At 60.4% G+C, this 55646-nt stretch carries 55 protein-coding genes and 7 pseudogenes (1 of these 62 running past the window's edge); 26 read left to right on the forward strand and 36 right to left on the reverse strand.

Annotated elements, in window-relative coordinates; translation table 11 throughout:
* Window positions 1-438, forward strand: a 438-nt coding sequence (locus IQ24_RS18830) for a superoxide dismutase family protein (RefSeq protein WP_145399896.1), incomplete at its 5' end; no start/stop codon positions are given.
* Window positions 439-526: 88 nt separating this feature from the next.
* Window positions 527-802, forward strand: coding sequence for a low affinity iron permease family protein (locus IQ24_RS20620; protein ID WP_145400005.1), 276 nt, complete (start codon window positions 527-529; stop codon window positions 800-802).
* A 68-nt stretch (window positions 803-870) separates the two neighbouring features.
* Here IQ24_RS20620 and IQ24_RS18840 read toward each other — a convergent pair.
* Window positions 871-1242: pseudogene (locus tag IQ24_RS18840) on the reverse strand (IS110 family transposase); the annotation flags it as partial.
* A 16-nt stretch (window positions 1243-1258) separates the two neighbouring features.
* Between IQ24_RS18840 and IQ24_RS18845 the strand changes: the two are divergent.
* Window positions 1259-1474 (forward strand): annotated as a pseudogene (locus tag IQ24_RS18845) (ATP-binding protein); the annotation flags it as partial.
* Here the strand turns inward: IQ24_RS18845 and istA are convergent.
* Together istA and IQ24_RS18855 are read right to left on the reverse strand one after the other, a co-directional pair.
* Window positions 1474-2235, reverse strand: a pseudogene (istA, locus tag IQ24_RS18850) (IS21 family transposase); the annotation flags it as partial. The pseudogenes IQ24_RS18845 and istA sit on opposite strands and share 1 nt — an antisense overlap.
* 185 nt (window positions 2236-2420) lie before the next feature.
* Window positions 2421-2663 (reverse strand): hypothetical protein, encoded by a 243-nt coding sequence (locus IQ24_RS18855; protein ID WP_145399898.1) that lies wholly within the window; start codon window positions 2661-2663, stop codon window positions 2421-2423.
* A gap of 135 nt (window positions 2664-2798) precedes the next feature.
* On the opposite strand from IQ24_RS18855, the pseudogene IQ24_RS18860 reads away from it, so the two are divergent.
* Together IQ24_RS18860 and IQ24_RS18865 are read left to right on the forward strand one after the other, a co-directional pair.
* Window positions 2799-3580, forward strand: a pseudogene (locus tag IQ24_RS18860) (IS5 family transposase).
* Window positions 3556-4125, forward strand: coding sequence for a class I SAM-dependent DNA methyltransferase (locus tag IQ24_RS18865; RefSeq protein WP_145399902.1), 570 nt, complete (start codon window positions 3556-3558; stop codon window positions 4123-4125). The pseudogene IQ24_RS18860 and the gene IQ24_RS18865 overlap by 25 nt, the downstream one beginning before the upstream one ends.
* 12 nt (window positions 4126-4137) lie before the next feature.
* Here the strand turns inward: IQ24_RS18865 and IQ24_RS20460 are convergent.
* A pseudogene (locus IQ24_RS20460) lies at window positions 4138-4606 on the reverse strand (IS21 family transposase); the annotation flags it as partial.
* Window positions 4607-4860: 254 nt separating this feature from the next.
* On the opposite strand from IQ24_RS20460, the gene IQ24_RS18875 reads away from it, so the two are divergent.
* The 6 genes from IQ24_RS18875 to IQ24_RS18900 all read left to right on the forward strand — a co-directional run bounded on the left by IQ24_RS18875 (window position 4861) and on the right by IQ24_RS18900 (window position 15303).
* Window positions 4861-8229: a hypothetical protein gene (locus IQ24_RS18875; RefSeq protein WP_145399903.1), complete on the forward strand. Its 3369-nt coding sequence runs from the start codon at window positions 4861-4863 to the stop codon at window positions 8227-8229.
* Between the two features lie 45 nt (window positions 8230-8274).
* On the forward strand, window positions 8275-9222 hold the full coding sequence (locus tag IQ24_RS18880) for a hypothetical protein (RefSeq protein ID WP_145399905.1): 948 nt from the start codon (window positions 8275-8277) through the stop codon (window positions 9220-9222).
* Window positions 9223-9579: 357 nt separating this feature from the next.
* Window positions 9580-11103 carry a B12-binding domain-containing radical SAM protein gene (locus IQ24_RS18885; RefSeq protein WP_158637573.1) on the forward strand — a complete coding sequence of 508 codons (1524 nt, stop codon included), beginning with the start codon at window positions 9580-9582 and terminating at the stop codon, window positions 11101-11103.
* 68 nt (window positions 11104-11171) lie between these two features.
* Window positions 11172-11423 carry an acyl carrier protein gene (locus IQ24_RS18890; protein ID WP_145399908.1) on the forward strand — a complete coding sequence of 84 codons (252 nt, stop codon included), beginning with the start codon at window positions 11172-11174 and terminating at the stop codon, window positions 11421-11423.
* A gap of 44 nt (window positions 11424-11467) precedes the next feature.
* Window positions 11468-12418, forward strand: coding sequence for a hypothetical protein (locus IQ24_RS18895; RefSeq protein ID WP_158637574.1), 951 nt, complete (start codon window positions 11468-11470; stop codon window positions 12416-12418).
* 341 nt (window positions 12419-12759) lie between these two features.
* A complete protein-coding gene (locus IQ24_RS18900; protein WP_158637575.1) occupies window positions 12760-15303 on the forward strand; it encodes a calcium-binding protein in 2544 nt (847 codons plus the stop codon).
* 60 nt (window positions 15304-15363) lie between these two features.
* Here IQ24_RS18900 and IQ24_RS18905 read toward each other — a convergent pair whose 3' ends face one another.
* Entirely contained in the window at window positions 15364-15714 is a 351-nt protein-coding gene (locus IQ24_RS18905) for a hypothetical protein (RefSeq protein WP_145399914.1), read from the reverse strand.
* A 125-nt stretch (window positions 15715-15839) separates the two neighbouring features.
* On the reverse strand, window positions 15840-17486 hold the full coding sequence (locus IQ24_RS18910; RefSeq protein WP_145399916.1) for a Pycsar system effector family protein: 1647 nt from the start codon (window positions 17484-17486) through the stop codon (window positions 15840-15842).
* Window positions 17487-17774: 288 nt separating this feature from the next.
* On the opposite strand from IQ24_RS18910, the gene IQ24_RS18915 reads away from it, so the two are divergent.
* Both IQ24_RS18915 and IQ24_RS18920 read left to right on the forward strand, forming a co-directional pair.
* Complete coding sequence (locus IQ24_RS18915; RefSeq protein ID WP_145399918.1) at window positions 17775-18227, forward strand: SRPBCC family protein; 453 nt, start codon at window positions 17775-17777, stop codon at window positions 18225-18227.
* A gap of 62 nt (window positions 18228-18289) precedes the next feature.
* The gene (locus tag IQ24_RS18920; RefSeq protein ID WP_158637576.1) at window positions 18290-18679 is read left to right on the forward strand and encodes a MarR family winged helix-turn-helix transcriptional regulator; all 390 of its coding nucleotides are present in this window, start codon (window positions 18290-18292) and stop codon (window positions 18677-18679) included.
* A gap of 18 nt (window positions 18680-18697) precedes the next feature.
* Here the strand turns inward: IQ24_RS18920 and IQ24_RS18925 are convergent, their stop codons facing one another.
* Window positions 18698-19405 carry a 4'-phosphopantetheinyl transferase family protein gene (locus IQ24_RS18925; RefSeq protein ID WP_145399922.1) on the reverse strand — a complete coding sequence of 236 codons (708 nt, stop codon included), beginning with the start codon at window positions 19403-19405 and terminating at the stop codon, window positions 18698-18700.
* Window positions 19406-19420: 15 nt separating this feature from the next.
* On the reverse strand, window positions 19421-19822 hold the full coding sequence (locus tag IQ24_RS18930) for an energy transducer TonB family protein (RefSeq protein ID WP_145399924.1): 402 nt from the start codon (window positions 19820-19822) through the stop codon (window positions 19421-19423).
* Window positions 19823-20132: 310 nt separating this feature from the next.
* Between IQ24_RS18930 and IQ24_RS18935 the strand changes: the two genes are divergently transcribed.
* The gene (locus IQ24_RS18935; protein WP_145399926.1) at window positions 20133-21521 is read left to right on the forward strand and encodes an MATE family efflux transporter; all 1389 of its coding nucleotides are present in this window, start codon (window positions 20133-20135) and stop codon (window positions 21519-21521) included.
* Window positions 21518-21949 (forward strand): glyoxalase superfamily protein, encoded by a 432-nt coding sequence (locus IQ24_RS18940; RefSeq protein WP_145399928.1) that lies wholly within the window; start codon window positions 21518-21520, stop codon window positions 21947-21949. Before IQ24_RS18935 ends, IQ24_RS18940 begins: the two co-directional genes overlap by 4 nt.
* Before the next feature lie 56 nt (window positions 21950-22005).
* Here IQ24_RS18940 and IQ24_RS18945 read toward each other — a convergent pair whose 3' ends face one another.
* Complete coding sequence (locus tag IQ24_RS18945) at window positions 22006-22398, reverse strand: GtrA family protein (RefSeq protein ID WP_158637577.1); 393 nt, start codon at window positions 22396-22398, stop codon at window positions 22006-22008.
* A gap of 82 nt (window positions 22399-22480) precedes the next feature.
* Window positions 22481-22936, reverse strand: a complete 456-nt coding sequence (locus IQ24_RS18950; RefSeq protein ID WP_145399932.1) for a MarR family winged helix-turn-helix transcriptional regulator — start codon at window positions 22934-22936, stop codon at window positions 22481-22483.
* Between the two features lie 119 nt (window positions 22937-23055).
* Between IQ24_RS18950 and IQ24_RS18955 the strand changes: the two are divergent.
* Window positions 23056-23693: pseudogene (locus IQ24_RS18955) on the forward strand (alpha/beta fold hydrolase).
* A gap of 122 nt (window positions 23694-23815) precedes the next feature.
* On the opposite strand, the gene repC reads toward IQ24_RS18955, so the two are convergent.
* From repC to IQ24_RS18985, 6 genes are all read right to left on the reverse strand, one after another.
* Window positions 23816-24961: a plasmid replication protein RepC gene (repC, locus tag IQ24_RS18960; protein WP_158637578.1), complete on the reverse strand. Its 1146-nt coding sequence runs from the start codon at window positions 24959-24961 to the stop codon at window positions 23816-23818.
* A gap of 185 nt (window positions 24962-25146) precedes the next feature.
* Window positions 25147-26061: a plasmid partitioning protein RepB gene (repB, locus tag IQ24_RS18965; protein WP_145399936.1), complete on the reverse strand. Its 915-nt coding sequence runs from the start codon at window positions 26059-26061 to the stop codon at window positions 25147-25149.
* Window positions 26061-27248 (reverse strand): plasmid partitioning protein RepA, encoded by a 1188-nt coding sequence (repA, locus tag IQ24_RS18970; RefSeq protein ID WP_145399938.1) that lies wholly within the window; start codon window positions 27246-27248, stop codon window positions 26061-26063. The genes repB and repA overlap by 1 nt, the downstream gene beginning before the upstream one ends.
* A 148-nt stretch (window positions 27249-27396) precedes the next feature.
* Window positions 27397-27801: a type II toxin-antitoxin system VapC family toxin gene (locus IQ24_RS18975; RefSeq protein ID WP_145399940.1), complete on the reverse strand. Its 405-nt coding sequence runs from the start codon at window positions 27799-27801 to the stop codon at window positions 27397-27399.
* Entirely contained in the window at window positions 27801-28049 is a 249-nt protein-coding gene (locus tag IQ24_RS18980) for a type II toxin-antitoxin system Phd/YefM family antitoxin (protein ID WP_145399942.1), read from the reverse strand. Before IQ24_RS18980 ends, IQ24_RS18975 begins: the two co-directional genes overlap by 1 nt.
* 66 nt (window positions 28050-28115) lie before the next feature.
* Window positions 28116-29150, reverse strand: coding sequence for a tyrosine-type recombinase/integrase (locus IQ24_RS18985; protein WP_145399944.1), 1035 nt, complete (start codon window positions 29148-29150; stop codon window positions 28116-28118).
* A 769-nt stretch (window positions 29151-29919) separates the two neighbouring features.
* On the opposite strand from IQ24_RS18985, the gene IQ24_RS18990 reads away from it, so the two are divergent.
* Genes IQ24_RS18990 through IQ24_RS19000 form a run of 3 tightly spaced genes read left to right on the forward strand, consistent with a single transcriptional unit; the run spans window position 29920 to window position 33321 of the window.
* A complete protein-coding gene (locus IQ24_RS18990) occupies window positions 29920-30468 on the forward strand; it encodes a TRAP transporter small permease subunit (RefSeq protein WP_145399946.1) in 549 nt (182 codons plus the stop codon).
* A 9-nt stretch (window positions 30469-30477) separates the two neighbouring features.
* Window positions 30478-32166: a TRAP transporter large permease gene (locus tag IQ24_RS18995; protein ID WP_199756651.1), complete on the forward strand. Its 1689-nt coding sequence runs from the start codon at window positions 30478-30480 to the stop codon at window positions 32164-32166.
* Between the two features lie 51 nt (window positions 32167-32217).
* Window positions 32218-33321 carry a TRAP transporter substrate-binding protein gene (locus IQ24_RS19000; protein WP_199756657.1) on the forward strand — a complete coding sequence of 368 codons (1104 nt, stop codon included), beginning with the start codon at window positions 32218-32220 and terminating at the stop codon, window positions 33319-33321.
* A gap of 333 nt (window positions 33322-33654) precedes the next feature.
* On the opposite strand, the gene IQ24_RS19005 is transcribed toward IQ24_RS19000, so the two are convergent.
* Genes IQ24_RS19005 through IQ24_RS19055 form a run of 13 tightly spaced genes read right to left on the reverse strand, consistent with a single transcriptional unit; the run spans window position 33655 to window position 46772 of the window.
* The gene (locus IQ24_RS19005; protein ID WP_158637579.1) at window positions 33655-35685 is read right to left on the reverse strand and encodes a type IV secretory system conjugative DNA transfer family protein; all 2031 of its coding nucleotides are present in this window, start codon (window positions 35683-35685) and stop codon (window positions 33655-33657) included.
* A gap of 10 nt (window positions 35686-35695) precedes the next feature.
* Entirely contained in the window at window positions 35696-36922 is a 1227-nt protein-coding gene (locus IQ24_RS19010) for a hypothetical protein (RefSeq protein WP_145399952.1), read from the reverse strand.
* A gap of 21 nt (window positions 36923-36943) precedes the next feature.
* The gene (locus IQ24_RS20165; RefSeq protein WP_158637580.1) at window positions 36944-37105 is read right to left on the reverse strand and encodes a hypothetical protein; all 162 of its coding nucleotides are present in this window, start codon (window positions 37103-37105) and stop codon (window positions 36944-36946) included.
* Window positions 37102-38118 carry an ATPase, T2SS/T4P/T4SS family gene (locus IQ24_RS19015; RefSeq protein ID WP_145399954.1) on the reverse strand — a complete coding sequence of 339 codons (1017 nt, stop codon included), beginning with the start codon at window positions 38116-38118 and terminating at the stop codon, window positions 37102-37104. Before IQ24_RS19015 ends, IQ24_RS20165 begins: the two co-directional genes overlap by 4 nt.
* The gene (locus IQ24_RS19020; RefSeq protein WP_145399956.1) at window positions 38118-39470 is read right to left on the reverse strand and encodes a TraB/TrbI/VirB10 family type IV secretion system protein; all 1353 of its coding nucleotides are present in this window, start codon (window positions 39468-39470) and stop codon (window positions 38118-38120) included. Before IQ24_RS19020 ends, IQ24_RS19015 begins: the two co-directional genes overlap by 1 nt.
* A 7-nt stretch (window positions 39471-39477) precedes the next feature.
* Window positions 39478-40185: a TrbG/VirB9 family P-type conjugative transfer protein gene (locus tag IQ24_RS19025; protein ID WP_145399958.1), complete on the reverse strand. Its 708-nt coding sequence runs from the start codon at window positions 40183-40185 to the stop codon at window positions 39478-39480.
* Window positions 40182-40841: a VirB8 family type IV secretion system protein gene (locus IQ24_RS19030; RefSeq protein WP_158637581.1), complete on the reverse strand. Its 660-nt coding sequence runs from the start codon at window positions 40839-40841 to the stop codon at window positions 40182-40184. The genes IQ24_RS19025 and IQ24_RS19030 overlap by 4 nt, the downstream gene beginning before the upstream one ends.
* A 53-nt stretch (window positions 40842-40894) precedes the next feature.
* A complete protein-coding gene (locus IQ24_RS19035) occupies window positions 40895-41893 on the reverse strand; it encodes a TrbL/VirB6 family protein (protein WP_145399960.1) in 999 nt (332 codons plus the stop codon).
* The gene (locus tag IQ24_RS19040) at window positions 41893-42441 is read right to left on the reverse strand and encodes a hypothetical protein (protein WP_145399961.1); all 549 of its coding nucleotides are present in this window, start codon (window positions 42439-42441) and stop codon (window positions 41893-41895) included. The genes IQ24_RS19035 and IQ24_RS19040 overlap by 1 nt, the downstream gene beginning before the upstream one ends.
* A 3-nt stretch (window positions 42442-42444) precedes the next feature.
* Window positions 42445-43224, reverse strand: a complete 780-nt coding sequence (locus tag IQ24_RS19045) for a type IV secretion system protein (RefSeq protein WP_145399962.1) — start codon at window positions 43222-43224, stop codon at window positions 42445-42447.
* On the reverse strand, window positions 43224-44360 hold the full coding sequence (locus IQ24_RS19050; RefSeq protein ID WP_145399963.1) for a lytic transglycosylase domain-containing protein: 1137 nt from the start codon (window positions 44358-44360) through the stop codon (window positions 43224-43226). The genes IQ24_RS19045 and IQ24_RS19050 overlap by 1 nt, the downstream gene beginning before the upstream one ends.
* 8 nt (window positions 44361-44368) lie before the next feature.
* On the reverse strand, window positions 44369-44500 hold the full coding sequence (locus IQ24_RS20545) for a hypothetical protein (RefSeq protein WP_277872919.1): 132 nt from the start codon (window positions 44498-44500) through the stop codon (window positions 44369-44371).
* On the reverse strand, window positions 44493-46772 hold the full coding sequence (locus IQ24_RS19055) for a VirB4 family type IV secretion/conjugal transfer ATPase (RefSeq protein ID WP_199756652.1): 2280 nt from the start codon (window positions 46770-46772) through the stop codon (window positions 44493-44495). The genes IQ24_RS20545 and IQ24_RS19055 overlap by 8 nt, the downstream gene beginning before the upstream one ends.
* A gap of 220 nt (window positions 46773-46992) precedes the next feature.
* Between IQ24_RS19055 and IQ24_RS20625 the strand changes: the two are divergent.
* The 5 genes and pseudogenes from IQ24_RS20625 to IQ24_RS19080 all read left to right on the forward strand — a co-directional run.
* Window positions 46993-47178, forward strand: a pseudogene (locus IQ24_RS20625) (thermonuclease family protein); the annotation flags it as partial.
* A 56-nt stretch (window positions 47179-47234) separates the two neighbouring features.
* On the forward strand, window positions 47235-47768 hold the full coding sequence (locus IQ24_RS19065; RefSeq protein WP_145399965.1) for a hypothetical protein: 534 nt from the start codon (window positions 47235-47237) through the stop codon (window positions 47766-47768).
* A 389-nt stretch (window positions 47769-48157) separates the two neighbouring features.
* Window positions 48158-48655, forward strand: coding sequence for a tetratricopeptide repeat protein (locus tag IQ24_RS19070; RefSeq protein WP_145399966.1), 498 nt, complete (start codon window positions 48158-48160; stop codon window positions 48653-48655).
* A 278-nt stretch (window positions 48656-48933) separates the two neighbouring features.
* The gene (locus IQ24_RS19075; protein WP_242008348.1) at window positions 48934-49293 is read left to right on the forward strand and encodes a type II toxin-antitoxin system RelB/DinJ family antitoxin; all 360 of its coding nucleotides are present in this window, start codon (window positions 48934-48936) and stop codon (window positions 49291-49293) included.
* Window positions 49286-49561 carry a type II toxin-antitoxin system RelE/ParE family toxin gene (locus IQ24_RS19080; protein WP_145399967.1) on the forward strand — a complete coding sequence of 92 codons (276 nt, stop codon included), beginning with the start codon at window positions 49286-49288 and terminating at the stop codon, window positions 49559-49561. Before IQ24_RS19075 ends, IQ24_RS19080 begins: the two co-directional genes overlap by 8 nt.
* Window positions 49562-49863: 302 nt before the next feature.
* Here IQ24_RS19080 and IQ24_RS19085 read toward each other — a convergent pair whose 3' ends face one another.
* The 5 genes from IQ24_RS19085 to IQ24_RS19105 all read right to left on the reverse strand — a co-directional run bounded on the left by IQ24_RS19085 (window position 49864) and on the right by IQ24_RS19105 (window position 53361).
* On the reverse strand, window positions 49864-50379 hold the full coding sequence (locus IQ24_RS19085) for a cysteine--tRNA ligase (protein WP_145399968.1): 516 nt from the start codon (window positions 50377-50379) through the stop codon (window positions 49864-49866).
* The gene (locus tag IQ24_RS19090) at window positions 50372-51439 is read right to left on the reverse strand and encodes an AAA family ATPase (protein WP_145399969.1); all 1068 of its coding nucleotides are present in this window, start codon (window positions 51437-51439) and stop codon (window positions 50372-50374) included. Before IQ24_RS19090 ends, IQ24_RS19085 begins: the two co-directional genes overlap by 8 nt.
* Window positions 51440-52005: 566 nt before the next feature.
* Window positions 52006-52236: a hypothetical protein gene (locus IQ24_RS19095; RefSeq protein ID WP_145399970.1), complete on the reverse strand. Its 231-nt coding sequence runs from the start codon at window positions 52234-52236 to the stop codon at window positions 52006-52008.
* 116 nt (window positions 52237-52352) lie between these two features.
* Window positions 52353-53027, reverse strand: coding sequence for an SOS response-associated peptidase (locus tag IQ24_RS19100; RefSeq protein WP_145400008.1), 675 nt, complete (start codon window positions 53025-53027; stop codon window positions 52353-52355).
* Window positions 53028-53046: 19 nt separating this feature from the next.
* Window positions 53047-53361, reverse strand: a complete 315-nt coding sequence (locus IQ24_RS19105; RefSeq protein WP_145399971.1) for a hypothetical protein — start codon at window positions 53359-53361, stop codon at window positions 53047-53049.
* Window positions 53362-53434: 73 nt separating this feature from the next.
* Between IQ24_RS19105 and IQ24_RS19110 the strand changes: the two genes are divergently transcribed.
* Window positions 53435-54637, forward strand: coding sequence for a DNA polymerase Y family protein (locus IQ24_RS19110; RefSeq protein ID WP_145399972.1), 1203 nt, complete (start codon window positions 53435-53437; stop codon window positions 54635-54637).
* A gap of 6 nt (window positions 54638-54643) precedes the next feature.
* Here the strand turns inward: IQ24_RS19110 and IQ24_RS19115 are convergent, their stop codons facing one another.
* Window positions 54644-54961, reverse strand: a complete 318-nt coding sequence (locus tag IQ24_RS19115; RefSeq protein WP_145399973.1) for an H-NS histone family protein — start codon at window positions 54959-54961, stop codon at window positions 54644-54646.
* A gap of 288 nt (window positions 54962-55249) precedes the next feature.
* Here IQ24_RS19115 and IQ24_RS19120 point away from each other — a divergent pair, with 288 nt between their 5' ends.
* Entirely contained in the window at window positions 55250-55462 is a 213-nt protein-coding gene (locus tag IQ24_RS19120; RefSeq protein WP_145399974.1) for a hypothetical protein, read from the forward strand.
* Between the two features lie 176 nt (window positions 55463-55638).
* Here IQ24_RS19120 and IQ24_RS19125 read toward each other — a convergent pair whose 3' ends face one another.
* On the reverse strand, window positions 55639-55646 hold the final stretch of the coding sequence (locus IQ24_RS19125) for a hypothetical protein (RefSeq protein WP_145399975.1). The gene runs 337 nt beyond the window's last position; the window shows 8 of its 345 coding nt (coding positions 338-345); its start codon lies beyond the right edge, outside the window; the stop codon is at window positions 55639-55641.

Here is a 55646-nt window from a genome sequence, read left to right on the forward strand (position 1 = left end):
GACGCCACGGCCAAATTCGTGAACACCGACGGCGCCGAGATCGGCAGCGCCAGCCTGACGCAAACCGCAGCGGGCGTGCTGATCAAGGCCGAGATCGGAGATCTTCCGCCCGACAGTTGGGTGGCCTTCCATATCCATGAAACCGGCACCTGCGATCCCGCGACCAAACATGACTCGGCGGGCGGCCATTTCAATCCGACCGGGGTCGAGCACGGCTATCTGTCCAAAACTGGGCCCCACGCTGGTGACATGCCCAATCAGCGCGTCGATGCGACCGGCATGGCCCGGTTCGAGGTCTTCAACCCGTCGGTGACCCTGACCGAGGGAGACAAGAGCATCACATCCCGTGCTTTGATGATCCACGCCAAGGCCGACGACTACTCCAGCCAGCCCTCCGGAGCGGCCGGCGATCGTCTGGCCTGTGCGGTCATCGAGTAACGCCTCGCCAGCATCGTTACACAGGCCAGCATGAACCATCGGCGCTCCGAGCGGTTTATCCTCATATGCTTTCCAGAGGAATAACGACATGGAGCGCCTGTTCACCCGCGTCGCTGGTCGGATCGCCTATTGGGCCGGTTCACCCATCGCATTCGCGCTTTGCATTGTCTTCGTCCTGATTTGGCTTGTCAGCGGCCCTGTCTTCGGCTTCTCCGACAGCTGGCAGCTCATCATCAACACCTCGACAACGATCATCACCTTCATGATTGTCTTTCTTGTCCAGAATACCCAAAATCGCGATATTGAACCGCGCCGGGTTTGCCGGAGGCTCCATGTGTGGATGCCCCGATTCATGCAAGGGTAAATTCGTGCCGCCGAGCATGTGATCGGGTGTTCGATCTGTTCGAGGTAGATCTGGCCGAGATCGCGAACCAACTGCGGCATTGCGACATCGGGTGCCTCTAGTGCTTGCGCCAGAGATTTCAGGTGAGCTGGGCCTTGCGGCACAACGAGACCGTGCTCTGCGAGGTGGCCGCGCAGCGCATTGATCAATTGCGTTCTTTGGCGCACGAGCAGATCGCGGGTCCGGAAGACCATGGAGCACGCCTGCTGTTGCTCGGTCTTCACTGCGACGAAGCGCATTGTCGGCCGAGAACCTGCTTCGGCAATGGCTTCCGCGTCCGCCGTATCGTTCTTGTGCCGCTTCACATATGGCTTGACGTAGCTAGTTGGAACGAGGCGTATGTCGTGGCCGAACTGCTGGATCGCGCGACCCCAGTCATGAGCGCTGGCGCATGCCTCCATAACACCGGAGGCCGCCATGCGTCATGATCCCGCCAGCGGCGCCGTCATTATCATGCTTCGCAGCCTCAAGATGCATGGCATGGCGCAGGCCGTGACCGATTTGATCGAGCAAGGCGCGCCTGCATTCGAAGCGGCAGTCCCGATCCTAACCCAGCTGTTGAAGGCGGAGATGGCCGAACGAGAGGTTCGGTCGATTGCCTATCATATGAAAGCGGCACGCTTTCCGGCCTACAGCCGCGGCCGCGCATCCTGGACGCTCTTTTCAACCTGACCTTTCTCCCAGCCTGCGGCTGGATTACAGAATTCCGGCTCGAAGACATAGTGATTGGCCATGGCGAGGAAGCGCATGTTGACCTGACGCTCCTTGCCGCGACCGACACGATTCACCGCGGACCTCATGTTGTCGTAGATGCCGCGCTCTGGAACGCCGCCGAAAACGCGAAAGCCGTGCCAATGATCATCAAACAGCATCTCGTGAGTCTGCAGCAGATAGGCGCGCACCAGGAAAGCCCGGCTGAGCGACAGCTTGATACGGGCGACTTGCAGTTTGGTGCGTTCTCCGCCCAGCACCGCGTAATCCTCACTCCAATCAAACTGGAAGGCCTCGCCAGGGCGGAAGGCCAAGGGCACGAATGTGCTGCGGCCCGTGGTCTGCTTCTCACGCTGGCGATCAGCTCGCCAATCCCGGGCAAAGGCAGCCACGCGATTATAGGAACCGGTTTAACCGAGCGCGGCCAGATCGGCGTGCAACTGCTTCAAGTTCCGGCGCTGCTTGCGCGACTTCGTCGTCTCGGTCTTCAGCCAGGCCGCGAGCTTCTCCGCGAACGGATCGAGTTTGCTCGGACGTTCCGGCAGCGAGAACTTCGGCTCGATCGTGCCCGCGTTCAGATACTTCTTGATGGTGTTGCGCGACAGGCCCGTCCGTCGGGCAATCTCGCGGATCGGCAGCTTCTCACGCAGCGCCATCGGGCGGATGACATTCAAAAGTCCCATGTGGATCACTCCGTTGCTCCCCGTCGCTCGTCACGTTGGGGAAGGGTCACATGGGTCAAATCTCAATGGAAATTACGCGCCAACCCGGGTCAGTTCTGGGTGGAAATCAACAGCGCATGGAAAATATCCGCCAATCATGATTCGTCCATATAAGTTGTTGCGAATGAGATCGGGCAGATGCAGAGTTAGGCTCGCAGCCGGAATTCTGGAGTGCTGGCTTTGGAATCGTCGCAAGCTTGTTTGTAACCGGCATTCCATCCGTTGGAGTAAGCATCCCGCACAACCTGACTGCCAATGGCATGCTCTCGCGCTCTATCGCAATCAGCAAGGAACGTCTTGTATGTGGCATGATCTATATAGGTTTTGCGAATAAGAAAAATTGCCGCCGCAATAATCAGACCCGCTGACAGTCCTATCATGACCTGCATTACAACTCCTGCGATTCTAGATTAAAGTCACTTCATCTATAGCGATAATGGCGATTTTTTCCCAACTAGGACGTGTTGACAAAAGGGATTCCCCTGACCGAGGCACTGTGATTCAAGCTTATCTCTACTTGGGAGATGAGGTTGGCACGCAACCTGATATCCGATGATGAGTGGGCCTTTTTCGAGGAGTTCATTAGCGCCGTTCGACACCAGAATGGGCGCAAGCCATCCAATCATCGCCTTGTTCTAGATGGGATTTTCTGGATAACGCGAACAGGCGCGCCGTGGCGAGATCTGCCTGAAGAGTTCGGCAAGTGGTCCTCGGTCTATCGCCAGTTCCGGCGCTGGACCCTGGCCGGACTTTGGGAGGATATACTGGACGCGCTGAACCACGCGGGGATTGCGCCAGACAAACTGCAGATGGTCGACAGCACCGTGATCCGTGCCCATCATCATGCGGCGGGCGCAAAAGGGGGACTCCGAAAGAGGCTTTTGGCCGTTCAAGAGGTGGGTTCTCGACCAAGATCCACCTCCGCGTCAATGGCGCTGGCCTCCCGATGAGGACCGAGATCACGCCCGGGCAGGATTCCGATTACACAGGCTATGATCTGGTGATGGCCGACAACCTGCCGCAGCCCGCCGTTCTGGTCGCCGACAGAGGCTATGACTCTGATAAAATTCGGGAAGATATCGAGAGCCGCAGCGCCGTGCCGATGATACCGATGCGCAAAAACCGAAAGGTTCGAAAGGTCGTCGACATGACCATCTACACGCTACGCAACATGGTCGAGCGGTGCTTCAACAAGCTCAAGAACAGCCGCAGGCTGGCAACTCGCTACGACAAGACCGCAGACAGCTTCCTCGGATTCATAGACATTGCCTGCATCAGGCTATGGATCCGCCATTTGTCAACATGACCTACCGCGCGAATCCCGATCCGTGGAATTATCTGGCCAGCGCCTACGAGGCCGACAAATACCGCGCCACAATAGCCGCCCTTCCCCAGCATCAATTTCGATCCTGTCTCGAGATTGGTTGCTCGATCGGTGTGCTGACGGAAATGCTTTCGACGCGAGCCGATCATGTGACTGGCGTCGATTTAAGCGAAGAGGCCCTGAGCAGCGCACGCAGCAGGCTTTCCGCAGTTGCCCGTGTCCAACTGCACGGCCTGACCATTCCTGCGCAATGGCCACAGGGGCGATGGGATCTCGTGGTTCTTTCAGAGGTTGCTTACTATCTTTCCGCGGATGAGATCGCATCGCTCAGCACGCGGATTGCCGAAAGCACCTATCCTAAGGCCTGGTGCCTTCTGGTGAATTGGACCGGCGAAACACAGACGATCTGGCACGGCCCTGACGCCGCGAGGGCTCTGATTGATGGGCTGTGTGAACTGCGCCAGATCTCACATCTTGAACGGATTCAGCATCCGCAATTCGTCATTGATCTGGTGGCGTTGAGTTAGCTGACGGTCTTTTTCGAAGACCATCTCCTGACTCTCGCGCATATAGGCGCGGGCGAACATCATTCGGCTGTGGCAAAGGCGGAGATGGGCGACCTTCACCGTGACGGTCACGCCCGAGATCAGCACGACCTCATGGCTCCAGTCGAACTGGTAGGCCTCGCCTGGAGCATAATAGAGCGGCACATAGGCCTCGACCGTCACCGCCCCACGGGCCTGTGACCAGGTTCGCGCAAACCGGCGCACGGCATCGTATCCGCCCTCATATCCGATGTAATTCCTCGAAGATGCGGATCAGCGTCAGCCGCTCGCGAGAGGTCTTCGACGCATTCGAGGACAGAAACTGTTCCAGCTGCCCCTGCCATGGCCCGATCCGGGGCAACGGCTGGCGGCTGCGCTCATAGCTGAAATCCGTCTCGTCCGACCGCAGGATCTTCCGCACCGTGTTCCGCGACACGTGCAGCTCCCGAACGATCTTCTTCACCGACCAGCCATGAACATAGAAGGCTCACCGGACCCGCGCGATCGTATCCACCCGCTTCATCTCCCCTCCGCTCGCTTATCCTCCAGCGAACGGTCTGGCAAAACATCAGGGGGGTCAAAATTGGGTGCCGATACCCCCCTCTAAGGGGTCAAGATTGCACGCCGAAACACACACCGTTGGATGCATTATGATATGGAACTATCTTATCAGTTGTACCATAACAGCTTTTGCCGCTGAAAAATGGGAAATTTGCCGTGGAAAAGCTCGAAGACCGGCCGCTAAAAAATTTTGGCAAACAACGGCCACCCTCCACTCAGAAGACCTCCACCGCTACCAGAACATGCCTGCTGGTTCTAGGCATGCATCGTTCCGGCACCAGTGCTCTTACCAGAACATTAAACCTCTTGGGTTACAGCTTGCCCGAAAAGCTAATTGGGGCGGCAGAGGGTAATGATGCCGGGCATTGGGAGCCCGAAAATATTGTCCTATTCAACGATCAGTTACTTAGCGATATGGGCTCTACTTGGCACGATTTTCGTAGTCTGTCGCCCTCTCGCTTGGGACCTGTAGCCCTCCAGAACGCCGATCTGCAACTGCGCGATCTGTTGCAAAGAGAATTTGGTGATGCGCCACACATAATACTTAAAGATCCGCGGATCTGTAGGCTGGCACCATTCTATATACAAGCCCTAGAGCATTTACATTGCCGCATAGTGCCACTGATCGCGTTTCGCAACCCTGCGGAAGTCATGCGTTCATTACAACGTCGGCGCAGCAACTGGCCTACCGGACTTGGCGATTCCGTTGCAGCATTGATGTGGCTGCGACATGTTCTGGATGCAGAGGTTGCGAGCCGTAACATGCCACGCAGCTTCATCAACTACGCCATGCTTACAAAGGACTGGCAGAGTGAGATCCAACGTATCGCCAATCAAGGAAGTTTCGACTTTCCCGAGCCTGTGATCGAGTCAGCCCCACTAATCGGGGAGTTTTTACGTCCTGACCTCAACCATGAACGGATCAAGGAACACGATATCTCTGGTCAGCCAGCTCTGCGAGGCTGGTGCATGAGAGCACATGATGCGTTGAAGCGGCTTGTAATCGATCCGCATTCCGAGTCGGCTATGGCCGTGCTCGATATAATCCGACGCGATTTTGACGCTGCAGAGCTCCCACTTTCGGACATGGCCAATGGCGACGCAGTTCGGATCAACTTGCTTCAGGAAGAGATAGCACGCGCCCAGTATGAAAGCTGCAACTGGCAGGAGCGCGAACAGGCGGCAAGACAAAGGATTGAGGGGCAGGACACGCAGATAGGCGAGCTGAACACAGAGCTGCGCCGCCTTGAAGCTGATCAGCAAGTGCTCACGCAAAGCTTGAATGACGCGCGCGAGCGCGAACAGGCGGCAACGCAACGGATTGAGGGGCAGGACACGCAGATAGGCGAGCTGAACGCAGAGCTGCGCCGCCTTGAAACTGATCAGCAAGTGCTCACGCAAAGCTTGAATGACGCGCGCGAGCGCGAACAGGCGGCAACGCAACGGATTGAGGGGCAGGACACGCAGATAGGCGAGCTGAACACAGAGCTGCGCCGCCTTGAAACTGATCAGCAAGTGCTCACGCAAAGCTTGAATGACGCGCGCGAGCGCGAACAGGCAGCAAAACAGCAAATTGAGGAGCAACTTTCACAGATATTGGAGATGACGCTAAGCTTGACCGACGCGCAGGAGATGTTGGGTTGGCACGAGCGTAAACTCGCAGAAATGAATGAGCTGCTGCACAACCGCAATCTCGACTACGACAAACTGCAGCTGATCTCCCAACTTCGTGTTGATCAGATCTATAAGACACGCTCTTGGCGGGTAACAGCACCAATGCGGCAGGTCTCCACTAAATTGCGCAATATTCGCATTGCGGTGAATACCTTCCAAAGCGCCAGCCGCAACCTCGGAGGACCACTGGCGGCTGCCTCTGCGACGACGCGCATTTTGGTTAAGGAAGGTCCTAGAGGTATTGGCCGCCGCCTGAGTCGACACCGATATATTGCTCATCTAGACGCGCAAGGTGTCAACAAATCATCTGCGCATCAATGCTATATTGCTGCTACTCCTCATGTAATGAGTCTGGCGCAACTGATGGCTCGGGTTCTGCGCGAGGAAGGTTTCTTGGTAAGCGTAGGAACCGATCTTGATGGCGCAGATGGTGCAACGCATGTTTTCGTCATCTGCCCACAGATGTTCGATAATATCCCAGAACATTATATCGCCGTCCAGATGGAGCAATCGGTCAGTTCTCGCTGGTTCACCGAGGCATATTTTGACAGCCTAAATCGCGCCCGTGCAATTATCGATTATTCGATGACAAACCTTGACTATCTCGGCCGTCACGATCTGCCACTGTACAAGCTTCATTACATACCGCTGGACGTTGATCGAAACCTACTACCGTCGGACGAAGCACCTCGCCAAGGAATTTTGTTTTACGGCGACGATAAATGCCCACGTCGGCAAAGAATTCTGTCTGCCGTGGCCGATGCGTATCCGCAATTACGTATCGTCAACAATCTCTTCGGCGAAGAAATAGATCAGGAACTCAAGCGCGCTGCGGTGGTGCTAAACGTGCATTACTACGAAGGTTCTCTTCTGGAGACGACGCGGATCTATCAAGCGCTAAGTCATGGCACGCCCGTGGTCTCCGAAGTTTCCGCCGATCAGGACGAACATGCAGTGCTCCATGGCATCGTAGAGTTTGCCCCGGTAGACGATACTGACAGAATCATCGAGTTGTTGCGGCCCTATATCGACAATGACATCCATGCCATCGCGCAGCGCGAGCGAATTCGCTCCTTCACGGCCCGAGATGACAACCGTTTCGAGATGTTCTTCCGTCGCTTCTTGTTGGCGCAAAACATGGTAGGATACGATGTTATGAGCACGCGCGCGCCCAATTATCCGATATCGGTCCCCGAGCCCGCGCATTTGTGCCTTAGCCTACCGGAAACGCCCCGCAGGCGAGCGCTGTTTGCCGGTCAGATGCAGCCCGGTTTCACGATCTGGGATGGTTTGAAGGCTACGCCAGGATGGATCGGCGCGGCTATGAGCTATCGCCACATGTTTAAGCGAATCGTGGCGTCTGGTACACAGCGAGCCATCATATGTGAGGATGACGTACTATTTCCCACAGATTACAATCAGCGTATGGCTGTTGTGGAACGCTATCTAGAACATCACGAATGGGACCTGTTCTCGGGCTTTATTGCCGATGCACATGATGACATTGTGGTGTCTGCCGTTGTAGACTTCGAAGGTGTACGCTTCGTGCATGTCAACCGAGCCGTCAGCATGGTGTTCAACATCTATAATCGCGGCATCATGGAATATCTGGCTGAGTGGGACCCAACCGACAAGGACGTGGATCGCAACACTATTGACCGCTACCTTGAACGGCGGGAGGACACGAAGGTCATTTTGACGCTCCCATTCCTGGTCGGGCACCGTCCCGACACTACTTCGACCATCTGGGGTTTCGATAACACGCAATACGACGCAGTTATCGAGAAAAGTGAACTTCTCCTGACAGAGAAAGTAGAGGAATTCCTACGCAAAACTAGAAGCGGATCATAAATAACCTCAGGGACGCAATCCGTCGTCTACCAAGAAAGAAGAAAAATGAAGAAAGCAATAATTCACATTGGAGTTCACAAAACCGGAACCACAAGCATTCAGAACTGGCTGTGGAATAATCGCTCGGTTTTGTCGTCATCATTTGGATGGGAATACCCAAAAGAATTCTCAATTAATAATGCCCACCACGCAATACCATGGTCCGTGATACCTCAATTTGAAGACAACCCTATATCACGCCCCCATCGGACATCAATAGATGCTATTAAAGCGCGTGTGCAGAAAAAAAGCCAGGTCATTATAAGCTCAGAGCCTTTCTGCATGGCAGACGACAGTGAGGCCGATATCATTCGTGATATTTTTGATGGCTTTGATACTACCGTTGTGATGTATGTTCGACGCCAAGATAAACTCATTCAATCCGAATACGTGCAAAGGGTTAAGCAGGAAGTTTTTCCTCTTACCGAGCCTTTCTCAGGATTTTCGGCACTATGGAGATCTCGCGTTCCGTCGCTTGATTTCTTTCATTTGTACAAGCGTTGGTCGCAGCGCTTCGAAAGGGTTGTTGTAAAGGATTTCGATGCAGCAGTTTGCACAGGTATAATTAAAAGTTTTCTTGAGATTATTGGAGCCGAGAGCGCGGCTCCAGACCGCGAGGTGGCAGAAAATATATCGCTAAATTATCACTACATAGCAGCACTTAGAGAGGCAAATATTATTGATTCTTTCTCGCCAGGCGCTCGAATTGAGCTGGAGAAAAAAATGTCAAACATGAAGTTTCCGCAAGGAAAGCTTTCGTTCTTCAAGGGCGCAACAGCTCAACGATATATGGATCAGTTTATTTCCGGGAACGAAAAATTAACTCTTGATCTCAATACCAAATTTCTAGGGTTCGACGATAAATTCCCTTATGTACTACCTCACGAATACGTTGAAACGGACGTTAGCCGGTACATAGATTGGTTTCAAAGAGTTTTAGTGCCGCGATGGTAATTAAATATTAAACTATTGGAGCATCTTATATATCCTCAATGTGAAAGGCTATCTTAGAATTGAAAGTTTGCGTTTTCCCGGATGCACTTAGTACAGCGAAGTCCGCAGCCATTCATATATCTGATTTAATCAGGGATAGCACTATCCGCGTTCTCGGCTTGGCAACAGGGCGATCTCCGATTGAGCCCAAATCCTCCAATGCAAAATCGCCGGTGAAGCCTCCTGCGGAGCGACAAATCGGTTTTTCATTGAGAATCAACACAGTCCGAATTACAACCTAAACGGTATTTCGCAGGGAGTTCGCATCCGTCAAGGATGTGCGCATGTATCCCCTTGCCCCAAGGACAGGAGAGCTATTTGCGCATTTACCTGATCGCACCAGCGCCGGAGTTCGAAGAAAACGGCGTCCATGTCGACCGGGTTCTGCAGACCAATCCTCCGGCGACGATGATTGCCTCTGCCGCCATTGTGACCGTAGCCGGGCTGCTGGGTGAGGGGTTTGACCTTCGGCTGTGTGATGAGGTCATCGACGCGCTTGATTTCGACGACCCGGCAGAGGTCATCTGCATCAGCATGAACGTCTCTCAGGTCCGGCGCGGACTTCAGATCGCGGCGCAGTTCCGCGCGGCGGGCAAAACAATCATCATCGGCGGCCCGCATGTCTCGCTTGCCCCCGAGCTTTTCGCGGGCGTCGCCGATTGCATGGTCGAGGGCGAGTTCGAACCGGTCGCAAATGCGCTTGTCGCCGATCTACAGGCCGGACAACTGAAGGCGCATTACAAGGGCGGCAAGGCGGATCTGGCGCAGGCGGTGATGCCGCGTTGGGACCTTTACAGCAATGAGCGCGCGCTTCTGGGCACGGTGCAGACCAGCCGTGGCTGCCCGTTCGAATGCAGCTTTTGCGATGTGATTGCCTATCTGGGCCGCGCGCAGCGCCACAAGCCACCCGAACTGGTGGTGACGGAACTGCAAAACCTCTATGGGCACGGCTATCGTTCGGTGTTTCTGTCGGATGACAATTTCACGGTCTATCGCAAGCGCACCCGCGCGCTGCTTGAAGCCATCATCGCCTGGAACGGACGGGAGGGACGATCGCCCGTCGCCCTGACGACGCAGCTGTCGATCGACGTCACGCGCGATCCCGAGCTGCTGGAGCTTTGCAATCAGGCCGGGTTGCGCAATGCCTTCGTGGGCGTCGAGACCGACAGCGAAACGGCGCTGGCGGCGGTGCAGAAACGCCAGAACCTTCGGCAGAACCGCGTCGAGCAGATCAGCAACATCGTCTCAGCGGGGATTGCGGTGGAAGCCGGTCTGATGGTGGGCTTTGACAGCGACGATCTGGGCTGTTTCGAACGGCAGTTCGATTTTGCCATGGCGCTGCCCGTGCCGGTGACGCGGGTGTCTGTTCTGTCGGCCCCCGTCGCCACGCCGCTTTACGCGCAACTGAAAGCCGAGGGACGTCTGCTGCCGCAGCAGGACCTGAACGCCGGGCTTCTCGGCATGGCGATGACGAATTTCTATCCGGCGAAAATGTCGCGCGAACAGCTGGCCGAGGGCGCGCGCTGGCTGATGCAGGAACTGCTGCTGCCAGACAATATCATCAGGCGCCTGACCCATATGGCGCGGCTTCTGAAGCCCGCACCCCTGCATCTGCAGGGTCTGGCTCAGGACGGTCGCGTTGCGGTCGACAAGGATTTCTCGCTTCGGCTGATGCGGCTCGTCAATCGCACCCCCGGGGGACGGCAAATCCTTGAGGCCTCGGTCGCGCTGTCCTCGGCCCGCCCCGAGATCGCCCGCGACATTGCGCGCGCGCTGTTCGGGGTCCTGCCACCCTTCCTCTATCAAGCCTCGAAACGCCCACATTCCGGGCGCGCCGCCTGAGCCATCTCAGGGCCCGATTGCAAACCTCGGGCGGACAAGTTTTCGACGATCAAGAATGGACGCGCCCGATGGCCACACCCGACAAACACAGCCTTGTTGAATTCCTGCGCGCCGAGGTGGCCAAACGCACGGACACCGATCCGAGCAAGGTGACGGAACGCTCCGATCTTGTCGATCTGCGCCTGTCCTCCAGCGAGGCCGTGCTGCTTTGCTGCGATATCGAGGACGAATTCAGGATCGAGTTCGAGCCATCACTGGTTTTCTCGACAGGCACGCTTGGCGAGTTCGCTGACGCCATCATCTCTGCCCAGGCGGCGTGAAGCCGTACCCTTTCATGAACGCGCGACGGCTTGCGGCCCTGAAGATGCTTGCGACCTCCTGGCCGGGATCGGTCGAGGGGGGGCAGGGGCTTGTCCATATGATCAACCCCTCGGGTCACAGGCCGCCGCTGATCTGGGTCTTCAACGCCGAAACCGAGTTCCGGGCGCTTTCCGAGACGCTTGGACCTGACCAGCCCGTCATCGGCCTGAGGTCCCTTAATCTCATCGTGCCGTATTCCGACATGCGCGTCCGGGATCAGGATGAACTGGGACGACATTACGGGGAGATCCTGTCACCGATCCTGTCGGGCCGCCCCTGCTTTGTCGGGGGCAACTGCCAGGCCGCACATATTTCCTGCGCCATCGCCGCGCATTTCCTGACGCAAGCGCAGCCTGTTCTGGGCCTTCTGTCGATTGATGCGGAAAACCTGCTGCCGCTGCCCATTCCCTATGCCGCGATCTTCGGTGAGTTCAGCCAAGAGTTTAATCCCTGCCTGAAAGGGGCCAATCTTTTCCCGCTCTGGCATCGCGCGTTCCGGGAAGTCAGCCCCAGAACGCTGCCCGCCGGGCATGGCGAGTATTTCACCGCGCCCTCGCTGTCGGTTCTGGCGGCGCATGTTTCCAGCTTCATCGACCACTACCACGGCAGGCTTGTTCAGCCGCAGGCTTCGCGTGGACAGCACGCCCTCTGTAGCAAGGTTTCCCTGCCGCCGCAGATGCGGACAGGCGAGAGCGTTTTCGTCTCGCACCCAGACGGAGTCCGTGTGCCCGGTGATATTCTGGCGCGCTGGCATGATCATCAAAACCCAAGCCTGATCATGCGCGCCCATCCTGTTCGCGGCGACACCACAGGTGCAGGTGGCTTTGATCTTCTTGCGCCCGACACTCCGGGCGCTTGGGAGCTGCAGCTGTTCCGCTGCCAGATCGGCATCGGCCCAGTCCACTGGGCTGCGGACATTCGTCAATCCCGGCTTATTCAGATCGACCCGGCTTAGGTAATGCAGGCCCGCACGCGGTCCAGATCAGGGCAGCGCGGAACCTCATAAACGTGCCTTACCCTGATCAAAGCCTACCCGAACTGCAATGCCACGATCACGGCATGCGCCCACATCACCCTCCCCGATTGCAGGTCATCCGATCAGCGCCGTTTCCGCCAAATTCGGCCAGCATAAGTAGCTTCAGCCCAATCCAGATCGCGATGCAGAAAAAATGATCACGGGATCCGGCCCAATAGCGCAGTGAAGTCCCGGCGCGTCCGGCTTTTTTCGCCGCGTAGTTGTACCCTAACCGGCCCCGAGGCGTTAGAACTGAACTTGAAAGTGTTAAGGGGTAGATGATGGCGACGATCAACGGCACCAGCGGCAACGATACTCTGAGCGGAACGGCGGGGGCGGACACGTTCTTCGGAAGGGGCGGCAATGACGTGATGAACGGTCTTGCTGGCAATGACAGGTTCTACAACGCGCCCAATGGATTTCTGGATACCGGCCGGTCGACCATCCGGGGTGGCGAAGGCAACGACCGAATCGAGGCCGATGGCGGGAATGACGTCTACGATGGCGGCGCCGGCGTTGACACTGTGGATTTCTCCGATTTCAATGGCGATGTGACCAGAACCGTCGTGGATCTGCGCATCACCGTGGCTCAGGATACCGGCTGGGGTCTGGACAGACTCTCCGGGATTGAGAACCTGACCGCCTCCTATAATGCCATCAATGTCTGGTTAGGCGGAAACGAGTTTGCGAACCGGCTGACCAGCCTCGGCGACGGGTCGGACAGCCTCTATGGTTTTGCTGGCAACGACACGCTGGAAGGCGCTTCCGGGAATGACTATCTGCATGGTGGCAATGGCAATGACAGCCTGATTGCCGAAGGCACGGGCAATCGCCTCTATGGCGGGGCCGGAGATGATTTCATCCGGGTCTATACGCCTTCCCGAGGCAATGTGATCGACGGTGGATTGGGCACGGACACATTGTACTACTACGAGTTCAACGGTGTGATTGACCTCAATCAGCCCGCCGCAGGCGCGGAAACCATCAGGGGGATCGAGATCTTCGAGTTTTCCCGGGGCGCCTCGACCATCCGTGGGACCGCTGCGGCTGAACGCTTCGAGACTGACGGGGTCGCGCTGGTCCTCGATGGCGGCGCTGGCAATAACCATTTTGAGGACTATGGCTCGACCGGTCGTATCATCGCCGGGCTGGGTAATGATACCTTTGATCTCTCGAACAGCTTGCTGAACGTCTATGGCGGAGAGGGCAACGATACGATCGATATGACCTGGGTCAACGGCACGGATCAGGTCGTAAGCGGCGGTGCCGGTGACGATTTTCTGGATCTGACCTGGGCCGGATACGGCGGTGCGACCGGCCAGAGTTTCCATGGCGGCGCCGGCAACGACACGATCCATTCCTCTGCAGCCTATTCGGCCATCGCCATTGTCGGGGGCGAGGGCAACGATTCCATCCGCGTCGGCCGGTCGCAGGATCAGGTACGGGCCTCGGGCGGTGACGGGAACGACTACATTTCTGTCGAGGTGATCACCTCCAGCCAGCCCACCTCGTCCGTGATCGACGGTGGCGCGGGAAATGACACCATTCTGGCCGTGTCCGGAGACTTTGGCTCAACCTCTGGCGTCGGCGCTGAACTGCGCGGCGGGCTGGGCAATGATTCCATCACAGGCACGAATTTCCGCGACACGCTGAACGGCGGCGACGGGAACGACACGCTGATCGGCGGGGCCGGTGGTGATCTGCATATCGGCGGCGCGGGCATCGACTATGTCAGCTATGCGGGATACGATGCCGTGACCGTCAGCATGCTGAACTCCTCGCATTCGACAGGCATCGCCCTTGGGGACCAGTTCACCGATGTCGAAGGGCTCATCGGCTCGTCGGGTAACGATACGTTCATCGCGAATTCCCAGAACAACATACTGCTGGGCATGAATGGCAACGATCACCTGATGGCAGGTGCCGGGGCTGACACTCTGGACGGAGGCTCGGGCCGCGACACGCTGGATGGCGGCGCCGGATTCGATGTCGTCACCTACATGTCCGCTTCGATCGGTGTGACCGTGAATATGGGAAGCAGCAGTTCCGGATACGGGGATGCACGGGGTGATCAGTATATCAGCATCGAGTCGATCATCAGCACGCGCTTTGTCGACCAGCTTTATGGCGATACGGCGGACAACCGGCTGAACGGCATGGGGGGCAATGACCTTGTCGCGGGCGGGGCTGGCAATGACGTGCTGATCGGAGAGGCCGGAAACGACCAACTGGATGGTGGGCTGGGCAACGATCTGCTGCAGGGCGGGGCCGGTAACGACACGCTGGCCGGAGGCGTCGGGGCGGACACGCTGGACGGCGGCGCGGGACAGGACGTCGTCACCTATGCGGCCGCCATCGTGGGGCTGAGGATCAATATGGGCACGCCCGCTCAATCGACCTTCATGGCCAATGGCGACCGCTTCATCGGGGTCGAGAGCATTCAGGCCACGCGCTTTAACGACCAGGTCTATGGCGATACGGGGGACAACCACCTCTATGGCATGGGCGGCAACGACCTGCTGGCAGGCGGCGCGGGCATGGACTGGCTGATCGGTGGGGCTGGCAATGACGTGCTCCAAGGCGGGCTCGGAGACGACAATTTCGTCTTCGGGCGGGGCTTCAACCGCGATACGGTCAGCGATTTTCAGGACAATTTCGACACGATCCGCCTGCAGGGCTTTGCCGGGGTCACCAACTTTGCCCAGGCCCGCAGCCATGCCACGCAACAGGGGCAGGATGTAGTCTTCGACTTCGGGAATGGCGACGTTCTGACGGTGCGCAACACCACCATCGGCGCGCTGGCCGACGATCTGGTCTTTGCCTGATCTGCGATCCTATTCAAAGGCTTGCTCTGCCACGGCGGGGCAAGCCCTCAAGAACCCCGCTCAGCTTCCGGTCAGCGCGCTGGTCAGGTTCGGCGTGACCCGCGTGGCCGAGGCCGCCGCCGGATCGCGATACGAGCGGCTGCCGCTCATGATGCCCTGCACCACGCCGTCGCAATAGCGGCCCTTGGCCCCGCGCGATCCCTCTGCCACCCCCTGCCGCGCCGCATCCGCCATACATTGCGAGCGGACGACCTGCCGCAGGTTCGGGTCGTCCAGCATGGCCGTGCGCACCTTCGCGAAATGCTGCTGCTGGGCTTGCGCGGGCGGCACCATCTTCTTCTGCACATCCTCGCAACCGGCCAGCGATCCGACCGCCGCCAGCGAAATCATCGCCATTAGAAACCGCGCCATGCGCATTCCCCCCTTAACGTCAAAACATGGGGAAAGCTTGCGACCGGAATGCGGACAAATCAAGCAATTATCCGCGCAGAACTGGCGCCGCCCGGCGCCAGTGACGTGACATTTTTTGCCGCCCCTCAGCCCCCCAGCTGGCTGTATTCCAGCATCATATAGCGGGCGGGCTTGTTCTTCTTCTCATTGCCTTCATCGCTCATCAGCAACAGGCGCGGCTGGCCATCCACGACAATCGAGTCGATGGATTCGACGTTGTTGAGGTTGATGATATCGGGCAGCGCAATCGGCTCGGGCGGGACCGAGGGCTCGCCCGACCAGGACCAGAGCTGCGAATAGCGGTTTCCCTCATGACCCTCGATCTCGTTGACGATCAGGAAACTGCCCAGCACCGGATCATAGCTGAGCGCGCGGATGCCGCCGCCCTTCAGATCCAGCAGGATGGGCCGGCCAAAGCGCGGCGCGGCGGTGCCGTCGAAGACCTCGCCCGGGTTGGTGATCGCCAGCGCGATGGACATGTCCCCCGCCATCGGCTCTCGCAGGCCAACCAGCAGGTGCCTCGCCTCGCGGTAATAGGACAGGCCCTCGATGTTCAGCTTTTCGAAATCGACCTCCTCGCCGCTGAGTTCGCGGATCGCCGCCTTCAGATCATCGGCGGCCATCAGGTCATCGCGCAGCTTGGTATAGCTGGCGATCTGGCCCGCCGCGTTCCCTTCGATGCGGAAGCGCAGCATCTGTTCGCGGTCGGGGCGGCGCTCTCCGTCATTGTTCATCGAATGCGAGGTGGTCGCATAGACGTTGTTCGCATCATCGATCGACAGCCCCTCCAGATCGCTGAGCTTGCGGCCAAAGGCGCGGGTGATCTTCAGATCGGTCGAGGCGTTTTCGACCAGCCTGCCATCCTCGGCCAGGGACATGATGCTTATGGCGCGCGAGGCCTCGTCCTCGACCACCAGAATGCGGCCATCGGCCAGCTGCTGCACAGCAGAGGGTTCATAGATATCCTCGAACTCGGCGATCCCCAGGTTCTGCAGCCGGGGCGCACCGCTGCCGCCGACGCCCGGGAACAGGCCGATGAAGGATTTCACGCTGAGAAACGCGATGACCGAGGCCAGAAGCCCCCAGCGAAAGACCGTATAGGAGACATCCAGAAAGCGGAATTTCCGGTCCGCGACCTGACCCAGCCAGTAAATCTGGTCGGTCATCTGGTGATAGATCTCATCGCGGTCGCGCAGCAGCTCCTGCATGCGTTCCCAGTTTTCATCGCGCGTCAGCCGGACCCGGTGCTCATAGATCAGCAGGTTGATCGGCTCGCCCTCGGGAGCATCGTGGCGACGGTCCAGATAGTCGCGCAGGTCGCGCAGCCGCGCCTGACGGCGAAAGACCGCGACCGCCCATTCGCGCAGCGCGGTGAAGACCCCTGCCCGCTCTGGCGATGCCGCCAGCAGCGCGAAGATGATCGAGGCGGCGGCGGTCATCATGAACACCCCCGCAGGCAGCAGGAAGGCCGCCGTCTGGGCAAAGATGAACGCGCCCGAGATCATCAGCGCCGAGATGATCAGCCCGTTCAACGAGATCATGATATTGGCCTTGGTAGCCGCCAGCGCGATCAAATCCAGCTCGGCCCGCGTGGCGTTGCGAAACATCGTCTCGACCGCTTTCGAGGAGCCAAGCTGCTTCTCTTTCGGCGGGAGCGCGGTTGCATCCTCGGGGATGCCTTCGACCACAGGGTCACTGCCCGCCGCCGGGCCTTTTGCTGTCTTCCGGGCCATCGCACTTCCCCTTTCGCTTGTTCATGAAGGGAGTACGACACAGGCGCGGCGATATTCCATGAAGCCGGGCGTTTCGGCCTGCACTCGGCAGAACATCGCCGGGAGCGGGTGTGTGCGCCTCGCCAAATCCGCGCCCTGCCCCGCCGAGCCATCAGGCCAGCGGCATGCTTTTGTTTATAGTATTAAATATTACCATTATCGTACTATTGCGTTATCACTTTCTCGGATACTCGCTCCGCGATCCGGGTGAACCACCACTTCCGGAGCCATTTCATAGGATGTTTTAAAATGTTTACATGGACTTATTCCGAAACCGTGACGACTCCGGCCAGTGCCGACCAGATCTGGGCGCGTTGGGCCGATGCCGCGAACTGGCCCGATTGGGACAGCGAAGTCGAATGGGTTCGCCTGAACGGCCCCTTTGTCGAGGGCACGACCGGCAAGATGAAGCCCTCGGGCGGGCCGGAGGTCGCCTTTGAACTGACCGAGGTGACCCCGAATGTCAGTTTTACCGATACGGCGCGGCTGCCTTTGACCAAGATGGTATTCACCCATGAATATCTGCCGCAAGAGGATGGGGCGCGGGCGCAGATCCGGCATTCGGTCACCCTGACCGGCCTTCTGGCCCCCCTCTTCGGCAAGGTGATCGGGACCAAGATCAAGGCCCATCTGGCGGGGGCGATGGAAATGCTTTCCTCCCGGGCAATGGCCGAACCCGGCCGCATCAGCGAGACGACCTAGAGAAGGCATGTGAAGGTGTGATGACAGACGAAAACAACATAAACACGGAGTACCCGAGCCCGATGGACAGTCCCGGTTTCCGGTTTTGGCAGACCTTCCTGAACTGGCAGCGCCGGATTGACGTCGTGCTGGCGCCCTATGATCTGACGCAGCCCAGTTTCAGCCTTCTGGCGATCTCGGCCTGGCTCTCGGATGAAAGTCACAAGGCGACCCAGCAGCGCGCCGTGCGGCAGAAGATCATCGTCGAGATGTCGCGGCTGTCCAAGATGCAGGTCTCGCAACTGTTGCAGCGGCTCAGCAACAGCGGGCTGGTGACGGTCGAGCCCTATGAGCTGGACCGCCGCGAGCGCCTGATCGAGCTGACCGAAAAGGGCTGGTCCATCCTGCGCAAGACCATCGTGCTGGTCGAGGCCACCGACCGCGAGTTTCTGTCGAATGTCCGCATCGACTGAGGATCGGAGGGCCCGCGCCTAGCCTGTCTCGGCCGAGTAAGCCTCGCGCGGCTGGTTCATCCAGGTCAGGACCATGTCCCCCTGCCAGACGAACCCGCCGCGCAGCACCATGCCTTGCGGAAACCCCGGACCCAGATCCCCCGTCAGCCGCATCCGCCAGCGCCCCCGCGCGCGGGCAGGCATCGGCAGAAGTGCGGCGCAATCGAAGGGCAGGCGCCGCCCGATCCACGGAAAAATCGCTTTATAGGCGCATTCCTTGGCCGAGAAGATCACGCTCAGCAGCGCGGCCTGCTGCTCCTCCGGCACGGGCGCGATCCATTGCGCCTCCTCCTCGGTCAGCACGCGTTTTGCGACGGCCCGCTGCGACGTCGGGCGCAGCAGCGCCTCCAGATCGACGCCAAGCAGGCGGTTGTCCGGCCCCGCGATACAGGCGACCGAGGTGCCGCTATGGCTGATCGCCCCCGCGCGGCCCTTGGGCCAGATCGGCTCCTGCATCTGCCCTCGGCCCAGCTCCTCGATCCCGAAGGCCGCGCGGCACAGCTGGCGCCCGGCCAGAAACTCGGCCTGCCGCTTCGGATGCGCCTGCGAGAGGTTCGCGCGCGCCAACTGGCCCGCATCATCATCGCACAGATTCTGCGGCGAGAACTGGCTGCGGACCAGCCGCACCCCGCCCGCCAGTCGCCATTGCCGGGGCGTGCCGATCAGAAGGGGCGTGGTTTCGGTCATGAGACCCTCCGCCAATCACCCGTGGAGGGCAAAGGGGATGACCAGCGCTATAGAATCGCCCTGCATATCCGGGGTAAAACGCGGCATCTGTGGCAGCGCCATGACGCCTCGGCGTAGGCTTTCATCAACTTCCTCAGAGCCGCTGCTGGTCCGAATTGAGACAGCTTTGATCTGACCGTCCGAGGCAATCTCAACCGTCAGGGCGGCAACGCCCTTTGCCCTGCCCGTTCCTGCCAGCCTGTTCGTCATGAATGAATTGACCGCATTCGCGTTCACCCGAAGCTGCACGGCCCGGATCCATTCCTTTTCATTCCTGGGTTCGGCAGTTCCCGACCAGCTTTTCTGCTGAGCGAAACTCGCGGCGGGCAGCAGCACCGGCAAAGAGAGACACAGGCTTAGAAAGATCGTGCGCAACATCGGGCAGCCTCGGCAATATCACAGGTCTTCTGTTCTTCGAGACCGCCGCCCCCGTCAACGCCAAATGCGCCGCTCGCATGGCCGTTGGCCAGGGCAGGCCGAACACAGTCCTTTGACGGCAGCGCCCACCCCGGTTGACGTGGCAAAGCCCGTCCCCTATGTGCAGCCGCAAGGTTCCGGCACCTGCCGCCTGCGGCGCAAGCCACGGTGAAGCCCGGATCGACACGACATCTCACCCTCGAAGCATTTCGCGCGGTGGGCAATGCAGGCACCCATGACAGCTTGAAATGCCACACATGAGGAGTGGGCGATGTCTGTGCGGCACGCTGATCACAACCACCCTTTTCTGACCGCCCCTGTCGGGCGGCTGTTTCCGTCGAATGCCCTTCCCATGGCCGTGGTCATGTCGATGGGCGGCGTTCTCAATGTCGTCGACGGGATTTTCGTCGGCCATTTCATCGGGTCGGACGCGCTGGCCGCCGTGAGCCTTGCCTTTCCGGTGGCCATGGTGCTTTCGGCGCTGACGACCCTTGCGGGCGGCGGCATGTCCAGCCTGATGGCACGCCATCTGGGCGCTGGAGATCGCACCGCCGCCGGGCGCATCTTTGCCCAGAAGCATGGGCTGGCGCTGGCGATGTACGCCGGGCTTGTGGCGCTATGGGCGGTGGTCGGCCCTGCGCTGGTCAACTCGATGGCCGCAGGCAATCCCGAGGTCGCCGGACTGGCGCAGGATTATCTGCGCATCCTGATCCTTGGCGCGCCGGTTCAGATGATGCTTGGCATCCATGCCGACGCCCTGCGCAATGAGGGACGCGCCGGCCTGATCGCCGCGCTTTCGCTGCTGGTCAACCTGTTCAATATTGGCGCGAACTGGCTGGGGATCGTGGTGCTGGGCCTTGGGATCTCCGGCTCGGCGCTTGGCACGGTTGCGGCCCAGACACTCGGCCTTGCGCTGGTGGTCGGCCTGCGGGCGCGCAGCGGCACGCTGTTGCCGCTGTCCACCCTTGGTGCGCAAAGCTGGTGGGGGTCGTGGTCGCGGATCGTCCGGCTGGGCCTGCCGCTGTGCCTCAGCTTCATCGGCATCGCCATGGTCGCCAGCATCGTGATCCTGTCCCTGCAGCACGCAGCCGGGGCGGAATATGACGCCCTGGTGGCCGCTTACGGCGTCGTGACGCGGCTTCTGGGCTTTGCCTTCCTGCCGCAGATGGCCCTTGCGCTCGCGACGCAAAGCATTGCCGGAAACAATGCCGGAGCGGGCAGGACCGACCGCGTCCGGGCCACCTTGTCGCTGGCGATGGGGGTGGCGTTCCTCTGGTGCCTGTCGGTCACGCTGGTCGGAGCCTTTGCGGGGGCCACGCTTGGCCGCTGGTTCAGCGATGATCCTGCCGTGATCGCCGCCATTGCCGCCATCCTGCGGCCGATGCTGCTGCTCTATGCGGCCTCGGGCCCGATCCTTGTGCTGGCGCTTTACTATCAGGCGCTTGGCCAACCGGGTCGGACGGCGGCGCTGACGCTGGTGAAGCCCTGGCTTCTGACGCCCCTGCTGATTCTGACGATTTCCGCCGTCATCGGCAAGTCGGGCATCTGGCTGGCCTTTCCGATCGCGGATACGATCATTCTGGGCCTTGCTGCAATGATCGGGCGCGATGCCCTGCGCCGCGCTGACCCGCAGGCCGTCACCATGGAGGAACGCGCATGACCCTTGATGAGGCAAAGGCGCAGGCCAAGGCCCTGCGCGCGGCACTTCTGGCGCAGGGAACCGCGATCAGCCATGCGCAGGCGCTGGAGCTGATCGCCCGGCAGCAGGGCGCGAGGGATTGGAACACGCTCCACGCCCGGCTGGCGCAGCGCAATGCCCCCGCCGAGCTGGCGCTGAACGACAGGGTGCGCGGCCGCTATCTTGGCCAGCCGTTCACCGGGCAGATCATCGGCCTGTCCGGCCCGGCCAGCCACCGGCAGATCTCGATCCGCTTTGACAGGCCGGTCGATGTGGTCAGGTTCAAAAGCTTCTCGAACCTGCGCCACCAGATCCGCGCCACGATTGACGAACATGGCCGCTCACACCGCCACACCTCGGATGGCGAGCCGCAGTTGATCGTGGAAGCTGACAAGGACTCCGCGCGTTAGCGACGGGTTTCTGGGGCAAGGTGGACGGCTGCGATCAGGCGGCCACCCTGCCCGCCTCAGGGCTGCTTGCGCCGAAAAATCAACGCGGCCGAGATCAGGTAATTGATCACCGAAGCGATCAGGATGGCCACAGCCAAAGCCAGCGGCAGCGCCAGACCCATGCGGCTGAACAGCTCCAGCAGGCCCGCACGCAGCAGAAAGACGATCAGGCTCCAGCCCATGAAGACCAGATAGCGGCGCATCTGGCCCGGCTGACCGGCAGCGGCGAAAGTCACATGTTCATGCCAGAAGAACACCGCCGTCGCGCTGATCAGCATGGCCAACCCCAAAGCGACCGAGGGCGACAGCCCCGCCAGCCGCACCGCCGCCAGCGTCACGCCATAGTCGACCAGTGCCCCAAGGGCGGCCCCACCGGCAAAAACGCCGTATTTCTTTACGGAAAAGCGCAAGATGACCTTCTTTGCGGATGGGCGCGGACCTCTTCATCGCATGGCGCGGCGGCAAAAGGAATTGCCGATCCGCGTGCGGGTGTCAGCGCCCCCGCCGCGCCAGATGATCGTTCAGCCGCCGGGTCAGATCGCTGACAAGCTGGTTGAGTTCGATCATCCGCGCCGCCCCAAGCCCCAGCGTCGCCTGCAGTTTCTGCGTCAGACAGGCCGAATCGCTGCGCAGCGCCCTGCCCTTCGGCGTCGCCTCGACCAGTACCTGCCGCTCATCGGTCGTGGACCGGCGGCGCGCGACGAAACCGGCGGCCTCCAGCCGCTTCACCGCAGGCGTGACGGTGCTGGGCTCAAGGTTCAGACGCTCGGCAATGGCGCCGACGGTCTGCTCTTCCCCCTCCCACAGGGTGCTGAGCACCAGATATTGCGTATAGGTCACGCCCATCTGATCCAGCAGCGGCTTGTAGAGACGCTGGATCGCCAGCGAGGCGGAATAGATCGCGTAGCAAAGCTGGCCGTCCAGCGGGATCGTGGGTGTGTCTGTCATGATGGGCTCATCGCTGCGTTGTATTTCATTATCGCGATAAAAAATATCATTACAAGGAGTGCCGGAAAGAGTAGCGATTTAATTATTGCAATAATCATTATCTAGGTAAGGAAATCGAAATGCTGAAATCCCTGATTGCTTCCTCCGCCATCGTCTTTGCTGCTGCCGTGCTGGGTGGCGCCTCTGCCGAGCCTGCCGGTGCCAGAAACATCGTCCTTGTCCATGGCGCCTGGGTCGATGGCTCGGGCTGGCAAGGCGTCTATGACCAGCTGAAAAGCAAGGGTTACAACGTCACCATCGTCCAGCATCCGACCGCTTCGCTGGACGAGGACGTCGCCTATGTCCGCCGGGCGCTGGCGCTGCAGGACGGGCCGACGGTGCTGGTCGGCCATTCCTATGGCGGCGTGATCCTGTCGCAGGTCGGCAATGACCCCAAGGTCAAATCGCTGGTCTATGTCACCGCCTTTGCGCCGGACGCAGGTGAATCGGTCCTCGACCTGATTGCGGATCTGCCCGAAGGCGTGCCGGTTCCGCCGATCCTGCCGCCGAGGCGAAAGTCACGGAACCGGCCTGGAAGGCCAAGCCCAGCTACTATCTGATCGCCCGCGACGACCAGATGCTGAACGAGCCGCTGCAGCGTCGCATGGCCGAGCGTGCGGGCATGACCATCGCGGAAAGCGCGGGCAGCCATGCGGTCTATGTCTCGCATCCGAAAGAGGTCGCGGATCTGATCGAGACGGCGGCTTCGGCCAAGTGATCTGAGGCGACGGGCCTTCCCTTCCATGATAATCCGGGTCGTCCCTGTCGGGGCGGCCTTTCTCTTTGGGGTGTTGGCGCGCCCTGCCCCAAGTTCCGGTTCTGCGGGAAAGTTGACGGCTGTCAACTCGGCCTGCCTTCCGCCCGGATCAGTGCCATGACCATCGGTCCGGCCGAGAATCCGCCCTCCGCAGCCTTGCCCGTCAACGCCCGCAAATAGCCACCCGGGTTCGAGATCGCCCGGGCACGTTGCAGAATGCAGGCCAGAACCACGGCCGCCGTTTCTCGTCCCATCACGGATGCTGCCTGATGCCAGGCCTCCAGCGTGATCCCCAGCATGGGTCGGATGAAATCGGCGGCTCGAACCAGATCAGTCCAGTTCCGGATCTCCTCTGGCGCAAAGTCGCAGATTTCGGGCGTGGCCTTCAGGACGACACTCAAGGGCAATGCCGGCGCGGCGGCTTTCTGATTGTCTTGGCAAGATTCAGATTCAGAAGAGTCTGGTTTTGAATTCTGTTGGTGCCGCTCATTTTGACCGTCATTGGCGATCATTTCGGGCGTTTCTACGGCGACGAGATCCTTGGCGCGGGCCAGAAGTGTACGCGCTTTTTGAGCTAGAACCGACAGCTCATCGGCTTGCAATTTGCGGCGCAGATGGCGCTGCATCAGGGCCAGGAGGTCCGACAGCTCATCCCAATTCGCCTGAACCTCATTCCGGCCCCAGGCGATCAGCTTGGCGGTGTCGCGCAGGTGCAGCACGACGGTCTCGCGGGACAGGCGCAGCTCCAGCTCGCGCTGGCGTGCCTCAGTGGCGGCCTCGGCGATTTCCGCGCCGCGCATCAGAAGCGGCCGCAGGTCAAAGCCGAAAGCGCGCTGCAGGCCTGAGGGGCCGCGCCTTGCGTAGCGTTTGCCGTTGGGGCTGTCGCGGCGCAGGATCAACCCGGCGCGCACGAGCGCAGCCAGATGGCGGCGCAGCGTGCTTTCCGCCATGCCATGCGCGCGGTCCGAGAGCGAGGCATTCGACGGAAAGACGATTAGCCCGCCGTCATCACTGAGGTCTTTGCGGGGGTGAAAGCTCAGCAGCGCCGACAGAACGCCCAGATCGCGGTCGCTGACCCCGAAGGCGGCGCGCGCCGTGGTCAGATCGCGCAGCAAGGCCCATTTGTCCAAAGCGGTCTGCGGGGCAGGGCGCTCGGCCAGCGCATGGGTTGCCAGCAGACCAGCCGTCACCGGCTGCCGCCCGAAGGGCGTCATTGAGATGTGTCGCATCATATTGTCACGCGGGCATAAAATATCGCGCGCCCAAGCCAGACGTTGTTGACAGCTGTCAACCAATGCCGCTATCTTCGAAGTGCTAGATCGAAAGAGCGGCCCTTCGGGATGTCAGTCCTGGGGGGCTTCTTTTTTGTCCGTAACCGTGCCTCCTTCTTTCGGGTTGCTCGAAATGCTCTGGCTTATTCTTTTGATTCCAGCCAGTTGCGGTGAATTTCCGGAAGGTGATCGGCCAGCCAGTCGCCAAATTCGCGACCCTGACCCGTCAGTTCGATCACCATTTTCTTGGCGGCAGGCCGCGCCTCGCCCAGCAGCGTACCATTCGCGGCCTTGATCTGCCGCGCACCGTCGGGCTTTTCGCGGGCAGGGGTCAGGGCGCGCATCACCTGCTCGAACCGGGTGTCAGAGGTGGAGGCCGTGGCTGCGCGTTGCGCTGCGGCCAGATCCGCGCCGCGCACCCGCTGCGCCATCGCCGTCCAGCGATCCCGCCCGATCGAGGGCGCCGCGCCAATCGCCAGGATCAGCTTCTGCGGCAGCGTGTCGACCACCGTCAGCATGCGCGAGATCACCGTCTTGTCGATGCTGAGCGCGTCGCAAATGATCTTGCGATCATAGCCGGATTTCACCATTTGCTGGGCAAAGAGGGCCTTTTCGATAAAGGTCAGGTCCTTGCGGGCCGAGTTTTCCTGACCCTGCGCAATGATCAGCTCGCGGTCGTCCATCTCGCGCACCATGGCCTTGACGGGCTGGCGCAACAGCTTCAGCGCAGCGACCCGGCGACGGCCATAGACGACCTCGTAACGGCCTTCGATATTGGCATGGTGGCGCAGCATCACGGGGACCTGCTGGCCATATTCGCGAATGGATTCGGCCAGCGCGGCAATGCCCTCGGGGTCATTGTCCAGACGGTCGCGCAGCCCGGCATTGTCGATCAGGTCAGGCTGCACGTCGATGATCGCGCGCCGCTTCAGATCGCCGATCCCGCGAGAGACCGCGCCAATCGCGCCGCGATCATAGCGGGGCAGGGGCGCATCCTCGGGGGCAGGGGCCTCGACGGCGGCCTGCATCAGGCCTTTCAGCAAGTCCTTGCGCGCCATCACTCACCCCCTTCGCGGCCCCAGGCCGCCTGGATCAGCCCCTCGATCTCGCCGTTCACGTTGTTCAGGCTTTCCAGCGCGCGCTCATAGGTCGATCTGGTAAAGGCTGATTTTTCAACCTCATAGAGCGTCTGCTTGGTGATCCCGGCATCCGAGATCGCCGTCGATTTCAGCACTGGATGGTTCAGCACATGGTCCCCGAACAGAGAGCGCATGAAGCTGACCATCTGGTTTTGCGGCCCATCGCCGGGCTCGTATCGGGTGACGACATAGCGCATCCAGTCATAATCCATATCCGCGCCCGCATCCGCGACGACGCCCAGAAGGTTCGAGGTCATCAGCAGGAATTGGCACATCGACATGACGTCCAGCATCTGCGGGTGCACCGTCACAAGGATCGCCGTCGCGGCCGACAGGGCCGACATCGTCAGAAAGCCAAGCTGCGGCGGACAATCGATCACGACCACGTCGTAATCGGATTCGACCTCGGCCAGAGCATCGCCAATTCTGGTAAAGAAAAACTTACCCGAGCGTTCGATGATCGCGCGCGGGGTGTCGTGCTCGAACTCCATCAGCTCGAGATTGCCGGGAATCAGGTCGAGATTGGTGAAATAGGTCTTCTGGATCACCGCGCTGAGGGGCAGGGGGTCCTGATAGCGGATCGCGTCATAGATCGTGCCGCCGTCGTTGAGGTCGAACTCGGGCTGGACGCCATGCAGCGCCGAAAGGCTGGCCTGCGGGTCAAGGTCGATGGCCAGCACGCGGTAGCCGTCCAGCGCCAGCTTCTGCGCCAGATGCGCGGCGGTCGTGGTCTTGCCCGAACCACCCTTGAAGTTGATGACGGTGATGACCTGCAGATGATCGCCCGCTCGCCGTCCGGGCAGGTAGGTACCAGGGGTTTTCGCCCCTTTTTCAAGCAGTTGCCGCAGTTCGAGGATTTCATCCGGGCTGTAATAGCGCCGCCCGCCCGCGCGGGTTTCGGGGCTGGGGCCCTTGCCCTCAAGGTCGAGCTTGCGCAGATAGGCATCCTTGACGCCCAGCAGATCGGCAACCTCGCCGCTGGTAAATTTGCGCAATTCCCGCCGCGCATCGGGCGGAAACAGCTGGGCGCGATGCGCCTGCAGCCGCCCGGAAAGCGCCAGGGCATGATCGCCCACCAGCTTGTCGATGCGAGTCTTCTGCTGCATCCTGTCCCTCAAATCGCGCGGTCGGTTGTTACGCTTTCGACCGTCATATTCTGTTTATAGCGTAATTAAATGCGCGATAGGGACGATTCTGACAAGAAGTATTTTGTTATCCGCAGGATCGGAACCAGAGTTGAGGTGTTGCGCGGCCTTACGCGAACGGGTTCTCGATCCGGCAGCCGGTCGGGGCGAAATCCGCGACATTGCGGGTGACGACCGTGGCGTCATGGGTCAGTGCGGTGGCGGCGATCAACAGATCCGCGCCGGAATGGCCGATGCGGGCGGAAAGACGGCCCCAGATCTGCGCCTCATTCGCGCCGAAGGGCAGCAGCCGGTCGGAAAACAGCGTAACTGTGCGCACCAACCAGTCGCGCAGATCCTGCGCAAACTGCGGGTCGGCGCGTTCCTGCATGGTGATCCCGCGCTCGATCTCGCCCAGGGTGATGACCGAAAGGTAAAGCCGCGCCTCATCCTGACGCGCGAGCCATTCCATGACGGCGGCGCTGCGCTCGGGCCGGCGCATCGCGGACAGCACATTCGTGTCAAGGATCAGCATCAGAAGCTGACGTCGCGGGGTGCGACCTGTGTGCGCTCATCGGGGGTGGCGGGGCTGGGAAAGCTCAGCAAATGCTGCACGAATGAGCCGCGACGTTCGGTCGCGGCGGCGCGCATGCGGGCGTAATCGGCGGCCGACAGCACGACGACGGCAGGCTTGCCGCGGCGCGAGACCTCTTGCGGCTGCCCGGCCAGCGCGGCATCGACCACGGCCGAAAAGCGGTTCTTGGCGTCTTGCAGGGTCCACATGATGGCCTCCGTATCTGGCTAGATACCTAGCTAGATAGCGTCGATCCGCGCCGATTTCAAGCGGAGTCAGCCCAGCAGATCGGTGGCGGGATTCTCGGCGATCTCGACATCGGCGTAATAGCGCTGCGCCTGTGCCGGGCTGCGATGCAGGCTCAGCTGCATGGCGGCGGGCAGGGGCGTGCCCTCCAACGCGGCCTGGGTCAGAAACCCGGCGCGCAGCCCGTGCGGGCTGGCAAAATCGGGCGGATAGCCGCCCAGAACCAGCCGGTGACGCACAATCTCGCGCACTCCGTCAGGCGAGAGCCGCCGCGCCAGCACCCGGTCGGCCTGGCTGATCGGACGGAACAGCGGGCCCGATGTGATCGCCGCAATCTGCATCCAGCGCATGACAGCACGCGCCGCGCGGCCCTTCAGCGGCAGGCGCGGCGCGCGCTCGATCCCGGTGGTTTTGGTGGTCAGCAGGCGGATGCGGATCAGGCCTTTTTCGGTAAATTCACGGTCGTCGATGTCGTCGCGGTTCAGCGCCACGATCTCGGACCGCCGCCTGCCGCCCGAGGCCCAGCCCAGCATCAGCAGCGCCTGATCCCGCAGCCCGCGATGGCTGTGGTCGCAACTGGCCAGCATCGCCTCGAGCACGAGCCGGGTAATCGGATGTTCGGATTTCCGCACCGGCTCGCGCGCGGCGGCCTTGCGAGCCTTGGCGCGGGCCTGCCGTAGCAGCGGGGCCTCGAAGGGGCTCGGCAGGTTCCGCAACCGGTGAAAGGCGCGCCAGCTGGCGATGCGGCGGTCGAGGGTCGCCGGGGCAGGGCAGGCCAGCTTTCGGCGCAGCCCCTGCGCGATCAGCGCCTCGGCCACCTGGCGGGCCGGGCCGTCCGTGGCGGCAAGATCGGTGGAATGATCAAGGATGAAGCGCAGCGCCACCGCCTCGGATTCCGGCCAGTCGAGGGGCGTGCCGAAGGCCGCGCGTTTCCAGGACGAGATATAGTCCAGATCCCGCTCCCACGCGCGCAGCGTGTTCTCGGGCGTCCCGCGCCGATAGAGATCATGCAGCGCAGATGCGTCGGAGTCCGTGAGATGTGCGGGCGCGATGGGCAGGGTCATGGGGCCGAGTATCGCCGATTTCGCGGCGAATTCAAGAGAACTGATAATCAGTCCTTATCAGGAGTGATGAGGCATATATTCCGATGTCCAAGTAGTCGTCAATTGGGTGAGTTAATGATGACCAAATCGCAAATCATGCAGAATTGCTACGCCATATTACAACCCTTCGAGGCGATCGCGCCGCAAGAACGCGGCAGAGAATAGCTACGGGCGAGCAGCCCCTGCCTCATTGGAATAAATCTCGATGCCCGCCCTAGTCTCTTCAGGAACCAGTCGGGGGAAGAACGATGGTCAGGAAGACTTCAAAGGGGATGGAAGGCCGGTAGCAAAGGATGGTGCCGTCCGCGCAAGCGCAGCAGCAGCATTTCGTGAAGATGCGGACGGCCATGCTGGACGACCCCAACGTGCGGCAAGTCGTCCGGTCGCAGTGCATGGCCGATGCGGCGCGTCGGGGGTGGCCGAGGGCTCGCGCGGGGCCAAGGAGCGGTACTGCGACAGCGTGGTGCAAGGCATCATGAGCGGCAGACGCTCTTATCGCGATCCAGCGGCGGCCTCGGCGACGCGCGTTACCCCGAACCTGCCGAGTGCGTTGATGGGAAGTTAAGCGCGCCGCGATGCTGTCGCCTGCCGGGCTCTGGCATCACCAGATGTTAAGACGTGATGGCATTTAAGGATCCCGGAGCTATTCAGGCATCAAAAACCTCTTGCCCGATAGCGGGCAAAAAAAATAGCCTCAATCAGAACGGGTTGGGAAGCGGAGCGAGGACGTTTGAAAGCATTTCTTGCACTGTCGCGCGCCATCGGCCTGCTGAACGAACTGGTTGGCAAATCCGTCGCCTGGTTGATCCTCGCTTCGATTCTGATTTCGGCCACCAATGCCGTTACGCGCAAGGCGTTCAACCTCAGTTCCAATGCCTGGCTTGAAGCCCAGTGGTATCTGTTTTCGGCGGCTTTTCTTCTGGGCTCGGCCTGGACGTTGATGAGCAATGAGCATGTCCGCGTCGATCTGGTCTACAGTCGCCTTGGCAGACGCGCCCAGATCGTCGTCGACATCATCGGCACCGTCTTGTTCCTGCTGCCTTTCTGCGTAGTGGTGGTCTGGATGTCCTGGCCGGTCTTTCTGGCGAAGCTAGCCTCGGGTGAGACTTCGAACAATACCGGCGGGCTGATCTTGTGGCCCGCGTGGATGCTGATCCCGGTCGGATACACGCTGCTGGGGCTTCAAGGCATCTCTGAACTCATCAAGCGCATCGCCTGGCTGCGGGGGGATCTGCCCGATCCCGTCGTGCAGGCCGATGCCGCTGCGGCAGAGCTTTAAGGGGATCGAATGCAGTTTATCGCCGAAAACATGGCCCCATTGATGTTCATGGGGCTGATCGTCATTCTGCTGTTCGGCTATCCCGTCGCCTTTGCCTTGGCCTTTACAGGCTTCACCTTCGGGCTTTTGGGGATCGAGCTTGGGCTTCTGCCCGCGAACCTGTTTCACGCCATTCCTGACCGCATCTTCGGCCAGATGAGCAATGAGACGATGCTTGCCATCCCCTTTTTCACTTTCATGGGGTTGATACTTGAGAAGTCGGGAATGGCCGAGGATCTGCTGGAGACGATCGGCCAGCTTTTCGGTCCGGTGCGCGGCGGCATCGCCTTTGCGGTCATCGCGGTCGGCGCGCTTTTGGGCGCAACGACGGGGGTGGTTGCGGCCTCGGTCATCTCGATGGGCCTGATCTCACTGCCGATCATGCTGCGCTATGGCTATGACCGCAGGATCGCGGCGGGCACCATCGCGGCCTCGGGGACGCTGGCCCAGATCGTGCCGCCCTCACTGGTGCTGATCGTGCTGGCCGACCAGTTGGGAAAGTCGGTCGGGGACATGTACAAGGGCGCGATGGTGCCCGCGCTGATCCTGGTCGGGCTGTATATGCTCTTCATCGTCATCGTCGCGATCGTGTCGCCGAATAAGGTCCCGGCCCTGCCGCCAGAGGCGCGGTCGCTGAAAGGCGCCAGGCTTCTGCTGCGGGTCATCACCTCGCTGATCCCACCCCTGGTTCTGGTCTTCCTTGTGCTGGGCACGATCTTCCTGGGCGTCGCCACGCCGACCGAGGGCGGCGCGATGGGGGCCGTAGGCGGTCTGATCCTGGCCGCAATCAAGGGCAAGCTGTCCTTCCCGCTGCTGCGCGATTCGCTCTATTCGACGCTGAAGCTCTCGGCTTTCGTGCTGGCGATCCTGCTGGGTGCGCGGGTCTTTTCGCTGACCTTCTATGGCGTCAACGGCCATGTCTGGGTCGAGCATCTGATGACCTCGATCCCCGGCGGTGTCCTTGGCTTCCTGATCGCTGCGAACCTGTTGGTCTTCTTCCTGGCCTTCTTCCTCGACTATTTCGAGCTGGCCTTCATCATCATTCCGCTGCTGGCCCCGGCCGCGCAGGCCATGGGCATCGATCTGGTCTGGTTCGGCGTGATGCTGGCGATCAACATGCAGACTTCGTTCATGCACCCACCCTTCGGCTTTTCGCTGTTCTTCCTGCGCTCGGTCGCGCCAGCGCGACAATATCGCGACCGCGTGACTGGGGCGCTGATCCAGCCGCTGACCTCAAACCAGATCTATCTTGGCGCGATCCCCTTCTTGGGGATCCAGCTGGCCATGGTGCTTCTGGTCGCGCTCTTCCCGCAGCTGGTGATGCATTACAAAGGCAAGGTGGTCGAGGTCGATCCCGCCACCGTCAATCTGAACCTGCCCGGCGGCGGCGGCGCGGCCGATCCCTGGGGTGCGCCACCCAGCTTCGGGACTGCAGCTCCCAGCTTTGGCGCACCTCAAGGGCAAACGCCTGCGGCACCAAGCTTTGGCACTCCGGCGACGACGACCGCCCCAAGTTTCGGCGCGCCTTCCGAACCCGCTACGGCCCCTGCAGCGCCCAGCTTTGGCGCCCCGGCACCACAGCCCGCTGAACAGCCGCCAGCACCCAGCCTCGGCGCACCTGCCGAACAGAACCCGCCACCACCGTCCTTCGGGCATTAAACCGTCGCGATCAACAAGCGACACATGGGAGGAATACGCATGACCGACACTATCAAACGCCGGGGGTTCTTGCAGAAATCTGCGACGCTCGGACTTGGCGCGGCAGCCGCAAGCACACTGGCCGCGCCCGCCATCGCTCAGGCTGCGCCGAATATTCGCTGGCGCCTGACGTCGGGTTTTCCGAACAGCCTCGACACGATCTATGGCGGCGCGGTCTATGCGGCCGAGCAGGTCAAGGCGATGACCGGCGGCAAATTCGAGATTCAGGTCTTTCAGGGAGGCGAGATTGTCCCCGGCCCGCAAGCGCTTGACGCGGTCGCAGGAAACACTGTCGAGATCGCGCATACCTGCGGCTATTACTTCACCGGCAAGGATCCGGCCTTCGCCATCGGCTCGGCCATTCCCTTTGGCATGAACTCACGCCTGCAGAACGCCTGGCTGTATCACGGCGGCGGGAACGAGGCCTATGATGACTTCCTGAAAGGCCACGGCTTGATGGCCCGTCCGGGCGGAGCGACGGGCAGCCAGATGGGTGGCTGGTTCCGCAAGGAAATCAATTCTCTGGCCGACCTCAAGGGGGTCAAGATGCGGATCGCGGGCGTTGCGGGCGATGTCATGGCGCGGCTTGGTGTCGTGCCCCAGCAGCTTCCCGGCGGCGACATCTATCCGGCACTGGAGCGCGGGACGATCGACGCCGCCGAATGGGTCGGCCCCTATGATGATGAACGGCTCGGTTTCTACCAGATCGCGCCCTACTATTATTACCCCTCCTTCTGGGAGGGCGGGTTGACCGTCCATTTCTTCATCAATCCTGCCGAATGGGAAAAGCTGCCCGAAGAGTACAAGGCGGTTCTGGACGCGGCCTTCCACGCCGCCAATATCAACATGCAATCCCTGTATGACGTAAAGAACACAACCGCGATCCGCGAACTTGTGGGCAAGGGCGCGCAGTTGCGGCCACTGCCGCGCGATGTGATGGACGAGGCCTACACCCAGACCTTCGCGCTTTACGAGGAATACGGACAGAAAAGCCCGGCTTGGGCCAAGATATACCCCCAGTGGAAGAAGTTCCGCGACGAGGGCATGGAATGGTTCCGCGTCGCCGAGTTCTCCTATGACAGCTATGTCTTCGGGGCGCAGGCCGCTGGGAAATAGTTCGGCAACAGCAGGCCGGACATGATGCTTTAGGCTTGCTGGTCCAGCTCGATGATTTCGACTGATTTTGCGGAGGGCACGTAAATGGAGCTGGCAAATGCAGGCGCCGGTGTCCTCTGCGGCAACCGGGGCGAGATTGACAGGGGGGAATGAGAGTGCCGCAAATGCGGCACTGCATTTGAGGGGGGTAGATTTATGTCCTTTCCCGCAGTTTGCGACAGAGCCCGGCGGCGGGGCAGGGTGTAAACGATAAGGGGGGGCGAATGCTGCTGCCGGACGGCCCGGCGAGAAAAACAAACACCCCTTCCGCATCCTCGGCACCGATGCGACGGCTCATGAGCCGATTCTGGCCTCCATGCGCGCCATTTTCCGGCGTGCGGCCTCCGTCTTCGCGGGCGAGACAGGCGAGGCGTTCGGCGCGCTATCCTCGGCGCTGCTGTTGACTGATTGGGTCTTCTTGAGATCTTCAGTCGCATCGGCGATCGCCTGCCGATGATCCGGAGGATTTGAGACCTCGTCCCTCCCGCCTGCCGAAGATGGACACGAGCTGTCGTGAGGCGGCCTCACGGACGCTGGCGCATCACTGGCACGGTCCGATTGATACTCGATCAGCCGCACCTTCGAGAGCGCCGTCACCTGGGTCATCAGCGCCTGAACCTGCTCGCTCAACGCGCCGATCTCGCGATGCGACGCAGAGGGGTAGGGCAGGGGGCCTGTCTGCGCCGCCATGATTTTCTGGAAGGACGGATCTTCGTAATAGACGATGCGCTGCGCCAGGATGGGATGCTGACGCTCGGGGATCAGAATGACCTGATTGCGGTCAAGCTTGGTGATTTCATCGGGCGACAGGAGCGGGCGTTCCTCGTTGCGCCGTGAGATCGAGCGGCGCAGAAGCCCACCCTTGTCGGGCGCGTAGCTGTCGCTGATCGAGAGCCGGGTCGTCTTGCCCAGTAGCTCGGAAATCTCGTTGGCCGTCATCTTGTCGTTGGCCGCGAGGTAGAGCTTCATGCCGCAGGCCGATTCAATGGAGAGCCGTTCCTCCTTGCTGTAGATGTTTTCCAGGCCGGGGATCGACTGGGTGATGATCGACACCCGCGCACCATGGCCCGCGAGTTGCTTCAGGGCCTGGACCACGATCTTCATGCGGCCGAGCTGGTCGAACTCATCGAGGACCATCTTGACCGGCCAGGGCTCGCGCTCGGGATCAGGCATGGTCGCGCGCAATGTGGCGATCAATTCGCCGAAAACCAGGCGGATTAGCGGTGCCAGTGTCTCGATCGAATCCGCGTTCACCACCAGATAGACCGCCATGGGTCGGCGGCGCAGATCGGAGAAGGAGAAGTCATTGCCACTTGTGGCGAAGTCCACCGCCGGGTTATTCCAGAGTGCCATTCCCGCCCCGCCAAGCACCGAGGCATGCGATGACAGCACCTTGCCATCATAGGCCGAGAACTTGCGGAAGGTCTCGGCGGCGTTGGGGTGTTTCACCTCCAACGCATGGGCAGCATAGGCGCCCTGTGACGCGCCCTGCCCAAAGAGAATGCGGTTGATCTCGCCGAGCGTGGGGCGACCGCGCTCGATCGCCAGCAGCCCCGCCGCGACAAAGAGCTGCCGCCCTTCCGAGAGGAAGTCACCCGCGTTGCCCTTTTCCGAGACCGTCAGGAAGTAGTCCGCGATCTTGGCGAGTTCGGTATAGCGTTCCGCCGGATGCATGACCCGGGCCACGCGTTCCAGCGGATTGTAGCGATGGCTCGAATGCGCGAAGTCGAAGGGAGAGAAGCGGAACACCTCATCGCCCATGGAGACCCGGTGCCGGGACGTCGCCTCGAAGATCTCGCCCTTCACATCGAGGACGACAACGCTGCCCGGAAACATCAGCACGTTGGGGTTGACGTAGCCGACGCCCTTACCGGCGCGGGTCGGGGCGACGACAAGGCAATGCGGAAACTTGTCATACTCTGCCGAGATGAAGCGACCGGACAGTAAGAGCCGCCCGAGCCAGCCGAAGCGATAGAGCTTGCCAAAGACCAGCCCGCGGCCAACCGGCTGCAAGAGCTGATTGCGGCGCATCTCACGGCGGCTCTGGAAATGGGCCTGCCCGTATTGCGTCAGCTTGTGGCCGAAGCTGATGACCAGAGCCACCAGCCCAAGAGCCACAGATCCAGCCAGGGCAATGCTATAGGCAAAGCGCCATGGATCTGTCTGTGCCGCCCGAAAGCCCGGGAACTCGGTCAGCAGCACAAAAGGATTGGCGGTATTGAGGTCCTGGCCCAGATGCCAGGCCAGCCACAGGCCACCCGCCATGGAGCCGATCAAGGCTCCACAGATGAGACCGAAGGGGATTGCAATCAGCGTGCGGTTCATGTTCGTCCCCTCACAGATCAAGGTCGAGACCGCTGTCGCGGTCGATGACGGTGGCTTGCGACAGGGTTTGTTCTGGCGCGGCATCACGCAGCGCCTCATGCGTTTCAGCCATCATGCGAATCGCCGCCCCTATGATTGCCACCCGCGCCGGATCAGACACATCGCGGCTGAGATCGGTGCTGTCGCCCGACCGCAGCCGTTCCATGGCCCCTTGTCCATAATGTGCCTCGACATCGCGCCGGAAGGCGGCGGCCTGCTCTTCCCTGCGGAACTGCGGCCGCTCGCCTGCGATCACCGCATCGGCCATTTCGTCAAAAGCCGTCGTGATCCGCGCCGCGCGGGCCTCTGCGATGACGGCCTGTGGGTCGCGGTTGGGCGCAGGTTCGGTTGACACGTTCACGTCGCGGCCTGGGTCAGCGAAGGGCCTGCCATGGACATAGATAACAGACTCGCCACGGGCCTCGGCTTCACGGCCCGCCGTCACAGCTTCTTGCTGTTGGGTAGCCACCTGTCCTTCACGCGACTGGCCGAGTTCTACGATTTCGCGCCGAAACGCCTCATCGCCATCACCGAACTGCATATGAGCATAGTAAGATTGCGCGACAGCCCGGGCTTCCCTGGCGGTGTCAAAGGCCACAGCCGAATAAGAATAGACCTCTTCGCCACCCATGTAGGACGTCTCGACGGCCGGATGGAATTTGCCATCGATCACCGCGACGGAAAGGCGATATTCATTGGCCCCATCCTCGACCTCCCACTCACCGATTTCGGTCATTTCCGGGTGGGATTCCCAGTATTCCTTCTCCCATTCGGCGAAGTTTATGGCCAGGTGGGCTGCGCCATAGGCCGATCCGACGCCGACATAGGCCGCAAAGCGGTCGTCATGCGTTTCGAGATCGAGCTTGTTGTCCTTGGCCCAGGCCAGCACATCGGCCTCGACCTTTGCCACCAGCTTGGCCTTGTCGGCCCAATCCTCGGCACGCCATTCGGAGGTTTCGCCGGGGTCGATCCGCTCCAGCTTCAGATGGGCGGCGCGGTCCGGCGCGGGGATCTCCGCCAACTTCGACAGATAGTCCACCGCCTCCTTGCGGGCAAAACCGATCAGTTCACGCTGATCCGTTGCGATCGCCAGCGCCGCTGCGCGCTGCACCTCGCGGTTCTGCGAATAATCGGGACGGATCATGCGCTGGATGCTATCCAGAACACGGGCAAACATGTTGGGGTGTTCTTCAGCCATTGTCAGTCCTCCATCTGGGGATCAGTAGCCAAGCCAGCCGAAGAGTTCGGCGGTTGTCGTGAAGCGGGTGGGACCGAGGTCCTTGCGGGCCTCGGCCGGATCGAGGCCGTGATCGCGGACCAGCCGTTCGGCCTGCTTTTCGGTGAGGCGGGGATAGGCGCGGGCAAATTCCTCGCTGGTCATGCCGCCTCGCTTTCCAGCACAAAGCCATCGAGCGCGGGCATCCAGATTTCCATGACGCCGCGCCGGTCGCCCGCGCGGCCCACCTGGATCACCACGTCAATGGCGCCGCGCACATAGCGCTGGATCTCGCCGTAGCTCATGCCGAGACCGCCCTTTGCGACCATGAATGCCAGCCGATCGAGCGCCTTACGGGCCGATTGCGCATGGATCGTGGTGAAGGAGCCCTCATGGCCGGTGTTGATCGCCTCCAGAAAGGTGATTGCCTCGATGCCGCGCAACTCACCGAGGATGATCCGGTCAGGTCGCAGCCGCAGCGTCGCTTCCAGCAGCCGGTCGGCCGAGCGGGGCGAGCTTTCCTTCCGGTCCGCGATCAGGTTCACCACATTCGGCAGATCGGGCAGCAGCTCATTGGCATCCTGGATGAGCGCGAGGCGCTGTTCCGGCGCGACCATCCAGAGCAGACGGCGTGATAGTTCCGTCTTGCCACCCGACGTGATCCCCGAGATCAGGACGTTCAGCCTCTGACCCACCACCTCGCAGCAGAAGGCGTCAAACTCATCTTCCGAACCAATCGTCAGCCCGGCCTTCAAGCGCCCGAGGATCGATGCGCGCTCTTCCTCCATCGAAAGCTTCACATCACGCAAGAGACCAAACCGATGTGGGGCCGCCCCGGCTGCACGGGGACGGAAGAGCCGCAGCGAGATCACCGTGCCGGTGGCCGAGGCCGGGGGCACAATGACCTGACAGCGCAGGTTCACCCCCTCGAACTCCACCGAGGCCGAGACCATGGGGGCGATCTCATTGAGCGAAAGCGACTGGTCATTGGCGATCTGCTTGCCGAGATCGCGGGCAAAATGCGGCTCCAGTCCCGGCAGGCTGGCCTCCTGCATCACCGCCTGGCCCGCCCGTTCCGTCCAGATCCGGCCGTCCCCGTTCAGCGCAATCTCGATCATCGCGGGATCGCGGATCAGCGCGCCGATCTGGTTGAGATAATGGTGAAGATAGCCCGCCATTACAGCATCTCCACATCGGCATTGACCTGCACCATCACCACCGCGCCCTGGTCGATGCTGATGGTCGTCGGAATATCGAGATAGCCCTGCATCACCTCGCTCAGCGCCGAGGTGGAGTTCTGCGCGACGTCCGACGCCGCCTCCGACCAGCTGTCGCGCCGGTTGCCGGTGTCGGTCTCGCTTTCCAGCGCCGCCGTCAGGATCGCCGGAATGCCGCCGATCACCGAGACCGCCGCCGCGCCCATGAACCGGGCGAAGGTGTGATTGCGCACCTTGCCGGTCAGACCGGACCGACCGATCCGGTCGGTGCCATAGGCGGCGAGCTCGGCCGACTGGCCGTCGGGCGTCACCACCCGGTCCCAGGCCACCAGAACCCGGCGCTGGCCGCGATCAATGTCCGAGCTGTAGCGCCCGAAGAGCTTCGAGCCGCGCGGGATCACCACATTCGACATGTCCATCGAGAAGACGTCATAGCTGACGGTCGCGATGACATTGCCCTCAAGGCTTGACTGGATCGCGGTCTGCAGCGTGGCCTCGATGAGCGTGCCCTGCACGACCGTCTTCGACGGATTGGCGATGACTTCGGCTTGCGTCACACTGGCGCGCGTGGCCCCGGCGCGCACAAATGCCTCATCGCCTTCATATCGCTGGCCCGCATCGCCTTCGCCCTGAGCGCCCGTTCCGCTGCCTCCGGCGCGATATGCCACCATGGGCGAGCCATTCTGGGCGATCCGCTGCGCCTCGGCCGCCGCCCGGCGCGCTTCGAGATCGGCGAGACGCTGCGCCTCGCCATCATCAAACTCCTGCGCCGGAAGTCCGAGCATGTTCTGCGTCCCGAGCTGCGTTTGCAGCCGGAGGTTTTCCCGTTCGAGTTCGGCATAAGCGTTCTCCTGATCGGTGGCCCGCTGACGCAGGCTGTCCATTTCCGCCTGCAGGGCCGCCAGTTCCGGCGACGCCTCCGCAGGCTTGTTCCTCAGCGCCTCCATCTGGGCCTGAAGTTCGGCGAGCGTGGCGCGCAGCCGCTCGGCTTCCGGATCGACGACAAGCGCCACAGGTTCTGCCACAGGCTCCGGCTCTGCTTGCGGCGTCACGATGGCGGGCTGTGCACGCGGCACCCGCGTCGTGAACCCGGCCATGCCCAGGTCTTCCTGAAACTCGGCGCTCTCGGAGGTCTCCACCTCTGGCCGGGCTTCCTCGGCTGCGGGAACCGAGGCGACATAGCCACCGATCCCGAGACCGGCCACCAGCACGGCGGCATAGGGCCCATAGGTTTTGACCAGCGAGGGCTTCGGGGGCGGTTTGCGCAAGCTCTGAAGACGGTCCTGCACCTTGTCCTGGTTCGTTTCGGTCATGGCTGGATTACCTTCCCTCAATGCAGGCGTGATCGTCGCCGTAGCGCACGATCCACCGCTGCGACCGCCCCGCGACCACGATCACGGAGCCTTTCATGGTGCTGTTGACGGCATATTCGCGGCCCTTCTCATCCACCCGGAAGACGGTCGGCGTGGCCGCACCCTGCGGGATCTGGAAGAAGGTCTTTGCGCCATCATCGGAGATGCCGATGGGCGCGAAGGCCGCGCCCTGCGTGCGGCTGAGAATCCGGTAGCGCATCTGTGGCAACGGCGCTTCCGGAATGGGCCTGACCGTGGCGGCGCTGGAGGACGACGTACGCCCGCTGCCCGGCACCGAGAACTTGACCGACCAGGACGGCTGGCGTTTGCCCTCGACCACGTTCAGGAAGTAAAAGCGCCGGTTGGTCTCGACCGTGACATTGGTATGGGCCCCGTCGATCACCGGCTTGATGGTGAAGACGTTGTTGCCTTCCAGCTTTTCGACCTGGAAACCTTCGGTGTCTCCGGCCGCGATCGAGCGGATGGTCTCGCCATCGCCGAGCTCGATCATGGTGATGTTGCGCACCCGCGTTGGCACCGTATAGACCTGCCCCTCCTGATAAGTGGCATAGGTGATCCGGCCATCGCGCGACCCCGAACGCGGGCTGATCTCGGCATGAACGAGGGTGGGAAGGGTCAGGGCGGCAACAGCCGCAGCCATCAGCGTCTTCATCATTTCTCTTCCTCCAGGGATTCCGCGGTGACGCGGTAATTGTTGACGACAAAACCAAGGGGATTTTCCCAGACGAGCTCGACCGCGCTTTCGGTGGAGGGCTGGAATTGATAGGTGACGGTGGCGTAGAACTTGCCCACGCGATCATCTTCGCCCGGCTGCGAGAAGGTCTTGGTGAAGCGCACCGTGGCGGTGGTCTCGCTGATCTCGCTGATGCTCAGCACCTTGATCTCGACCTTGCCCGAATTGCCGTAAAGCGTCGGCGGGTAGTTCGGATTGGCCGGGTTCCAGAGGCTGCGGAGCTTGTCCTTTTCGAGCAGGCTCGACATGCGATAGACCTTGAGCATGCGGTGCTCATTGTCATGTTCGTCATAGGTCTCGCGATCCATGACATAATTGAAGAGCAGCCCTTTCCTGACCGCTTCGGCCTCGTTCATCGTCGCAGGCTCGACCTGGACGATCCGGCTGGCCATGCCGGTGTCCTTGTCCACCATCACCACGAAGGCTTCGGTCTGTTTGAGGGGCAGGGTGGCCAGGGCCGCACCGATGCCCCCGGCGGCGATCACTAGCCCGACCGTGCCGATGATGAAGCCCCGGCGCTCGCGGCGTTTTCCTTCGAGAAACAGCTCGCTTTCGAGAATCGTTCTCTGTTCAGACACTCGGTCTGTCATGGCATTACCTCAGAATTGAATGGATCAGCGCGGAGCGTGGATCAGGGTTTGGGTTCGGTGCCCAGTACCTTGGAAAGTCGGATTTTTTGAGCCAGCTTGCCGCCGCGTTCAGCCCAGACACGTTCACGGGCGTCTGCAGCATCTTTGCGCTTCACGCCGCCTGTCAGCATCCCGGAGCGGAACATCGTGGCGCGCTCACCAATCAGGCCCCGCGCCACACTGGTCACCGGAGCGGGCGTGATGCTGGCCAATCGGAACTGTCCCGACAGATGGCCGGCCGCCGAGGGAATGGACTTCAGCGCAAAGATCCCCACGAAGACCACGACGAAGAAGCCCAGGATGCTGCCCAGGGTGGCGTCGCCGCTGGTCGCCGCGACAGCCTGTTCTTCGCCCACCGCCACGATGCTGGTAATGATGGCCGAGGCGGCAATCGGATACATCAGATAGCCAACGAAGGATTCCAGCCAAGCTTCGAAGAGGTTTCGGGTCTTGTCAAAGATCGTGGCGATCATCGCCAGCGGCGCCACTCCGAGCAGGAAAGCGATCATGATCTTCGCAAATCCCACCACAAGGATATAGGCCGCCATCAGCGCGGAGAGGAACACATAGGCGATGCCGCCAATCACCCCACGCTGGATCGAGCCCCGCGAGGCCGAGACGGTGTCGACGGTATCCGCCATATTCTTGGCAAAGCTGTCCATTGCGGCATTGGGGTTGGAGTGCTCACCACCTTCGGCATCGAAGAGGCCCATGGCCAGATTACCCGATCCCTCCGACAGGGCGTGATAGAGCACCCCGAAGTTCGCCCAGCTGAGCGAGAAGGTGTAGACTAGGATCACCCGCCACATGAGCTGTTTTGTGTCCCGCAAAGACAGGCTCGCCGCGCCGAGGGCGATATTGATGCCGAGCGCGACGATGAAGATCGTCATCATGATGGTCATGATCGGGCCGAGCGCCTCGGCCGTGGTCTCGAAATAGCGCTCACCCGCCGAGGAAATGGACCGATCCAGACTGGTCAGAAGATCCGTGACCGTTGCCATCAGAGCCTCCCGCCGCAGAGGTCTTCGACCTGCCAGCGCATCACGCGCGCTTCATCCCGCATCGGGTGGGTCACGACATCTTCGACATTTGCGACCTTCGCCTCTTCCATGAGGCGGGTCTCAAAACGTGTGAGGGTGTCCACCGGGATCATCTTGCCCGTGCAGGTGCAGTCTTTCGTCGCCAGAACATTCGTCGTGACCAGATAGTCATTCATGTCCCGGCGACGGGCAGAGATGGCATTGCCCGGTTTGCCGAGCCAGGCCACCAGTTCCGGGGTTTTTGGGCAATCCGAATAGCGCACATTGCCTGCATCCTTCAGCGGCTCGACCTTTGGCACACCCTCCGCACCGAGGCGCAGCTCAAGGAAACGATCCTCCTCGGCCTGTTCCGCTTCGGACAGAGGCTGGATCGGAAGTGCATCGGCAGCGGGCGAGGGGGCAGGTTCGGGGGTGGGAGCAGAAGTCGGCGATGACAAGGACAGAAACACCGCGCTGGTCGCGAGTGCCCCGATCAACGCCCCGACCGTGCCGTAAAGCAGCTTGGTCATGGCTCAGTCCTCCATCTTGATCTGCAGGAACTTCTCTTCATCGGCAGCGGTCGCGGCGTCCATGACACCGGCCTCGCCCATGCCCACCGTCTGAACCGCCTCCATCGCCCAGAGATTGGCCAGCGCAATCCCGAGTTCGGCGGTGACACGTGTGTTGAGGTCGATGGCCTGCTTGAGGTTCTCGCTGTCCTCAATCTTCGCCACCAACCCGTCGATCCGGACAAGGCTCTCCCTGGCCTGTTGCGATGAGCTCTCGGCCGCCGCCGACATGAAGGCGTTGACATTGGCCGCCGTCCCGATCCGGGCCGTGGCCGCATTCTCGCTCTGCGTCAGTCCATCAACCTGTTCGCGGCTCATGCCCGCCGAGGCGAAGGTCTTGTCCACATGTGCCGAGACCGCGCCGCCGCCGAGCGTGCCGCCCGAGAGCGCCTGCGCCCAATTGCCCGACTTCGCGGCATCCAGAGAGCCGGTCAGATCGGCAAACTGCGGCAGGATCTCCTGCAGGAAGGTCGAGGGATCGAGACCCAGATCGGCCAGCGAGAACCCGTCGCGCAGGGCCGAGAGCTGGTTTTGCAAAAGCTGCACCTGCTCGATCAGCTTCAGCGTCTGATCGTCCAGCTTGAGGTTCGCGGCAATCTGCTCTTTCAACTGCAGCTTGGCCTCCGCCAGCTGGTCGGTCAGCTTGGCAATGCTCAACAGATCAATTGTGGGCACGCCCTGCGCGCTGGCCTGAAGGCCGAAAGTCAGGGCGAGGGCGGTGGCAGAGAGAAACATCTTCATCATCAATCCTCCAAAGAGATCCGCAGGAATTTGTCGTCTCTCGCATAGGCTTCCAGCAGCAGCGCATAGCGTGCGGCGTCGATCTTCTGCCGCACGGCCTTGAGACGGCTTTGAATGATCGCCATGCGCGTCACTTCCGCTCGCGCATAGCTGTTGAGATCCATCGCCTGCTTGACCGATCCCGTGCCCTCGATCTGCGTCACGATGGCGCGAAGCCGCGTGGCCGCTGCCTGCATCGTGTCCATCGAATGACCGGCGTAATGGGAGCCCGCGTCGGCGATGTTTGAGGCTTCTGCAATGGCCATGTCCTTGGGATCGAGCGTGCCGAGATCATCGGCCCCGCTCACCCGCGCGGCATAGGTCTGGTAGAACCCCCGAATGCGCACGACATAGCCCTGCGTTTCCTTGTAGGGCGGGATGCCATTGTACTTCTGCACCGCACCGGGACCGGCGTTATAGGCGGCCAGCGCCAGCTCCATCCGGCCAAACTTGTTGAGCTGCTGAAGCAGGTAACGCGCGCCGCCATCCAGTTGGAGACGCGGATTGTCATAATAGCCGGGAAAGACGCCCAGCTCTTTGGCGGTCCCCGGCATGATCTGGGTCAGGCCAAAGGCCGCAACCGGGCTTTTGGCCCCGATCGAGAAGTTCGACTCTGCCTTGACCAGCCCCTGGAACCAGCAGCGGAACTCGACCGCATTGATGCCCGCCTTCGCCAGCGCCGGATGGTTGGCATATTTGACCACCGTTTCGGCTATCATCTGCTCGATGGTGGCAGGGGCATCCCCGAACAGCCGCTCGGCATAGGGATTGTCGTCGTCAATCGCATAGACCGCCGCGCTGGCATAGGCGTCCCCGCCCGCGCCTCCGGCTTCAAGGTCGGGCACAAACGCGCTGGCGCCGGTCAAAAGCCGCAGCGTTTCGTCCAGTGCTGCGATCTGTTCGTCCTGAATGCGGGCCAGTTCCGCACGTTTGTCGTTCTCTGCGATCTCCGCCGCAGTCTTGGCCCGTTCGGTGTCGATGGTCAGGACCTCGACCGCGACCTTCTTCAGATCAGCGGTCGGCACGCCCTGCGACCAGATTGCAGTCGGGGCGGCTATGAGGGCCAGACTGGTGCCGAGAAGCATGGCTCTGAGACGCATGGCCGCGCTCACCGCAGGGCTGCGCAGTCGCGCGTCTCGACAAAACTCATGCTCGACCAGCAATTGGCCTTCTTGATCGGGGTCTCGCCGCAGGCGGAGAGAAGCGGCAAAAGGGCGAGCAGCAAAATCAACTTACGCATCGTCTTTCCTCCAGAAGAATGGGGTGGTTTCAAAATCAGCACCGAAGGCCATCCGGCCTGCCTCGCCACCGCCAAGCGCGGTCAGCAGCGGACCCAGGGCCGAGAGATCGACGTCAAGGATGGTCTGGCCGTGATGGCTGCGCAAAAGCGCCTGACGCGGGCCGCTGCGACCGGCCATCAGGAAGTCGATCTCGTTTTCCGTCAGCGCAAAGCCCTCGTAATCATTCGGCTGGGCGCGGCGGTTCGGGAACAGGATCTGGGTCGGCAGGCCCTCAAGGATCGTGCGCGACTTGCTGTTGCGGATCTGCGAGGGAAACTGCGTCAACAGGACCACGACCACGTTCATCTTGCGCACCGTGACCAGCCATTTGGGCAGCCAGCGCGCAAAGAACTCATCATCGAAGACCGTAGACGCCTCGTCGATCACCAGAAGCATCGGCTGGCGGGCCTCGAACATCAGCTCCAGACGGCGGAAGATATAGGAGAGCAGCGCCGAGCGTTCGGTTGGCAGGCTCAGGATCTCGGTCAGGTCAATGCCAAGCACATCCAGCCCGTCAAAATCCACGACCGGCCGATCCGCCTGACCGAAGACCCAGTTGTACCGGCCCTCTGGTCCCCATTCCGCAATCCGCGTGCTCAGCGCCCGGTCATCGCGGGCATCGCCGATCAGCGTGGCAAAATGCTCGAAGCTGCGCAGATCGGGAGCCGCCTGGCCATTCTGCCGCACCGCATTCTTCAGGGCATCGGCCTGTTGCGGGCTCAGAACACCATGGTTGCGCTCGACCAGTGAGGCCAGCCAGTCCATCAGCCAGGCTTCCCCGCGCGGGCCGTTCTCGGTGGCCAGCGGATTGAGCCCGGTCGGCTGTCCCGCCTTGATCTCGGCATAGCGCCCGCCAAGGGCCGCGACGGCCATGCACAGGCCCTGATCCTTGTCAAAAAGCACCATGCGCGCGCCGGTGCGCCGCGCCTGTGCGGCCAGAAAGGCCATGGTCGCGGTTTTACCGCTGTTTGACGGGCCAAGAATGAGCGTGTGACCGATGGTCGGTTCCGCCTTCGGATCACCTGCATCATGGAAGGAGAATCGATGCGCCGCACCGGTCACGCTCTGGAACACCGTGATCGGGGTCTTCCACGGCAGGCGCTCGGCAGGCGTGCCGCTGTCGGTCATATGCAGGCTGCAGAGATCGGCAAAGGTGATCGAGCTGACAATCGTCTCCCAGGCCTGATAATCGCGATTGCCGGGATGATTGGCAAAGAAGGTGGCTTCCATCGTGGACGCCAGCCGGGTCAGCCGGATCTTGGCCTGCTCGGCCACACCGCGCACCTGCGAGACCCGCGCTTCCAGCGCCTCCGGGCAGCCCGCAAAGACGGTAATGGTGAACTGATGCTCGCCAAAGCCGAGGCGTCCGCTTTCCACCGCGTCATATGTGGCGCCAAGCTGATCCTCGATCGAGCCTGCAGCATCATCTGCCGCCCGCATCTGCTGAATGCGGCGCTTGGCCAGATCGGCAATCTTCTGGCGCGCAATCGGCGTGTAGGAATGAGTGAGAAGGGTATCCATGCCGGTGTCGAGCGCATCGAGCATCCCAGGTTCGGACATGGTAGGATAGGCCTTGACCGCCAGCACCGCCGCATAACGCGGTGCGTCCAGCCCTTCATCGAAGCGGATGACATTGCCCTTGAAGCGCAGACCGACATTGCTGACGTCTTCGGCGATCAAGGTCATGTCACCGCGATATTCCGGGCGCAGAACGCCGGAATTGAGCGCGCTGTAGAAGCCCAGAAGCGAGCCATCGCTGATCTTCAGCCGCTGCGTGCCGACCGGTAGGCCGGTTTCCAGAATGGCGACCAGTTCGCGCAGCTCACCATGCCGCTCGGCCGTATCGCCGTCAAAGATCTGCCGGGCCTTGCGCATGAAGAACGGCACCTTCAGCGGCGCTTGCAGATTGCGCACCACTGTCAACACGACCATGAAGTCCCGCAGCTTCTGGCCTGCCAGATGCGCCGTCCAGCGCTGGTCCAGATCCGCCTCGAAGCTGTCGCCATAGATCGGTGTCAGGCCAAGGCGCGCGGGCCGCATCATGCGGTGCACATAGAAGCTGAAGCGCTCATCCAGCCCGTCGAGGATCGCAGCAAAGTCGCGGCGCAGATCCTCAAGGTCGCGGTCAGAGGACGTGAAGCCGTCCTTGCCCTTGATCTCCAGCGACATCATCAGCGCATTGTCGCGGGTGTCCTGCTGCAGCGTTCCGGCAGAGGCGTCGGCAAACGTCACCGGCCGAGCCTCGATCATTGATGGAGACACCCTGGAAATCCGCGGTGCCCGCATCCGCCTTGAGTCCATCGACGCGCCGGAATCCGGCCAGCTCTGCCGGGATCACAGTGACCGCCTCTGGCGCTGTGGCCAAGCCGCCGCACTGGCCCTGTCAGATATGATCGGCCGCAGGTCCGTCTTCTGCTCAGTCACAGGTCAGGACAGATAAGGGAGAGCTCTTGCCCATTGCTTTGTCGATGGACAGGATCTCGCGGAATGGATGGTCCGGCAAGGCTGGGCGATCCGCAATTACGATCGGGCAGGGCGGCTTCGACTGGCCGAGATCGAGGCTCAACGGATGAGGCGCGGGATCTGGTCGGGCACATTCGACACACTCTCGAACTGCCGCAAAAGACGTGTTCGATAAATGTTCTTGCTTAACGGCAAATATGCTAGGTACAGCCTACGAAAGGAGGAAGTCTTATGCGTACGTTGAACTCTAAGCAACGCCAGGAACTGGACCTCTATTGCCTGGGGCGAGAAGAGAGCGAACGGCTGGCAATGGAAAAGGCCAAAGCAGCTGCCGATGAAGCAGCTCAACAGGAAGCCGCCGAACGGGCTGAAGAAGTTCGAGCATGGGAGGAAACTGGCCTCTCCTGGCTTAAGGACGGCGAAGCGTTATTTGGGCCCAACTATGATTTTCAGGATGAGTTGAGGCGACTTGGCATGCGCTATGCTGTGGATCGCATCCTACCCTATGAAGATCTGAATGATTTGGGTGTGAACGTCTACGCAGGCGCTAGTGCAATCTTCATTCATGGGGCAGTTGCGCTTTTCCTTTCGTGGATTGCGATCGTTTTTGGGGTTCCTAACTGGATCGGCCTGCTTGTTGGTAGTGCGTATGTCTTCTGGCGTTTCAGAATTCGGAAGGTTTGGCTGCTGAAACAAAGAGCTGAAGCTCGGGCCTTTCGCAAGGAGGTCGTCGAGGCGCAAGTTCTACGTGAGGGTATGTTATAATATTACATAATCTCTATTATCACCACTTTAAGAACCTGCTATAGTGTTCTGTAAATGTGCAATATTTTTTTGATGATGCCTTGTCGTGCTCCTGAGGGAACCACCCCAACTGGCGATCATATATCAGAGCGGGTCAATGCGCATACCCGATGGAACGATGGTGATCTCTAAAGCGATTCCGGTCGTCATTGTTGCGAACTACCTCAGTTATCCAGCTACCGTATTGGGAGCCATGGCTGATGTCCTAAACGGGAGGCAAGCTGCGCCGAGATAGGGCCTTTGACGTCAGTTTGAGCCCATTGTGGACGATCATTCCACAATGAGGCAGCGGACCGTTGCGGCGTGAGGAACCTCACTGATAGGGAGAACTGTCTTACCCAGAGAACGCGATGACCTTCACCTTGCCGCCACAGCCTTCCGGAAAATCCATACTTGTAGTGTTTTTGCTCGTCTTGTGCGTTTGGTTACCGTTCATGGCCGCCAGCCTTACGGCCAAGGTCTGCATGAATCCGAAATATGATGATGAAAAACGACTGCGATACTGCAACTTTTCCCTTCGAGTGGCCGGGTACTCCGTTGGTAGCCTGGAGGGGCACAAGATGTCAGGGCTCTACATGGAGCGGGGAATCCTCCATGCAAATATCGGCGAAACCGAGCTCGCGCGAGAGGATATGCAGAAGGCGCTCGAGCTAGCGTCTTTCGGAAAACCTCATGAGAGGTTGATGGAGTTGGCAAACCCGCCGCGACCTAATCCGATCATCTTGAACCCGCCGAAGTCTGAGCCTTGGGTTCCGGAACTGCTAGTGCGTGCCGAGCAGAAACATGTGTCCGTACATGCCAAGCAGATCTGGTTTCAGATTGTCTCCGAAACGATGGAAAAGCACTGAAAGCGAGCGTCCGCTCCGTCCCACATCGCTGCCGTCGCTGATCCCACCTGGCACGAGCTCGGGGCGGCAAAGGAAATATCGACGTTCAGAGCCCATCTGCGACACTCAGGTAAACTGCGGCATGGCGCAGCCATTTGCGGTTGCCGTAGAAGACAACGCCCGAAGCGGTCACTTGCTTTGCAAGATTGTTGCAGAGCGATGTTCCCGAAAGCGGTCGTTCGTCGGAGGCCGCAGCATTTGGGGCCGGAGGAAGGACTATCTGTCAAAGTGCCGCTCTGATGCATCGCCTTGACTGGATCTCATTTGAGATACATACTGCCGGTTCAGATCCGCAGGAGCAGAGCATGCCCAAACAATCATCTATGATCCACATTCGGGTCGATGATCAGCTCAAGGCGAAAGCCACTGACGCCCTTGCAGGGGTGGGACTTACCCTTTCGGACGCCGTCCGAATACTTCTCACGCGTGTAGCGTCGGAAGGTGGAATGCCGGCCGGATTAACGGCAAATCCGGAGGCCTACGACTCCTGGTTCCGGGCCAAAGTGCAGCAAGCGCTGGCTGACCCAACGCCTGCGACACCGCACAACCAAATTATGAGCGAAGCACGGTCCATCATTGCCGGAAAGTGGCGTGCCTGAACTCGAATGGAAGGCCTCCGCAGCTTCTGACCTGATGGCGATCGTCGATTATATCTCCGATGACAACCCGGTAGCCGCGCGCGCTTTGATGGACGAGATCGAAAGCAAGGTCGCCCTGCTTCTGGTCCACCCGAAGCGGTGCCGCGTTGGTCGTGTGCAGGGGACTCGAGAGCTTGTCATTCGGCCGAACTACATCGTGGTCTACCGTGAAGACTCTGAGGCAGTGACAATTCTCCGCGTTTTACACGCGGCGCAGATGTGGCCTTGAACAAGGTCGGCCCTTGGCGGACGTTCGTCGAGGCGCCTCGCGCCGCAGCGCAACCTCCCAATCCGGCCGCAATGCTAGATATCCGGGGCCAAGTAGACGGTTGTTCATACTGAAGGGAAAAAACTGACATCATGGCTCAGCAGAATGAGGCTTATCGTCGCCGCAAAATTGATCCGTAGGGCGGAAAGCGGTCGTTTACTGCGCATGGAGATTGCGCAGAAATGGACGGGGCGCTGTAAACTAACATTTCACTTTGATCGCACTGAACACTTTTGCCAACCGAGGAATATGCAGAGCATCGATTACGTGCTGATCACCCGACCAAGTGACGCCGGAAACGTCAACCTATCTACGACAATCGGGTGACAGTCAGCGAACCGAAGCCTTTGCTTAAGTTGCATCAAAATATCAGCTGGATCCACTGACTTGGGAAATAGTCGCGATGGTTTAGACGGCTGCTCAAGATGTAAAACAATTTTGAGCTTACGACTTGAAAGCGCGCTCCGAGATCTATCAGCCTCTTGGGCATCCACTCCAACGAACGCAGTGCTCACAAGGCCAGCCATAGTGTCGCGGACTTTTAACATGACCTCGTCTGCTAGGCTGGACGGCTTCGTTCTTTTATTTCTCCTGTAGTCCTTGACTTCGATAAGCCAAAGTGTGCCTGCCTTTGATACCGCAAAGTCAACTGCTTTTGATGCTCCGCAAGCTGAATTGAAAACGTTCCTGTAGTGGCGCCAATCGTCGTATTTTTCTGCAAAACTAACCTGCTCCAATTCAAATGACAAATCGCCTTCACTCAACGTAATATCAAGCATGGAGAGAGGACTCCATATAACGATCTGACTGAAGAAGTTCTTCGTCGAGCAGAACCAAAGTGCTCAGTTCGTCAATTTCGCTGCCCTGCTCGAGACGAGAAACCTCGTCATCCCCTGATGCAGCCAGTGAGAAATATCTAGACTGTGCCTTCCTCTTGCGGCCGGCTGTTAAGATAGCGATCTCTCTGACAAGAAAAACTGAGTGTGTAGCGATGAAAACTTGAATACCCTGATCGGCCAGGCTGACAATTACTTGTGCCAGAACCCTTATGAGCTTTGGGTTTAGGTTGGTTTCCGGCTCATCCCAGAAAAGATAACCTTGTTCCAACAAGACACCAGTGCTGATCAAACGTGCAAGCATCGCGAATTTTCGGAGGCCCTCAGCAACCAAGGCAGACTCCATGCGGCCGCCATTGACCCTAAGAAAAAATCGCCCATTTGCATCTACTTCGACCTTGCCCCCCATAGCAGTTTCGATCGGGGACAAGAGTTCACTAACCTTCTTCTCGCGCGGCCCCCTCAAACTTGGCGCTCCCAAAAGAAGAACTGTGTCACGCCAAGTTTTTTCAAAAGGCACACTGTAAGAGTCAAATAGAGAAACAAACCATGGGCATAGAGTGATCAGCTCTCTGGTAGGAATAAATACTGGAGGCTTGGCCAATACTGCAGAAGGCATATCGTCGATCTCAACCTGAGTCTTCGAATTAGTCGCAAAGCTAAAGCTTGTATCGAGCTCTTTGTTTTTGAAACTAACTGAGACTTCAGCCCTATTCCTGCCCTGCTTGCGCTTCACCAATCGCCCTAAGCTATCTGGGCGCATATTTCCGATCAATTCGTCTGCGATTACTTTCTCAAGTTGAGACTTCCCAAGCCTCTCAAGTTTCGTGCTATTATTTTGCGAGCTATCCGGCTTAAGTGAGCTTAAAACGGAATAGAGCGCTTTGAGCGCATGAGATTTCCCCAAACCGTTTTCCCCAACAATCACGTTGAGCCCTGGAGAGAATTCCCATTTGGCACTGGGTATGCTTGTAAAATTGCTTAATTTAGCGCTTTTCAGCATGATCCTAGCCTTCGATATGTGTCTGATGTCATTAGCACGAAGTTTCAGCACCTTAGCAACCTCAAAGTGTTGAAGATTGACAGCTTGGGACCATCTTCTCGAAGGGCGAGCGTACGAATCTCGAAGCCATGAATAGTCACCGGCCGCCTACGTCGCATATGACTTCCGATGTCCTTGGATCCCTGCTCGCCGCACAAATGATCAACGAGCCGATCTTCTCGCCGCGGATCGCGCGAAAGGCTGCTCATCGGGGATTTTTTGCAGCTGCTGTGCCGCGCTACCGTCAGGCCGCTTTCCGCCCTCTCACGACCTTCACTTACCCATTTCGTCGTCTGCTGACTGAGTGTCTGCTTTTTCACTGTCTCTGCGTCTGCCACGATGCAACGCCGATAGACCGCATACTCTCAACTGGACGATCACGGGATCGGGCCGGCAGTCTTCCTCGCTGCACCCGCAAACGGCGGCTAGGTCCCGCATAGCAGACAGTTTGCGGTCATTTCACAACCATCCATCTGTTGATGGCGCCCATGGCCTCTGCGCCCCACCTAACCTACCGGATGGCCGGCCTATTGCTCTCGGCGCAGCCTGGCTTCCTCCAGTGCAACTTCGAGAGCATCAAAGTGCAGATCGCCAAGCGCGCTGTTTTGGCAAAGGCTCATGACGGCTTCATAGGCTTCCTGCCGTGACCAGCCTGCCATCTCGGCTGATCTGATCAGCCCCAGAAACTCGTGCTCCAGCGCAGCCTCACAGTCGATTTTCCGATCCGGATAGCCTCGCTTGTCTTTGGGTCCAAGCATGTCTCCCTCCCTCAGACCGGGAAGGGATCTGAATGCCCTGCCCCGATGCGCGGAGAAGATTTGCGATCTGCGGAACAAAGTCTAGTCCTTTGGGTCTAGCCGAATGGACAACTCTCTTACCCTTCGCTGTCCTTCGTCAGCCCAATTCCCGTCGCGACGATGCGCATCTGATCTGCCGGGAAGGGCTTCAGCAGGGCAAAGGCCTGGTCTTCGCTCCCCGTCAGCCAGGTTTCATGGTCATCCGGGTGCAGGATCACCGGCATGCGCGTCGGATGGACCGGCTTGACCAGTTCGTTGGCGGTCGTCGTCACCATCGTATGGGTCACCCATTGCCCTTCCTCGCCCTCGATCCCGGGCTGGCCGTCGCGCCAGAGACCGGCAAAGGCAAAGAGGGGCCGGGGTTCCTCGCCCGTGATGGCGAACCACACATCTGTCGCGGGATTGCGGCCCTTGGCCTCCCTGAAACTTGTTGCAGGGATCAGGCAGCGGCGATGAAGAAAGCTGTCCTTCCAGAGCCCGGTCCGACGCAGCTTGTCGTCGCGCGCATTGTTCCAGGCGTCGGGCTTCAATAGCTTTCCTGTTTTCTCGGAAGTCTTCGGGGTCAGAAACCCCCAATGCATCCTCACGAGCTCGCGCGCCCCGCTGGTGGCAAGGCGCACGACCGGGGCCTCATATTTCGGCCAGATGGCTGGCAGCGGCTCCGCATTGCCGAGGTGGTCAAGATCCGGCTCGATCCGAAACAGCTGACGCATCGCGTCCTTCGTCGCCATATTGGCAAAGAGATTGCAAATGGCCGTGCCCTCCCCCGTGTCAGCGCAGTCTGCCTCTGTGGCCCTCTTCGAGCAAGGCTGCGATCCGCTGCAGCTCGCGGATACGCAGGCCGGGGTTCGCAAGAGCAGCGCCCCTGCCCCATGCCTGCTGCAGCATCTCGCCCTTCGGGTGATCCTTGCAGGCTTTCCAGAGCGCAACCGTTACCTCCGCATCCGTACGGACGTCGAAGCGCCCCGCCTGCCCGGCCGCGTCGCGCAGGCGCTGCAGCGATCCCGCCAGCTCTTCGCGCCCGGCGATCTGTTCGGACCAGGCTCCGCCAAAGGCCACGTTGCGGAGTTGGTCTTTCCTGTCCATTTCGCCCTCTTGCCATCAATGAGAACAAACATAGAACATAAACGCGAAAACACCATCCCGCAGGTTTAGCGCCATGACCCCCTTTCGCGTCGCATATCTGGACATGAACAGCTTCTTCGCCTCCGTGGAGCAGGAGCTCGATCCGGCCCTGCGCGGCAAGCCGGTGGCGATCACCGCTGTTGATTCGAACTCCGGGGCCTGCGTTGCTGCCAGCTATGAGGCCAAGGCCTTCGGGGTCCGGACCGGCACGCGCGTGGCAGATGCCCGCAGGCTCTGTCCCGGCATCATCTTCCTGCCGTCCCGGCACCGGCTCTATGTGCGCTTCAACCTCGCGGTGGCCGATGTGCTCGATCGCTATGCCGAACTCACCCATATTCGCTCGGTCGATGAATTCCAGCTGGCGCTCTCCGGTGACGCCCAGACCCTGGAGGGGGCATGTGCGCTGGTCGCGCAGCTCAAGGCGGCGGTGGCAAAGGAAGTCGGGCCGCGATTACGCTTCTCTGCGGGCCTTGGACCCAATCATTTGCTGGCAAAAATTGCGGGGAAGTTGGACAAGCCCGACGGGCTGCAATGGCTCTCACCGGACAACATGCCGGAACGCATTGCGCATCTCTCCCTCGATGACCTGCCGGGGATCTCGCGGGCCATGAAGGAGCGGCTGTTTCGCGCGGGGGTTTATGATGTGGTCTCGCTCTGCCAGCTCGATCCGCGCCATGCCCGCCAGATCTGGCGCTCCGTCGAAGGCGAACGCTTCGTGCGCATGCTGCAAGGGATGGACATTCCGATCATCGCCACGCAGCGCGGTGGCTATGGCAATTCAAAAGTGCTCTCGCCAGAGTTTCGCGCGCCGCGCCGGGCCTATCAGGTCGGGCGCTGGCTGGTCGAAAAGGCCACCGCCCGGCTGCGCCGTGACGGTCGGGTGGCGGCGCGGTTTTCGCTGACCGTCTCGTTCTTCGAAGGCCAGACCTGGGCGCGAGGGGTCTCCTGCTTTCCGACGCAGGACACGGCCTTTTTCCTGCGCCTGCATCGCGCCCTCTGGCGGGCGCTCTGGCGCAACGGACCGCCCGGCCCGGTCATCTCTCTAGGCGTCAATCTGACCGAGGTGGATTTGCTCGACCGACGCCAGGGCGACCTGCTGGCCCCCCTCGCCCCCGCCGAGCGGACACGCGGCGAGCGCGTGTCCGTAGCGGTCGATCAGATCAATGCCCGCTTCGGCGACGGCATGATCCGCTACGGCATCCATGCCGCCCATCCGGGCTTTTTCGAGCGAGGCTGAAGGCGATCAGATCGCCAGATCGTCCAGGCTCGCGCCTTTTTCGAGGCGGGCCTGCACCCAGGCGGGCTTACGGCCGCGACCGGTCCAGGTCCGCGACGGATCGTCGGGATCGGCATATTTGGCGGCAACGGTGCGTTTTCCAGTTGCAGCAGCGTCAAGAAGCTCCTTGAGCGCGAACCCGTGCTCCTTTGCCGCTTCTGTCGCGGCGGCCAGCGCCTTTTGCACCCGCTGCGCCTCATAGGTTTCGATCTGACGGGCAACTTGCTTTTGCAGAGCCTGCAGCTCAGACAGGGTCATGGCGGTGAGATCAATGGACTGGCTCATATAGGAAATGCTCCTTTGGGTTATCTGAGGCCCGATAGAGGTACAAAGTACTGGCTTTGAAATAGATGCACCAGACATTTATTCCCGCATTGTCTATGATCAGATGCTTGCTGACAGCAAATACAGTTAAGAAATTAATGCGATTGTTCCGTTTGTAATCGACTTGTCGTTGTGTCGATTATGCGAGTTTGATAATATGATCTATATGTCGCTGAGCCTATATCCTGCGGTGCGAGATCGGCGCGATATGAGCAAAATGAACTCGCTAACGGCACGATGGATACAGTAATGACCTATTTCGTGAAACCTGCCTATTACACGAAGAAGGGTGAGCCCAAGCTGGCAATCTACTATCAGTCCGAGCCCATGCGCATGCCGGATGGCAAACTGGTCACGCCCAAAGCCGTTCCGGTCGTGATCGCCGCCAACTATCTCGATGATCCCGCGACCGTGCTTGGGGCCATGGTCGCGATCCTGAACGGTCCGCAAGCGGAGCGTTAAGCTCTTTCTAGGTAATGAAAATATTGCACAAGAAAAAAGTCGGATCATAGAATTAACATTCTATCAGGGCAAAGAGCCAGTAGCCTTGTTCCCGAGAGGTGCTTTGAGGGTACTTCCAATGGCTCTAAAGTATATTTTTGGTCAATCCCTGGGCGGATGCCTTCCTGCATCAACTGTCAATCTA

It is taken from the genome of Paracoccus sulfuroxidans (assembly GCF_007830335.1).
Taxonomy (GTDB): domain Bacteria; phylum Pseudomonadota; class Alphaproteobacteria; order Rhodobacterales; family Rhodobacteraceae; genus Paracoccus; species Paracoccus sulfuroxidans.

Excerpts from the sequence above, each read along its gene's own strand:
- IQ24_RS20620 (WP_145400005.1), top strand. The coding sequence starts at position 527 with ATGGAGCGCCTGTTCACCCGCGTCGCTGGTCGGATCGCCTATTGGGCC.
- IQ24_RS18855 (WP_145399898.1), bottom strand. The coding sequence starts at position 2,663 with ATGCAGGTCATGATAGGACTGTCAGCGGGTCTGATTATTGCGGCGGCA.
- IQ24_RS18865 (WP_145399902.1), top strand. The coding sequence starts at position 3,556 with ATGGATCCGCCATTTGTCAACATGACCTACCGCGCGAATCCCGATCCG.
- IQ24_RS18880 (WP_145399905.1), top strand. The coding sequence starts at position 8,275 with ATGAAGAAAGCAATAATTCACATTGGAGTTCACAAAACCGGAACCACA.
- IQ24_RS18890 (WP_145399908.1), top strand. The coding sequence starts at position 11,172 with ATGGCCACACCCGACAAACACAGCCTTGTTGAATTCCTGCGCGCCGAG.
- IQ24_RS18895 (WP_158637574.1), top strand. The coding sequence starts at position 11,468 with ATGCTTGCGACCTCCTGGCCGGGATCGGTCGAGGGGGGGCAGGGGCTT.
- IQ24_RS18900 (WP_158637575.1), top strand. The coding sequence starts at position 12,760 with ATGGCGACGATCAACGGCACCAGCGGCAACGATACTCTGAGCGGAACG.
- IQ24_RS18905 (WP_145399914.1), bottom strand. The coding sequence starts at position 15,714 with ATGGCGCGGTTTCTAATGGCGATGATTTCGCTGGCGGCGGTCGGATCG.
- IQ24_RS18910 (WP_145399916.1), bottom strand. The coding sequence starts at position 17,486 with ATGGCCCGGAAGACAGCAAAAGGCCCGGCGGCGGGCAGTGACCCTGTG.
- IQ24_RS18915 (WP_145399918.1), top strand. The coding sequence starts at position 17,775 with ATGTTTACATGGACTTATTCCGAAACCGTGACGACTCCGGCCAGTGCC.
- IQ24_RS18920 (WP_158637576.1), top strand. The coding sequence starts at position 18,290 with ATGGACAGTCCCGGTTTCCGGTTTTGGCAGACCTTCCTGAACTGGCAG.
- IQ24_RS18925 (WP_145399922.1), bottom strand. The coding sequence starts at position 19,405 with ATGACCGAAACCACGCCCCTTCTGATCGGCACGCCCCGGCAATGGCGA.
- IQ24_RS18930 (WP_145399924.1), bottom strand. The coding sequence starts at position 19,822 with ATGTTGCGCACGATCTTTCTAAGCCTGTGTCTCTCTTTGCCGGTGCTG.
- IQ24_RS18935 (WP_145399926.1), top strand. The coding sequence starts at position 20,133 with ATGTCTGTGCGGCACGCTGATCACAACCACCCTTTTCTGACCGCCCCT.
- IQ24_RS18940 (WP_145399928.1), top strand. The coding sequence starts at position 21,518 with ATGACCCTTGATGAGGCAAAGGCGCAGGCCAAGGCCCTGCGCGCGGCA.
- IQ24_RS18950 (WP_145399932.1), bottom strand. The coding sequence starts at position 22,936 with ATGACAGACACACCCACGATCCCGCTGGACGGCCAGCTTTGCTACGCG.
- repC (WP_158637578.1), bottom strand. The coding sequence starts at position 24,961 with ATGCGACACATCTCAATGACGCCCTTCGGGCGGCAGCCGGTGACGGCT.
- repB (WP_145399936.1), bottom strand. The coding sequence starts at position 26,061 with ATGGCGCGCAAGGACTTGCTGAAAGGCCTGATGCAGGCCGCCGTCGAG.
- repA (WP_145399938.1), bottom strand. The coding sequence starts at position 27,248 with ATGCAGCAGAAGACTCGCATCGACAAGCTGGTGGGCGATCATGCCCTG.
- IQ24_RS18975 (WP_145399940.1), bottom strand. The coding sequence starts at position 27,801 with ATGCTGATCCTTGACACGAATGTGCTGTCCGCGATGCGCCGGCCCGAG.
- IQ24_RS18980 (WP_145399942.1), bottom strand. The coding sequence starts at position 28,049 with ATGTGGACCCTGCAAGACGCCAAGAACCGCTTTTCGGCCGTGGTCGAT.
- IQ24_RS18985 (WP_145399944.1), bottom strand. The coding sequence starts at position 29,150 with ATGACCCTGCCCATCGCGCCCGCACATCTCACGGACTCCGACGCATCT.
- IQ24_RS18995 (WP_199756651.1), top strand. The coding sequence starts at position 30,478 with ATGCAGTTTATCGCCGAAAACATGGCCCCATTGATGTTCATGGGGCTG.
- IQ24_RS19005 (WP_158637579.1), bottom strand. The coding sequence starts at position 35,685 with ATGAACCGCACGCTGATTGCAATCCCCTTCGGTCTCATCTGTGGAGCC.
- IQ24_RS19010 (WP_145399952.1), bottom strand. The coding sequence starts at position 36,922 with ATGGCTGAAGAACACCCCAACATGTTTGCCCGTGTTCTGGATAGCATC.
- IQ24_RS20165 (WP_158637580.1), bottom strand. The coding sequence starts at position 37,105 with ATGACCAGCGAGGAATTTGCCCGCGCCTATCCCCGCCTCACCGAAAAG.
- IQ24_RS19015 (WP_145399954.1), bottom strand. The coding sequence starts at position 38,118 with ATGGCGGGCTATCTTCACCATTATCTCAACCAGATCGGCGCGCTGATC.
- IQ24_RS19020 (WP_145399956.1), bottom strand. The coding sequence starts at position 39,470 with ATGACCGAAACGAACCAGGACAAGGTGCAGGACCGTCTTCAGAGCTTG.
- IQ24_RS19025 (WP_145399958.1), bottom strand. The coding sequence starts at position 40,185 with ATGATGAAGACGCTGATGGCTGCGGCTGTTGCCGCCCTGACCCTTCCC.
- IQ24_RS19035 (WP_145399960.1), bottom strand. The coding sequence starts at position 41,893 with ATGGCAACGGTCACGGATCTTCTGACCAGTCTGGATCGGTCCATTTCC.
- IQ24_RS19040 (WP_145399961.1), bottom strand. The coding sequence starts at position 42,441 with ATGACCAAGCTGCTTTACGGCACGGTCGGGGCGTTGATCGGGGCACTC.
- IQ24_RS19045 (WP_145399962.1), bottom strand. The coding sequence starts at position 43,224 with ATGATGAAGATGTTTCTCTCTGCCACCGCCCTCGCCCTGACTTTCGGC.
- IQ24_RS19050 (WP_145399963.1), bottom strand. The coding sequence starts at position 44,360 with ATGCGTCTCAGAGCCATGCTTCTCGGCACCAGTCTGGCCCTCATAGCC.
- IQ24_RS20545 (WP_277872919.1), bottom strand. The coding sequence starts at position 44,500 with ATGCGTAAGTTGATTTTGCTGCTCGCCCTTTTGCCGCTTCTCTCCGCC.
- IQ24_RS19065 (WP_145399965.1), top strand. The coding sequence starts at position 47,235 with ATGCGTACGTTGAACTCTAAGCAACGCCAGGAACTGGACCTCTATTGC.
- IQ24_RS19070 (WP_145399966.1), top strand. The coding sequence starts at position 48,158 with ATGACCTTCACCTTGCCGCCACAGCCTTCCGGAAAATCCATACTTGTA.
- IQ24_RS19075 (WP_242008348.1), top strand. The coding sequence starts at position 48,934 with ATGCATCGCCTTGACTGGATCTCATTTGAGATACATACTGCCGGTTCA.
- IQ24_RS19085 (WP_145399968.1), bottom strand. The coding sequence starts at position 50,379 with ATGCTTGATATTACGTTGAGTGAAGGCGATTTGTCATTTGAATTGGAG.
- IQ24_RS19090 (WP_145399969.1), bottom strand. The coding sequence starts at position 51,439 with ATGCTGAAAAGCGCTAAATTAAGCAATTTTACAAGCATACCCAGTGCC.
- IQ24_RS19095 (WP_145399970.1), bottom strand. The coding sequence starts at position 52,236 with ATGCTTGGACCCAAAGACAAGCGAGGCTATCCGGATCGGAAAATCGAC.
- IQ24_RS19105 (WP_145399971.1), bottom strand. The coding sequence starts at position 53,361 with ATGGACAGGAAAGACCAACTCCGCAACGTGGCCTTTGGCGGAGCCTGG.
- IQ24_RS19110 (WP_145399972.1), top strand. The coding sequence starts at position 53,435 with ATGACCCCCTTTCGCGTCGCATATCTGGACATGAACAGCTTCTTCGCC.
- IQ24_RS19115 (WP_145399973.1), bottom strand. The coding sequence starts at position 54,961 with ATGAGCCAGTCCATTGATCTCACCGCCATGACCCTGTCTGAGCTGCAG.
- IQ24_RS19120 (WP_145399974.1), top strand. The coding sequence starts at position 55,250 with ATGACCTATTTCGTGAAACCTGCCTATTACACGAAGAAGGGTGAGCCC.